This is a genomic window from Nitrospirillum amazonense (assembly GCF_029594735.1).
In the GTDB taxonomy this organism is placed as follows: domain Bacteria; phylum Pseudomonadota; class Alphaproteobacteria; order Azospirillales; family Azospirillaceae; genus Nitrospirillum; species Nitrospirillum amazonense.
This window is the reverse complement of sequence record NZ_JARPAF010000002.1, coordinates 1,828,688-1,884,153: the sequence shown is the minus strand read 5'-3', so window position 1 is coordinate 1,884,153 and position 55,466 is coordinate 1,828,688. Positions and strand designations below refer to the sequence as shown.

Sequence of the window (55,466 nt, the reverse complement as noted above, 5' to 3'; positions counted from 1 at the left end):
CGGCGTTGCGGCCGAAGCCGCCGTCGCCGGGTTTGGCCATGAATTTGTCCGCCGCTTCCGCCACGCTGCGGAACGTGACCATGCCGCTGGCGCCCAAGGCCGCGGCGCCCAGAAAACCGCGCCGGTTCGTAGACATCAATATCCTCCCGTTACCATACGCCCGGTATTCGCCAGGCGATGATTTGTATTCGCGACCTCACTATTGACTTGGGATCGGTAAATCGGAATTCTGATGATTAGATAACGGTGATCGAAAATCCCGATGAGGCGCCATGCTGGACCCCCTTCACCTGCGTACATTTGTCGCAATCACCGAGGTGAAGAGCTTTTCGGAGGCGGGGCGCCAGCTGGGCCTGTCGCAATCCAGCGTCAGTGAGCATGTGAAGCGACTGGAACAGTTCGCCGGCCAGCGCTTGTTCCAGCGCGACACCCATTCCAACGCCCTGACCGAGCATGGCCGCGCCATGCTGGAGTTCGCCCGTTCCATCCTGGAGGTGAACGAGCGGGCGAGGCGCCATTTCACCCAGTCGACCAAGCGCCAGCTGTTCCGTTTCGGCGCCTGCGAGGATCTGGCCATGGGCTGGGTGCGCGACATCATCCGCTGCTTCATGGTCGGCCATCCCGAGGTGGATTTGGACTTCACCATCGCCCTCAGCCGCACGCTGACGGAGATGTTCGACGACGGCGCCCTGGACATGGTGCTGTGCAAGCGCTGGCCGGACGGTGATCGGGGGGAACTGGTGTTCCGCGACCAGGTGGTGTGGGCCTCGGCCACGGCGGCGCCGGTGTTCCGCCATGACGAGGCGCAACTGGTGCTGTACCCGCCGCCCAGCATCACCCGTTTCATGGCCCTGACGGCGCTGGAGCGGTCGGCCGTGCCCTGGCGCATCGCCTGCACCAGCGGCGACTTGAACGGCCTGGCGGCGGCCACGTCCATGGGGGTGGGCATGATGGCCCATTCCAGCCGCTTGCTGCCGGCCGGCGTGCAGGCCTGTGCGCCCGATCCCCGCCTGCCGTCCCTGGGCGCCCTGGAGTTCGTCATCCTGGAAAGGAAGGCGCGCGACCGCCGCTTCCTGACGGAAATGTCCGATGCCATCCGTGCCAAAGCGGCTGCGGAGATGGCGCTGCCACCGGCGGCGTGACGGGCGGTTTTTCTCCGGTCCGCTCGCGCATTGGTTGACATGAACAAAATAGGAACATACGATGCTTTTCCATCAACCGGGAGAGCGGGCATGGATGGTTGGCAACGTCGGTACCGCCTGAGCAACGGCCCGGGTGGCCTGGGCGTCAGTTGCACGGCGGAAGGTCTCGCCCTGGCCGGTGTGCCCCTGCTGGCCAAGGGCGCCGGCGGCTTCCAGGCCCGCCCGGTGGCGGAGGTGTCGGTTCTCCTGAAGCGTGCCTGTGCCGGCATCGGGCCGCACGCCGCCGTGCTGCCCAGTTTGGTTAAGATCGCCGACGCGCTGAACCGGGGCGACCTGGTTCAGGCCATGATCCGTGCGGTGCACTTGCGCCTGCCGGAACTGGACTGGGATGCCGCCGTTCGCCTTGCCCGGGCCAATGACAATCTGGCGAAGTACAGCCCCGACCAACCCCGCGACTGGCATGGGCGCTGGGCGGACGGCGAGGGTGGGGAGCGGGAGGCGGGTGGGCCGGTCGAGGCAAAGCCAGCCGCGTCGAGCGGGCGGGAAGCGGCAACCAAGCCGAAGAAGAGGGACGCGGACATTCCCAAAGCACAGGCGCTTCCGCCTGTTTCGACCGCGTCCGATTTCGCCATTCCAGCGAACCCGTATCACGCCCCGCCGGTGTTCAGATTCGCCGATGACATTGAGCAGGCGAACAATTCGCTTTGGCAGGAAAGCTTGGCGCCTCTGTCACAGCCAAATGCGCCGCGGTGTTTAGAAACAGGCGAAAAGGTCAGGGAGCACGGCGCCACTGTGGTGGCCCGGCAAGATGGAGCACTGGAATTTCAGAACAAGGACGGGAAGGGTGTCACTTGTCGGGATTTCAGGCCAGACCTTCAGGTCAAGGACCCGACACATTACAGCCTTCTCGGAACAACCCATACCCACCCGTATGACGATGGAAGGGTGGGGGTATCATTCAGCGGCGGCGATACGCAGGTTCTTCTCGACAACCCGATCAATTTCTCCCTTGTTCAAAGTGGCGACAAACAGTTCATGTTCCTAAAAACAAAACAGACGCGCCGATCTGATAGTTATGAAAATGTGATAAAATATCAAGATGACAGAGTAAAATATTTGATGAATGAGCTTGGATATCCTAGTGATACAGCCAATAGGATAGCGAATGTTGAGGCTGCCAAAAACTATGGTCTTGCTTATTATGAGGGTGATCATGGCGTCTTGCGCCGCATCTATCCGGAAGTCCGCTAAAGCAGCCTTGTGGTCTGCTATCATGGCCCTGCCCCTTATCTGCCAGCCAACGGGCGGCGCGTCGGCAGGTGGCGGTGGGCCAAGCTGCAGCGCTGACGGGGACGCACATCGGGGAGATGATCCCACCATTCCCACGATAGATCCGGCCCAGTTTAAGCGGATCATGCAGTACTGGAGTTGGGCTAGAATGTCGTTCGGGCACCAAGACTATCGTCGGGCCAATCAGGATCTGTTGAGGGCGTTAGGTGCGCTAGGGACGTGCGATCCAAGGGAAATGAGCATGAACGATATGCTCTCTCATGTCATGGAGATGGATGACGTCGAAATAGCGGGGGATTATGAGACGGCGGCCAGATCGCGCATGGCCATACTTGGATACTATTTTCAGATTTGCATGGATCTGTATCTTGTGCGTGACGTCAATAAATCTGACTAGGAAGCCCTTATTCGGATCACTTTTTCAATCACCCACGGCTCGTTCTTTGGTCATGTGCGTGTGACTTGAGCCAATGGCGTGCCTAGCTGGGACGGCGGCCAGGTTTCTCCAGCCGCCGCCCGTCCAGCCTCAGCCTTTCATCGCCGCGATGTGCTGGTCGACGATGCGTTCCAGCAGGGTCAGGGGCACGTTGCCTGACAGCACCAGGGCGTCGTCGAAACGCTTCAGGTCGAAGCGCTGGCCCAGCGCACCCTCGGCCTTCTTGCGCAGCATGTTGATCTGGTTGTGGCCCATCTTGTAGCCGCAGGCCTGGCCCGGCATGGCGCAGTAGCGGTTCAGCTCGCTACGCAGCTGGGCCACCGGCATGCCGGTGTTGGCGTGGAACCAGTCCAACGCTTGCTGGAAGCCCCAGCGCTTGGCGTGAATGCCGGTGTCCACCACCAGGCGGCAGGCGCGGAAGCCGATGGACTGCAGGAAGCCCAGCTTGCCCAGCGGGTCGCCGTCATAGGCGCCCAGCTCGTTGCCCAGCTGCTCGGCGTACAGCGCCCAGCCCTCGGAATAGGCGTTGAAGGCCAAGTGGGTGCGGATCAGGGGCAGCTGGTTGGCGTACTCGCCCTGCCAGATGTGGCCGGGAATGCCCTCGTGATAGCACAGCGTGGGCAGGGAGTAGCGCGGCCAGATGCCCGTGTCCTTGAGGTTGATGTAATAGTAGCCGGGCACGCTGCCGTCGATGCTGCCGGCCGAGGCGTAGCCGTTGGGCGCGCCGTCCTGGATGGCGGGCGGCACCCGGCGGATGACCAGATTGCCCTTCACCAGGGTGGCGAAGGCGCGGGGCAGGCGGGTGCGGATGTCGGCGATGCGGCCGTTCAGGTATTCCAGCAGCTTGGCGCGGCCGGCATCGTCGTTGGTGAACAGCAGGTCCGGGCGTTTGCTCAGCGCCGTCATGCGCTCCCCCACCGTGCCCTGGCTCAGGCCCTGGGCCTTCAGCAGGGTATCCATCTCCGCCTGGATCTGGGCGATCTGCTCGCGCCCCTGGGCGTGCATCTCCTCCGCCGTGCGGGTGGTGGTGGTGCCGGCCTTCAGCGCCCAGGCGTAATACTCCTCGCCCTGCGGCCGCTGCCACACCCCGGGCTCCGCCACCGCCACGGCGCGCTGGGCCTTCAACGCGGCGATCTGCTTGTCCAGGGCCGGCGCCACCTTGGTGGCGCACAGCGCCTCCACCTCCTTGGCGTAGCGCTCCGGCAGCCTGGCCTTGGCGGCGCGCTGCCGCAGCGATTCCACCAAGCCCCATTGGGCGATGGGTTCGGCCCGCGCCGGCACCATTTGCCCCAGCATGATGTCCAGCACGAAGTCCGGTGCCACCATGCCCACGCCACGGTCATGGTCCAGGCGCTCGGCCTCCGCCGCCAGTTCGCCGGCATAGGCCTCCACCCGCGCCAGATAGGCGTCGGCATCGGCGGCGGTTTCCACCGCGTGCTGGGTGTCGAGGAAGGTGGGGATGTCGACATAGGCGCCGCCCAGCGGCGTCACCGAATAGGGCGTGTTGCGGAAGCTGTTCTGGCCGGACAGCGTGCCCACATCGCCGAAGGGGAAACGCCAGCCTTCGATGGCGGTGCGGAAGGCCTCCTCCGTCACGTCCACGTTCAGGGCCTGGGGGGCGGACAGGGCGCCGCGGTCCACCGCCTGTAGGGTCTTCAGCGTCTCGCTGGCCCAGGCGGCGCGGGCGCGGTCGGCGGCGGCGGAGCGGTCGGTCAGGCGGCCGTGCAGGGCCGCGCGCCCGTCCTTGTCGATGCCCAGCGCCGTGGCGTTTTCCGGATATTCCGCCAGCAGCCGCTCGGCAATGTCGGCCAGCAGCTTTTCCGCGGCCGCGTCGCCCGGTGCCGGGGTGGCCTCCGCGGCCCAGACGGGGAAGGGCAGGGCCAGGCTGGTGGCCACGGCCGAGGCGCCCGCCAGCAACGCGCGGCGGCTGATATCCGACATGTCTCGCTCCCGATATTGTATGCAACTGCCTGATCCGCTTGTACCCGGCCCCGGGGCGGGGCGCGAGGGGGAAATCGCCCGGCGCGGGGGGCGTGCCGGCGGATGACCTGTCTCATGGCGGGCGGACGGCTTAACCGCTAAACAGGAAGGTGGCGGACGGCGTGGGGACGGGGGCAGGCTTGCATCCTTGGCAGGAATTGACGCGCGACAGCGGGCTCACCTTGCACGGCCCGTTGGCCATGGCGATGGACGTGGCCGCGCTTCAGGCGGACTTCGCCACCTTGGACCGGGATTTGCCGGCCGAGGCGCGCGGCAGTTTCGGGGGCACCAACGGTTGGACATCCGTGCCGCTGCTGGACCGGCGCCTGGATGGGGCGCCGGTGGCGATGCCGGCATTGGCCTTGATGCCGTCCGTCGCTGCACTCCTGGCGCGCGCGGACTGGCGGGTGCGGGGCTGCTACCTGCTGCGGCAGGGGCCGGGGGAGATCCTGAAATGGCATTACGATGGCCAAGCCCTGCACTTGGAAGAGGCTCGCATCCTCATTCCCATCGCCGTCCCGCCCGCTGCCGTCACCTGGATTGGACATCAGGCGGCCGCCTATCCCCCCGGGCAGGCCTGGGCGGGTGACTTTTCCATCCCCCATCAGGTCGAGAACCCAGCGCCCGAACAGCGCGTCGTCCTGGCCCTGGACGTCGACGCCACCCCGGCCCTGGCGCACCTGTTCCCGCCGGCGCTGTCGGCCGAACCGCTCCGCCGCATCCAGCTGGCGCAGAAATGCTGCAACCTGGTGCGGGCTTGGCGGACCGGCGGCCAGGAATAATGGCGGCACCCCCCGCAACCGTGTGGACGCGGGCCGCGAGGGAATGCTAGACGATGGGCCTCCCGGTGTCTGAGGGCCCGGGCCGTCGGTGGAACCGGATGGAAAAATCTCTCGCTTCGGCTGAGGGGCGTTCGGTAAGCCATTGGCGAAGAAGACGGATGGGTGGCCGAGTGGTTTAAGGCAGCGGTCTTGAAAACCGCCGTGGGGCAACTCACCGTGGGTTCGAATCCCACCCCATCCGCCATCCCTTCCACACCCGGTCTTGAAATCGCGCTTTGCCATCCTTAGGGTTGTGGCCAGTGCAAACCAGCTGGATGGTGCTTCATGGATTCCCGCCCGAACACGACGAGCCTTCGTTCCGTTTTCGGGGATATCCATCATGCCTGCCACCATCACGCTTGCCGATCTCAGCTGGGCCACGCCTGACGGGCGCCCGCTTTTCTCCCATCTCTCCCTCAGTTTCGGGGCCCAGCGCACCGGCCTTGTCGGGCGCAACGGCGTGGGCAAGTCCACGCTGTTGGCGCTGATTGCCGGGGCGGTGCCGCCGCAGGCTGGTGCCGTGACCGTGTCGGGCACCCTGGGCGTGTTGCGCCAGGGCGCGCACCTGCGGGCCGACGAGACCGTGGCTGATCTGTTCGGCGTGGCCGATGGCTTGGCGCTGCTGCGGCGGGCGGAGCAGGGGGTGGCCGGCGTGGAGGAGTTGGCGGAGGCCGACTGGACCCTGGAGACCCGGCTGGACGCGGCGCTGGCGCGCCTGGGCCTGAACGTAGGGCCACACACACCGTTGGCGATCTTGTCAGGCGGGCAGCGCACCCGGGTGGCGCTGGCGGCCCTGGTGTTCGCCGAGCCGGACTTCCTGCTGCTGGACGAACCCACCAACAACCTAGACGCGGAGGGGCGCGCCGCCGTGGCGGCGTTGCTGGCCGGGTGGAAGGCTGGCGCCATCGTCGTCAGCCATGACCGCGACCTGCTTGAACGCATGGATGCCATTGTCGAGCTGACCTCCCTGGGCGCCACCCGCTATGGCGGGGGCTGGAGCCGTTACCGCGCCCTGAAGGCCCAGGAACTGGCGGCGGCCCGGCATGACCTGGATGAGGCGCAGAAACGCGTGGCCGACGCCGCCCGGCGGGCGCAGGAGGCGTTGGAGCGCCAGGCGCGGCGCGATGGCGCTGGCCGGCGCAAGGCGGACAAGGGCGACATGCCGCGCCTGCTGCTGGGCATGCGTCAGGACAACGCCGAACGCAGCGCCGGGGCGGGTGCCCGCCTGGCCGATGCCCGTGGCGCCGAGGCGGCGGATGCCGCCACAGCCGCCCGCGCCCGTATCGAGGTGCTGCAGCCCCTGTCGATCACGCTGGCCTCCACCCGCCTTCCGGCCCAGAAGGTGGTGCTGGCGTTGGAGGGGGTGACGGCGGGCTATGAGACCGGGCGCCCCATCCTGGATGGCCTGTCCCTGATGCTGACCGGGCCGGAGCGCGTGGCCATCGTGGGGCCCAACGGCTCGGGCAAGAGCACCCTGCTGGCAGTGCTGATCGGCTGCCTGGCCCCCTGGTCCGGAGCCGTGCGCACCCACACCGCCCTGGCCCTGCTGGACCAGCGGGTCAGCCTGCTGGAACCGGCCACGTCCATCCTGGAAAACTTCCGCCGCCTGAACCCTGGGGCCACCGAGAACACCTGCCGTGCCGCCCTGGCCCGGTTCCGTTTCCGGGCTGATGCCGCCTTGCAAGGGGTAGCCAGCCTCAGCGGCGGCGAGTTGATGCGTGCCGGTCTCGCCTGCGTGCTCGGGGGCGAGGTGCCGCCACCCTTGTTGATTCTGGATGAGCCCACCAATCACCTGGACATCGACGCCATCGAGGTGGTGGAAGCCGGCCTGCGCGCTTATGACGGCGCCCTGCTGGTGGTCAGCCATGATCCGGCCTTCCTGGAGGCCATCGGCATCAGTCGACGGGTGGCTTTGGGCGCTTCAGAAACTGGATGAGAGGCATGAAAAATATCGCTATATAACAATGATCTATGAAGATTTTCTAATATTTTTGATGAAGGGGTGTTGTGATGATGCTTGGGTAGGACACCCCTGAGGCAGAAGCTCAGGGGCCCATTCCGAAAAGCTGAATACCGGCTGCGTAACAGGTGTGGCAGGGCATCGGGCAGCCGTGCGGTGGAGGCCTTTTTCTAGAGTGGAAACAAAAGGTTGTTTGGGGAGGCTTAGGGCGCACCGCCAATGCGACTAGGGAATGCGACGAAGTCGTCGTATTTTCCCCAAGGCACGGCGACGTGCCCATTCTGATGCCGCTCGCAAGGCGGCCGTAAGCGTTCAACGTCAACCAACGCACCGACCGCCCCGACCGGGCGGGCGCGTGCGTTGCCTTGCACGCGCCGCCGGCCGGGACAAAAGCCCGGAGCATTCCCATGGCATCCATTTCATCGCGTGATCCGTCGCCTGATCCGGCGCAGCGGCGCCTGCCGCTGCTGATGGCCGTCCTCTTCCTGTCCTACCTCTGTGTCGCCATCCCCCTTCCGGCCGTGCCCGTCTATGTCACCGGGCAGTTGGGGTTGAACAATGCCTGGGCTGGCCTCGGCACCGGCATGACCTTTCTCACCGCCATCCTCAGCCGGGGGCCGGCGGGCGGCCTGTCCGACCGGCGGGGCGCCAAGGCGGCCGTGGTGCGCGGCCTGGTCCTCTACGGGGTGGGCGGCCTGGTGTCCCTGGGCGCGGGCCTGCTGCAGCACAGGCCGGTGGCGGCCTTCCTGACCCTGTTGGCCGGCCGTGTTCTACTGGGCCTGGGGGAAAGTTTCGCCGGGGTCGGTGTCGTCGCCTGGGGGATCGGCATCACCGGTCCACAGCGCACGGGCAAGGTCCTGTCCCTTGTCGGTGCCGCCATCTACGGCGCATTGGCCGTGGGCGGGCCCATCGGCCTGGCGCTGCTGGACCATGCCGGCTTCGCCGGCGCCATGGCGGTGAGCGCCGTGTTGCCCTGCCTGGGGCTGCTGGCGATCTGGCCCCTGGCCGGCATCGCCCCGCATCCCCAGGCCGCCTGCCCGTCCTTCCTGGGTGTCATGGGTCGTATCTGGCTGCACGGGCTGATCGTCTGCCTGCAGGGCATCGGCTTCGCCGCTATCGGCGCCTTTTTCGCCCTCTATTTTCTGAACCGGATGTGGGACCACGCCGGCCTGGGCCTCACGGCGTTCGGCGGCGGCTTCGTCCTGATGCGGGTGGCGTTTGGCCACCTGCCGGACCGCATCGGCGGATTGCTGGTGGCCACCGGCTCGCTGGCCGTCGAGGCCGCGGGCCAGGTCCTGGTGTGGAGCGCGCACGATCCCATCCCCGCGCTGGCCGGCGCTTTCATGACCGGCCTGGGCTGCTCCATGATCTTCCCGTCCATGGGGCGGGAGGTGGTGCACCTGGTGCCCCCGCACCTGCGCGGCACGACCTTGGGCGGCTTCACCGCCTTCCAGGATCTGGCCTATGGCCTGACGGGCCCCCTGGTCGGTTTCCTGGCCGACCGCGCCGGCTATGGCAGCGTCTTCCTGGTGGGCGGGGCCGCGGCGGGGCTGGGTGTCGCCCTGTCGCTTTACCTGCGGCGGGCGCGGGTGGCCGGGACGGCGTGATCAAGACCGCATCAGCGATTGGATGCGCTGGGCGTCCTCTTCCGTGGCGGGGTTGTAGACCGTCATGGTGAGGTCTGTCCGGCCGTCCACCGCGAAGGCCGTGTATTCGAAGGCCAGGGGGCCGATGACGGGATGGCGGATGTGCTTCACCGCCTCATGCGGCGCGCTGACAACCCCGTTCTCACGCCACAGGGTGGCGAACTCTGGGCTGAGGCGGCACAACTCTTCCACCAGCGGCGCCACCTCGGCGGCGGCCCCCGCCCGCGCGGCGTCGATGCGGAAGGCGCCCAGGACGAAACGCGCCACGCTTTCCCAATCGTACTGCACGGCGCGGGCGCGCGGGTCCAGGAAAAGGATGCGCAGGATGTTGCGCCGCTCCGGCGGCAGCGCGCCGTAATCCGTCAGCATGACGGTGGCCGCCCGGTTCCAGGCCACCACGTCCCAGGTGGCCGTGCGGATCAGGGCGGGGCTGGGGTCCAGCGCATCCAGCACGCGTTGCAGGCGGGGCGTCACGCTGTCGTTCCGGCGGTAACGCACCTCGGGCGGGCGGCCCAGGCCCAGCAGGAACAGATGCTCCCGCTCCGCCTCCGTCAGCATCAGGGCGCGGGCGATGCGGTCCAGCACATCGGCGGAAGGGGCGCCGCCCCGGCCCTGTTCCAGCCACGTGTACCAGGTGGGGCTGATGTTGGCGCGCTGCGCCACCTCCTCCCGGCGCAGGCCGGCGGTGCGCCGCCGCTCCGCCGGAAAGCCCAAGGCGGCGGGGTCCAGCTTGGTGCGCCGGTCGCGCAGGTAGTCACCCAGCTTGTTGCCACCCGGACTGTCGGCGGTTAGCGGCTCGCTCATCCTGTTAGCCATCTTACTATGATAAGGTCACTACTTTACCAGGATAGGCCAGGCGTCGAGAGTTGTCTTCAGCGAAACTTGGAGACTACGCAGATGCGTGTATTCGTGACGGGCGCCACGGGCTGGGTCGGCGCCGCCGTGGTGGCCGACCTGATCGCGGCGGGGCACCAGGTGCTGGGCCTGTGCCGCTCGACCGACAAGGCAACCGCCTTGGCCGCGGCCGGTGCCGAGGTTCACTACGGCAGCCTGCAAGACCTGGAAAGTCTGAAGCGCGGCGCCGAACGGGCCGATGGCGTCATCCACCTGGCCTTCAACCACGACTTCACCAACTTCGCGCAGAATGGCGCGGACGAGCGGCGCGCCATCGCTGCCATCGGTGAGGTGCTGGTGGGTAGCGGCCGGCCACTGGTCGTCGCCTCGGGTGTCGCCCTGCTGGCGCCGGGGACCCTGGCCACGGAGCAGACCCCAACCCGGCCGGAGTCCGAGGCCTTCCCCCGCAATCCGGAGGCGGCCGCGGCCGCGCTGAGGGCCAGCGGCGTGCAGGTGACCGCCGTACGGCTGGCCCCCTCGGTTCATGGACACGGCGATCATGGATTTGTTCCGCGCCTGATCCAGCTGGCGCGCGAAAAAGGTGTCTCCCCCTATATCGGCGATGGCCTGAATCGCTGGCCGGCCGTGCACCGCGTCGACGCGGCCCGCGTTTTCCGCCTGGCGCTGGAGCGCGGGGCCGAGGGCGGCCCGTTCCATGCCATCGCGGAAGAGGGCGTGCCGTTCAGGGACATCGCGGCGGTCATCGGCCGGCGGCTGGACGTTCCCGTCGTTTCCCAGACGGCGGAGGAGGCGGCTCAGCACTTCGGCTGGTTCACCCGTTTCGCCGCCATCGACTGCCCGGCCGCCAGCGCCCACACCCGTGCCCTGCTGGGCTGGGCGCCGACTCAGCCCGGCCTGCTGGCCGATCTCGACCATCCCGCCTATTTCACCGTTTAAGATAAGGATATTCGGACCATGCGTGTGTTTGTGACGGGTGCCACCGGCAACATCGGTTCTGCCGTGGTGAAGGATCTGATCGCGGCCGGCCACCAGGCGCTGGGTCTCTGCCGGTCGGAGGAGAAGGCTGCGGGCCTGGCCGCCGCCGGTGCCGAGGTGCTGCGCGGATCGCTGGAGGATGAGGACAGCCTGATGAACGGCGCTGCCCAGTGCGACGGCGTCATCCATCTGGCCTTCAACCATGACTTCTCTCGCTTCGTCGCCAACTGCGAGGATGACCGCCGGGTGATCCGGGCCCTGGGTTCGGCCCTGGCCGGATCCGCCCGCCCCCTGGTCATCACTTCCGGCACCCCCATCGCCAACACGGTGCCGGGTGAGCCGGCGAAGGAGGGCAACGCCATCGTCGGCTCGAACGTCCACCCCCGCGCTGCGTCGGAGGAAGCGGCCGCCGCCCTGGCGGCGGAGGGGATCAACGTGTCGGTGGTGCGCCTGCCGCAGGTGCACGACCCGGTGACGCAGGGTCTGATCACTCCCCTCATCGGCATGTTCCGACAGAAGGGGGAATGCGTGTATGTCGGTGATGGCCTGAACCGCTGGCCGTCCGCCTACGTGCTGGACGTTGCCCGGTTGTACCGGCTGGTGGTGGGGCGGGCCGAGCCCAACGCGAAGTACCACGCGGTGGCGGAGGAGGGCGTGGCGATCCGCGATATCGTGTCGGCCATCGGCCGCCGGTTGGATCTGCCGGTCAAGTCCATTTCCCAGGAGGAGGCGCCGGCCCATTTCGGCTGGCTGTCCATGTTCGCCGGCCTCGACATGCCGGCCTCCAGCGCCTGGACGCGCGAGGTGCTGGGCTGGCACCCCACCGGGCCCGGACTGATCAGCGACCTGGAGCGGCTGGAATTGCCCGGTCACTGACGCGGATAGGGCGGCGCAGGGGGGAGGTCCGTTCCCGCCCCTACGCCGCCTGTTTCAATCTGGGAAGCAGGCCCAGCCGGATCAGGCTTTCGGCGGTTGCGACGATGGCTTCCTCAGCGGGGCGGGGCGCCCAGCCCAGCAGTCGTATCGCCTTTTCACTGGTGGCGTTCAGGTTGACGCCCAGCAGGGTGACCGCGCCCTTCATCACCGGATTTTTCAGGCTGATCAGGCGGACCAGCCAGTTGGGCAGCACCCGCGTCGGCACCTTGGCGGCGGCGGCCCCCAGGCGACGCCGCAGCACCCTGGCGATATCGATCATCCACAGGCTTTCACCGGATATCGCCAGGAAGCGCTCGCCGTTGGCGGCGGGATGGGTCATGGCGCGCAGGTGCAGGTCCGCCACGTCCCGCACGTCGACGATCCCGCAATTGAGCTTCGGGCACCCCGGCTGCCCGTTCATCATGTTCCGGATCAGGCCGATGGAGTGGGAATAGTCGGCGCCCAGCACGGGGCCGAGGACGGCGGTTGGGTTCACCGCCGACAGCTCCAGCCCGCGCCCCTCCCGCGCGATGAAATCCCAGGCAGCCCGTTCGGCCAGGGTCTTCGACTTCTGGTAGGGCCAGACGGTGCCCGTCAGGTCGCTCCAATCCGTCTCGTTGAACGGCCGGCCCATGGCCTTGTGCCCGGCGCAGATGGCGCCGAAGGCTGAGGTCAGCACCACCCGCCTGACCCCGGCGTCCCGTGCGGCGCGCAGGACCCGCAAATTGCCCTCGACGGCCGGCCTGACCCAATCGTCCTCGCTGACCTGCTCACCCGTCGGCGTGGGCGAGGCGCCGTGCAGGACGTAAGCGCAGCCGGCGGCGGCCTCCGCCCAGCCGTCATCGGCGGTGAGATCGGCGGCGACGAAGGTCAGGCGGTCGCCCGCCTCGACCCCGCCGACCTTGAGGTGCGCGCGCACCTCGGCCTCCCGCGACAGGGAGCGGACGGTGGTCCGTACGCGGTATCCGGCCGACAGCGCCGCCAGGATGCAGTGCTGGGCGATAAAACCCGTGCCGCCGGTCACGAGGATCAGTTGGTCATTCATGTCGATTTCCGAGAGGGCCTGATGATGAGGGCGGTGATTTAACGACGCCCAGCCAACGGGCGCCCTCCGTCTTCCCCCACAAGGTAGGGGGCAGCATCCGGACTGTGAATGCTTGAAAGTACGCAATGCTTTCGCAATAGTTCGGAAATGAACGTCGACCCTTTCTCCGACATCCTTAAACTCACGAACGCGGAATCGCTGGTGACCGGCGGCTTCACGGGCGGCGGCGCATGGGCCATCCGGTTCCCGGCCCCGGACAAGATCAAGTTCTTCGCCGTGGTGAAGGGCCGTTGCTGGGTACGTATCGAGGGCGAGGCGGCGCCGGTTCATTTCGAGACCGGCGACGTGGGCCTGCTGTCGGCCAAACGGTCCTTCGTGCTGGCCAGTGACCTGGACGTCGCGCCTGTCGATGCCATGAGCCTGTTTTCCCGCACCGACAGGACGACGCCGGTGACGGTGGGTGAGGGCGATGATTTCGCCCATATCGGCGGCCATGTCCTGCTCGACCCGGCCAGCGGGCGGCTGCTGGCGGATGTCCTGCCGCCGTGGATTCACGTGCCGGCGGCCTCACCGCAGGCGACGGCCTTCCGCTGGCTGCTGGACCACTTGGTGGCGGAGCGGCGCGCCGACCTGCCGGGCACGCAACTGGTGACGGCGCAACTGGCCCAGTTGCTGTTCATCCAGATTTTGCGGGCCCATCTCAAGACGTCCGGGCCCATGCCGGCCGGATGGTTGCGCGCGCTGGGCGACCCCCGCCTGGCGCCCGCCCTCCGGCTGATGCATGGTGAGCCCGCCCGCGCCTGGCATCTCGATGAGCTCGCCAAGGCTTGCGCCATGTCGCGGACGACGTTCGCGCTGCATTTCAGGACGGTGGCGGGCGTGGCGCCGCTGACCTATCTCACCGAATGGCGCATGCGCCTGGCCGAACGCGCGTTGCGCGAGGGGGCCGCCCCCGTGGCGACGATCGGGCAGTCGCTGGGCTACAGCTCCGAAAGCGCCTTCAGCACCGCCTTCAAGCGCGTGACCGGCGCATCGCCCAAGGCCTACCGGGATGCCGTCCGCATTCCGGCTTAAACGGGGTCACGTGGGGTGCTCGTGCTCCTCGGGGGCGCTGAAGCTGAAGCCGCCGCCCCCACCGCTGCCGCCCATCCCCATCCCCATGCCCATCCCCATGCCGCCGCCGTTCTTGTCGCCGGTCTTGTCACCCTGGCGGTCGTCCTTGTTCTTGCCGCCGTTGCCGGAGGGGCGGGCCGGGCCCTGCATGGGGACGTCGAGGCCAGGAGGAATGGGGTCCAGGTCCAGGGCCTGGCGGATGAAGGCGCGCAGGGAGACGACCAGTTCCTGGGTATGGACCAGATGGCCGGCCACCAGTTCCCGTGCCGCGCGCTCCGCCAGACGCACATGCTCTTGCGTGCCCAGCAGCAGGATGTCGGCCAGGGCGGCCTCCACCGCGTCGCGGATGCGCCGCGCCCGGTCCGACCCGCCGGCGTTCTCCGGCGTCAGGTCCAGTACGGCGGCCGCCTTGTCGCCGTCCGCCGGCACCCGTACCGGCGGGGGCGGCCGCAGGTCGCGCAGATGGGCCGGATTCACCGAGAGATCGCCGGTGAAGGACCCGCCCAGGGTGCGATAGGCGGCGATCAGGGTGCGCAGCCGCTCATTGATCTGGCGGTTCATGCGCTCCCGCCGCTGTTGAACGGTGGACATCACCACCAGCCGGATGCCCACGCCGATCAGGGTGACCAGCGCCAGGCCCAGCAGTGTGACGACGACGTTCTGCCAGGAGCTGAAGTCGATATTGCGCAGCGACGCCTCCCCGGTTGCCAGCTCTCTGTTGCCGCCCCCCTGTCAGAAGCGGATTGGTGGCGGGGATGTTCCTGACCCGTCAGCCAGCAATCCCTATTCGGGGCATTTGTTGCTGGCCGGCGTGATGGTCAGGCGGATGCCGCCCGCCATAAGGTCCGGCAAGACATGGGGTGTCGGGGTGATCTGGCCATTTTTCAATGCATCGCGCATGGATCGGCAACCAGGGGCGAGCATGAGATTGCCGGTGAGATGCCAGGTACCGGCCTCGTCCGGTTGATACAGTAGGGCGTCGCTGTACCCGTTCTCCTGCATGATCACAGCCTCAGGCAGATCCGGTTGCAGCCTGACCAGGAAGGCATTGCAGGATTCGGCATCCCCACGGGCGCACCCGTTGCCGTCGCGGACGTGCCCGCTTGCCATATAGGCGCTGATGAAGCCCGCAGGCAAGGTACGGCCCGCCGGATAGACGGTTACATACTGAAGCAGCTCCATTGCCGTCGACGGCCGGTCGCCGTGGGCGGCGTAGCGGTCCGTCCTGATCTGCACGGCTGCTGCGGCGGAGTGCAGGGATTCCCGCTGCTCGTCGCTCCAGCGGCTGTCGGTCGCGGTGCGCAAGGATTCCACCGCCGCCTGGCCCCAACGGGCACCGTCGAAGCGTAAGGCGACCAGATCCAGCTTCTCAGGGGGCAGGGTGCCTGCCCGCAGGCGGGCCATCTGGTCGGCCACCATCAGCCGGGCGGGATCGGCGACAGGCGTCAGCAGGGCCAGCAGCAGGATCAGTACCAAATGGGCGGAGACATGGTTGGTGATCTCCAGCAAACGCAGCCACTGGGCCCCGCGCGGATTGGGCGCGCGCACCACGGCGAGGACGTAGCCGGCGGTATAGACGGCCAGGGCCAGGATAAGGGCCGCCGCCACCACGCGCTGCACGCTCCAGCCGTATTGTCCGACCCGTAAGCCCAGCGCCCAGGCGGCCAGCGCCACCAGGGGCAGAAGCGCGAGCGCTCCCACGGTGCCGGCCCAGCGCTTGGCGGCGATGGCGGTGCGCTCCACCGCACCATCCTGGTAGCAGCAGTTGATCAGGAAGATCAGCAGTATCGCCGCCATGATGAGCAGGCGGGTGGCGAAATGGGTCTGCCACAGCGGCTGCAGGGACAGGAAGGGCAGACTGCCCAGGAAACCCACGACGATAACCGCCAGCAGCGGCAGCAACCAAGAGAATAGGGTGAGCGCCAGGGCGCGGGCATCCCGGATCAGGGCGGGCTGCACGTCGGTGATGTGCACGGCGCCCGCGATGGCCAAGGTGGTGGCGGGGATGGCGAACCAGTCGTGTTGGATCAGCCGTTCGAAGAAGGTGATCTTCAGCAGATTGAACAGGCCGGCGCCGAGATAAAGCACACCCCAGAACACAGCCACGAAGACCACGGTCAGGGCCGCCTGTACCCCTTGCTTCCAGGCCGTGTCAAAATGGCGCGGATAGCTGGGACGCCAACGCCGCTCGATGATGGCGTCCACCACCAGCGTGTGGGCGATAAACAGGCCGCCGGCCACGTATATCAAATCGAATTGGCTTCCGAGCAGCAGGGACATACCTATCGCGGGCAGGGAGCTTTGCAAGCGCGCTGCGGCATGATAGCCGAGGCCGGCGACGATCACGGTCGCGACCAGGATCCAAAGCGCCAGCGGCCGCCGGGTGATCTGGCCCGCCCCCAGCAGGATCAGCAGGGGGACCAGGGAGAACACCATCAGCAGGGGCGTGAACAGGTCGGGCACGGTCGCGGGCCAGGTCGCCGGCTTGGTCGCCGCCTCCGCCAGCAGGTAAAGGCCCGCGGCCTGGACCAGGGCCACCACCAGGCGGATCAGGAAAACGTTTGGGACGCGGTCCGCCGTCTGTGCGGTCGCCGCCATTGTGCCGTCCGTCGCCATGTCCACCCCATCGCCTCGTCGTTGCCGCAGCTTAAGCGGCCTTTTGTGCAGAAGCGATGCAGGGTTTAGGGATTTTCCCCCGGAAAGCGTACCACGGTGTCCTCCGGTGCCAGCGGGGTGCCGTCATGGGCCTGGGGTTCCAGGCGGCGCAGGGGCAGGCCGGCGCGCTTGTCCACCAGGCGCACATGGGGCTCATCGGCCCTGAAGAAATGATCCTCGCCCCATTGGCGCAGGGCCACCAGCACGGGGAACAGGCCGCGCCCCTTGGCCGTCAGCACATAGTCCTGATGCCTGCCGCCGTCGGCAGCCGGCACCGCCTGCAGGATGCCATGGTCCACCAGGGTGCGCAGGCGGGCGGCCAGGATGTTCTTGGCCAGGCCCAGGCTCTTCTGGAACTCCCCGAAGCGGCGCAGGCCGTCGAAGGCGTCGCGGATGATCAGCAGCGACCAGCCGTCGCCGATGGCGTCCAGCGGCCGGGCGACGCCGCATAGCGAGTCCTGGTGGCTGGTACGCTTGACCATGGCGGTTTTCCCTCCTGCCGATGATGGTTCGGATATAGAGGTTGCAAGTTAAAACCTCAAGCGTTATGCCTCGTATGGTTTTAACTTGAAACCATATCGGAGCGACCACCATGATTCCCGCCGATGCCACCTTCGACGGCACCTTTCCCTTCGCCCCCCATGTCACCGACGCCCCGGGCTTCGCCATGCACTACGTGGACGAAGGGCAGGGTGATGTGGTGCTGTGCCTGCATGGGGAGCCCACCTGGGGCTACCTGTTCCGCCATCTGATTGGCGCGTTGAGCGCCACGCACCGCGTGGTGGTGCCCGACCACATGGGCTTCGGCAAAAGCGCCACGCCGCCGGACCGCAGCTATTGGCTGCAGGATCATATCGACAATCTGGAGCGCTTCGTCCTGGCGCTGGACCTGCGCGACATCACCCTGGTGCTGCACGATTTCGGCGGGCCGATGGGCATGGGGCTGGCCGCCCGCCATCCGGATCGCATCAAGCGGGTGATCTCGACCAACGGCCCCGTGTCCTTCGGCCAAGCCGACCAGGTTGACCGGCTGTTGGCCAATGCCGCGACGGCGCCCTGGTTCCAGTGGATACTCAAGGCGCAGGCGGACGGCAGCCTGGAAACGGTGCTGGGCCAGTTGGGCTACACCATCCTCAGCACGCTGAAACTCAACGGCTTCGAGGACCACAGCCTCATCACCGATGCCTGGCTGGCAGCCTATGGCGCGCCCTTCGCCACGCCGGCGGATTGCCTGGGTGCCATCGGCTGGGCCAAGGGCTTCGCCACCGGCGCGCACCGGTTCGAAGCGCCGGACGCGGCCGCCATCCGCGCCATTCGCGCCAGGCCGGCGCTGGCCATCTGGGGGATGGCGGACCGCACCCTGCAGGGGGCGCACTTCCTGCCGCTGTTCCGCGACCTGTTCCCGGCCGCCGCCGTGCATGAATTACCCGGCGTGGGCCACTACTGCCTGGAGGACGCGCCGGACCTGATCGCCCGGCTGATCGCCGATTTCCTGCGTCAGTCGTAATAGCCCGGCGCCAACCGGAAGCGGGGCCACACCTCCGGGTCGTGGCCCGGCACCAGCGTGGCGCCGGTCCGCTCCGCCAGTGCGCGCAGCTTGGCCACGGACCGGACGGTGTCCACGGCCGACGCCAGGAAGCCCGGCAGCGCTTTCTCGTTCCAATGGTCCAGCGTGTACACAGCGTCGGCCGCCAGCAGCCAGGCACCGCTGTGGGTTAGGGTGACCAGGAAGGATTGGTGGCCCACCGAATGGCCGGGGGTCGACACCAGGCGCAAGGTCCCATCGCCGAACAGGTCAAGGCCATCGGTGGCGTCGCCCTCCAGGAAGCGCCAGTCCAGGCCGGGGCGGTCGAAATCCCGGCGGGCATAGGCGCCGGCGGCGAACCAGTCGGGGGTGAAGGCGTATTCATATTCCCGCCGCTGCACGATGTGGGTGGCGTGGGGGAAACGGCCGATGGCGCCGGTGTGGTCGGAATGCAGGTGCGACAGCGCGACATAACGGATGCCGCCCGGGGCCAGGCCCAGCGCCGCCAGCTGGGCGACGCATCCCTGTTCTGGCGTCATCACCGGCCGGAAGAGGTCGACCGTGTCGCCCCAGTAGCCGCGTGGATCCGGCAGCCCTTCGGCCGCCAGGCCGCCGTCCAGCAGGACGTTGCCCTTGGGGTGGGTCAGCAGGAACCAGGGCACCGGGATCTCATAGTCAGCGCCGCCGCCCTGATTCATGCGGATGTCGTGCGTCTTGCAGTGCTGTGTGCCGGACTGGAAGAAGTAGAGGCGGATATCGCTCATGGGGAAGTCCTTGGAATGTAGGGCTCCCTTGTGTCGGCCATCGGCATATTGGTCGGTAGGCGCGGTCTTCTGATTATTTTCATCGGAAAATCCGATAGAATGGTCTCCATGGATTTGCTGATGGCCATGCGCGTCTATGTTCGGGTGGTGGAGCGGGGCAGCCTGTCGGCCGCCGCCCGCGACCTCGGCATGGGCCAGCCGGCGGTGAGCGAACGCATTGAGCGGCTGGAGGCCCATCTGGGCAGCCGCCTGCTGCTGCGCAGCACCCGCTCGTTGTCCATGACCGATGCCGGCGCCGTCTTCTATGAACGCGCGCGGCAGACCCTGGAGGCGGCGGCCGACGCGGTCGCCGCGGTGGGCCGGGACCAGCCTTTGCGCGGCACCCTGCGCCTGGCGGCACCCCATGGCGTGGGCGAGGTGCTGCTGCCGCCTATCCTGCTGCGCCTGCGCCAGTCGCATCCCGAACTCGACATCGATCTTGTGCTGAATGATCGCGTCGTGGACCCGGTGACGGAGGGGGTGGACCTCTCCCTGCGCTTGGGGGACAGCGGGGAGGGCGGGTTCGTCGCCCGGCCCTTGGGCCATGTCCGCCGCCTGCTGGTGGCCGCGCCCGAATATATAACGCGCCACAGCGCCCCGGCGGGGCCGCAGGACCTGGGCGGTCATGACTTCGTGCGGGTCGGCGGCCTGTTCGCCAACGGCCGGCTGCCCCTGGTGGTCGATGACGGGACCGCCATCGCCGCGCCGATACGGATACGCATGAGCCTCGGCCACTGGCGGCCGGCGCACGCCCTGCTGCTGGGCGGGGCCGGTATCGGTGTGTTGCAGGCGCCGGTGTGCGCGGCGGATGTGGCGGCGGGCCGGTTGGTGCCGCTGCTGCCCGGGTATACGGTGCCGGGCTTCGACCTGCAGGCGCTCTATCCCGTCAGCCGGCAGGTGTCGCCCAAGGTGCGGATGGTGCTGGACCTGCTGCGGCAGGAACTGCCGGCGCTGCTGTGACTCTGTTCAGGGCCTGAGGATTTTCAGGGCCTGAGGATTTCCACCACCCGGGCCACGGGGCGCTCGGCGCCGGGCAGGGTGAGGGCCAGGTGGGCTAGGCGGCCATAGAGCGCCTCGCCTTCCGCCCCGCCCAGCAGGCGGACCAGTGCCGCGTCGGCCGCCAGGGTGAAGAACAGCCGCGGCCGGCTGAGGAAGGGCAGGCCGGCATCGGACAGCAGGGTGCCGAAGGGCGTCTTTTCCGCCAGCGCCTCCGCCGCCACCGGTGGGGGCAGGGCCAGCAGGTCGACGCTCAGCAGGCCCAATGCCAGCGGGCGGCCATCGGCGCGCGCTGCCAGGATGACGAGCCTGCGCAGGCGATCGAGGCCGGGGGCCTGGTCGCGGGTGCGGGCCTGGACATTGACGCCGACTGGGCCGCCGGCGTGACGGGCCAGGGCCGCGGTCATGCCGTCGACATGGTCCAGGCGCGGGCGCACCACGTCCGGCAGGGCGTCGGCGGCGACGGCAGTGATCGCCGGCGGTGCCAGGCCCAGGTCGGCATAGCTGAGGGCCAGCGCGGCGCGGGCCTCCGCCAGGGGGGGCTCAGCAGGAAGGTCGGTGGGGGCGAACATGGGCCGCACCATAGGCGTGGGGGCCCGGCACTGCCAAGCGCCCGGCGCGGGGGACCCCTTTCGTTCCCGCAGGGCGGGCGCCCGCGCTTCGGGGTTGAAATCGCCGGGGCGGCGGAGTATCACACCGGCCATCGTCAATCCCACACGTGGGCTTGCGGGGCGTCCTTATTATCTGGGCGGTCCGCTTCCGGTGTCTCAAGGCCAGGTGGCCGAGGGGCATTGCCCACGGAGGCCAAACCGGAGAAAGGTTCCGTTTCATGGCTATGCCTACCTTTACCATGCGCCAGCTGCTGGAAGCCGGCGTGCATTTCGGTCACCACACCCGTCGCTGGAACCCGAAGATGGCCCCGTACATCTTCGGTGTGCGCAACGGCGTGCACATCATCGACCTGGAGCAGTCGGTTCCCATGCTGCACCGCGCCATGCAGGCTGTGCGTGACGTGGTCGCCGGCGGTGGCCGCGTCCTGTTCGTCGGCACCAAGCGCCAGGCCCAGGAGAAGGTGGCCGAGGCTGCTGGCCGTTGCGGCCAGTACTACGTCAACCACCGTTGGCTCGGCGGCATGCTGACCAACTGGAAGACCATCTCCCAGTCCATTAAGCGCCTGCGCGAGATGGATGAGCTGCTGGGCGGCCAGATCGCCGGCCTGACCAAGAAGGAACTGCTGAACCGCACCCGTGACCGCGACAAGCTGGAGCGGGCGCTGGGCGGCATCAAGGAGATGGGCGGCCTGCCGGACATCCTGGTCATCATCGACACCAACAAGGAGTCGCTGGCCGTTCAGGAAGCCAACAAGCTGGGCATCCCCGTGGTGGCCGTGCTGGACAGCAACAGCAACCCCGACGGCGTGACCTTCCCCATCCCCGGCAACGACGACGCCCTGCGCGCCATCGAGCTGTACTGCGAGCTGATCTCCGGCGCTGTGCTGGATGGCCTGCACGCTGAGATGGCCGCGTCGGGCATCGACGTCGGCGCTTCGGAAGAGGCCCCGGTGGAAGAGATCCCCGCCGAGGAAGCCGAAGTCGCGGCCGAGGCCTAAGGCTTAAGCGAACGGCCGGGCCGGGGCTCCGTTCACGGGGGTCCGGTCCGGCCGGCTTGCTGTCCGGGGGCGGTGCCCTTGGACTGTCCGGGTCCCCGGGGTGCGTCAAACCATCCCGCCCCCGGCCGACCACCGCCCCGCTTCGGGGCGGCTGTCATATGGGTGGCCCCCCGCCGGGGTGGCGACCCCACGAATTTCCGGATGCGGACGGCGACGTCCCTCCGATCCCTGATCAAAATCCCTGCGGACGCCCGTCCGCCCTGACGCGATGAGAGAGGCGAAGATGGCTGAGATTACGGCTGCGCTCGTTAAGGAGCTGCGCGAAAAGACCGGCGCCGGCATGATGGACTGCAAGAAGGCCCTGAACGAGGTCGCCGGCGACATCGAGGGCGCCGTCGACTGGCTGCGCAAGAAGGGTCTGGCCGCCGCCGCCAAGAAGGCCGGCCGCGTCGCCGCCGAGGGCCTGGTCGGTGTCGCCTCCCAGGGCACCGTCGGCGCCGCCGTCGAGATCAACGCCGAGACCGACTTCGTCGCCCGCAACGACCTGTTCCAGGCCCTGGTGTCCGGCGTGACCAAGCTGGCGCTGGCCGATGCCGACGTCGAGTCCCTGAAGGGCCAGGCTTTCGGTAACGGCCGCACCGTCGCGGAAGAGCTGACCCACCTGGTCGCCACCATCGGCGAGAACATGAACCTGCGCCGCGCCGCCCGCCTGTCGGTCACCGACGGCGTCGTCGCCACCTATGTCCACAACGCCCTGACCGGCGGCCTGGGCAAGATCGGCGTGCTGGTGGCCCTGGAGTCGACCGGCGACAAGGCCAAGCTGCAGGAGCTGGGCCGCCAGATCGCCATGCACATCGCCGCCGCCCGTCCGGAAGCCCTGGACATCGCCGACGTCGATACCGCCGCCCTGGACCGTGAGCGCAACGTGCTGGCCGACCAGGCCCGCGCCTCCGGCAAGGCCGAGGACATCATCGCGAAGATGGTGGAAGGCCGCCTGCGCAAGTACTACGAGGAAGTGGTGCTGCTGGAGCAGACCTACGTCATCGACCAGGAGACCAAGATCCGCAAGGTCGTCGAGAATGCCGCCAAGGACGTGGGCGCCCCGGTGAAGCTGACCGGCTTCGTGCGCTTCGTGCTGGGCGACGGCATCGAAAAGGAAGAGAGCGATTTCGCGGCCGAAGTGGCCTCGATGGCGCGCTGATCCCACAGCCGACTTGAGTTGAGTATGACCGGCGCGTCCAGTGATGGGCGCGCCGGTTTCTTGGGTGCCCCCACCATGGCGGCGCCCCCCGGCCATCCCCGGCACCATTTCTGTGTCAGCCCCGGATGGCGATTTTCCTGACAATTCCAGGTGAGTAGAGTGGCCGCCGGCGTGATCGTCCGCGCCGCTCTTTCGTGTGCCTCGGACCCGGCGTCATTTTGACGGCACAATTCGGGGCTCTGTTGTGCTGCCCTCCCGCAACGCCAGACTTGGCGGCGGGGGCAAGTTTGCAGTAGAGCTAACCCGGATCTGACCCCGGACACTCGTGGCTTCCCAACCCGGCTTGCCGCCGGGCCCACCAACTGGCGAGAGGACCTGACCCCGTGGCTGCCCGATACAAACGCGTGCTATTGAAAATCTCGGGCGAGGCGCTGATGGGGGACCGTGAATTCGGTCTCGACCAGAAGGTCGTCAACCGCGTCGCCAACGAGGTGAAGACCGTCGTCCAGATGGGTGTCGAGGTTTGCCTGGTCATCGGCGGCGGCAACATTTTCCGTGGCGTCTCGGGCGCCGCGTCTGGCATGGAACGCGCCACGGCCGACAACATGGGCATGCTGGCCACCGTCATGAACGCCTTGGCCATGCAGAGCGCGCTGGAGCGCATCGACGTGCCCACCCGCGTGCAGTCCGCCATCCCCATGGCCAGCGTGTGTGAGCCCTTCATCCGCCGCCGCGCCGTGCGCCACATGGAAAAGGGCAGGGTGGTGATTTTCGCCGCCGGCACCGGCAACCCCTTCTTCACCACCGACACGGCCGCGGCATTGCGCGCCTCGGAAATGGGCTGCGAGGCCCTGCTGAAGGGCACCAAGGTGGATGGCGTCTACACCGCCGATCCCAAGAAGGATCCCACGGCCGAGCGCCTGAGTTCCCTGAGCTACCTACACGTGCTGTCCAACGACCTGCAGGTCATGGACGCGACGGCGATTTCGCTGGCGCGTGAGAACAACATTCCTATTCTCGTCTTTTCCATCCATCAGGAAGGCGGTTTCGCCGAAGTCATGGATGGAAGGGGTCATTTCACGATCATTACGGAAGAAGAGGCTTGAACGTGGCCGCCCCCGATATCGATGGCATCAGCCGGCGCATGGATGGCGCCGTTGACAACCTGCGCAAGGAATTTGCCGGCCTGCGCACCGGCCGCGCGTCGGCCAACCTGCTGGATCCGGTGCAGGTGGAGGCCTACGGCTCCAGCATGCCCCTGAACCAGGTCGCCACCGTCAGCGTGCCTGAGCCCCGGCTGATCACCGTGCAGGTGTGGGACCGCAGCATGGTGAAGGCCACCGAGAAGGCCATCCGCGAGGCCGGCCTGGGCCTGAACCCGCAGACCGACGGCAACACCATCCGCGTGCCGATCCCGGACCTGAACCAGGAACGCCGCCAGGAACTGGTGAAGGTGGCCAACAAGTATGCCGAGCAGGCCCGCGTCGCCGTGCGCAATGTGCGCCGCGACGGCATGGACCACCTGAAGAAGCTGCAGAAGGACGGTGACCTGTCCGAGGACGAGCACAAGACGTGGTCGGACAAGGTGCAGGCCCTGACCGACGCGCACATCAAGAAGATCGATGAGGCGTTCGCAGCCAAGGAAAAGGACATCACCCAGATCTGAGGTGGCGTCCCAGGTTCGCTTTCATTTCTACCCGTCCCGGTTCCTGTTTCTTCGAGAGTCCCATGTCCGGTGCCGCAGTGCCCCTGAACGTCCGCCCGCCCGCCCATATCGCCATCATCATGGATGGCAATGGGCGCTGGGCGACGCGCCGGGGCCTGCCCCGCACCGCCGGCCACAAAAAGGGTGTGGAGGCGGTGCGGCGTGTGCTGGAGGCGGCGCGGGAACTGGGCGTGTCCTACCTCACCCTGTTCAGCTTCTCGTCCGAGAACTGGAGCCGGCCCGAGGGCGAGGTCAGCGAACTGATGCACCTGCTGCGGTTCTACCTGCGGGGGGAGATCGCCACCCTGCACAAGAACGGCGTGCGGCTGCGCATCATCGGCGACCGGTCGCGCCTGGCGCCCGACATCGTCACGCTGATCCAGAACGCCGAGGCCCTGACGGCCAACAACACCGGCCTGACGTTGGTGATGGCGCTCAGCTACGGCTCGCGCCAGGAAATCGCCAACGCCGCCCGCCATTTGGCGGAAGAGGTGAAGGCCGGGCGCATGACGGCCGACCAGGTGACGGTGGAAAGCCTGGGCGCCTCGCTCTATACCCAGGACATCCCCGATCCGGACCTGGTGATCCGCACCAGCGGGGAAAAGCGCATCAGCAATTTCCTGCTGTGGCAGATGGCCTATGCGGAGCTGGTGTTCGTGGAAACGCTGTGGCCGGATTTCGGTCGCCAGGAATTGGATGACGCCATCCAGGAATTCCATCGGCGCGACCGCCGGTATGGGGCAACGGTTGGAACGCGCTGAAGGGCTGTTGGCCAAGCTGCCGGGTGATCTGAAGACCCGTATCTTCTCCGCTTTGGTCCTGGGGCCCCCGGTCCTGGTGGCCGTGTGGCTGGGCGGCATCGTCTTCCAGCTGGTGCTGGTGGCGGTCGCCGTCATCGCCGGTCTGGAATGGCTGCGCCTGGTGGTGCCGGGGCGCCAGCCCTGGGCCACGACCATGGGGCTGATGACCATCCTGGTCACCCTCAGTGGCGAGTTCGTGGCCGGGCCGCTGTACGGCCTGGTTCTGCTGGCGGCGCAGACAGCGCTGCTGTGGTGGGCCGCCGCTGGCGGTCATCCGCGCGTGCCGGAGGCGGAGGGCGCGGGGGCCAACGAGGGGGGGGAGGCCGGCCGGCTGCCGGCGCCCATCCTGTTCGCGCTGATCGTGCCTTACGTCGGCGGCGGCTGTCTGGCTCTGGACTGGATCCGCAACCGGGCGGGCCCTGACGCCCCCTGGCTGTTTCTGTTCCTGCTGCTGGCCATCTGGGCCACCGACATCGGCGCCTATGCCGCCGGCCGCACCATCGGGGGCCCCAAGCTGGCGCCACGCATCAGCCCGAAGAAGACCTGGGCGGGCCTTTTGGGCGGCATGGCGGCCGCGGCTTTGGTAGGTTTGGCCCTGTCGCCGCTGGCCACCGTGTCCTCGCCCGGCGCCGGCGCCCTGGTGGCGGCCGTCATCGCGGTGGTGGGCCAGGCAGGCGACCTGTTCGAATCGTATATGAAGCGCCGGTGCGACGTGAAGGACAGCGGCTCGCTGATCCCCGGGCATGGCGGATTGTTGGATCGCATTGATGGGCTGGTCATGGCGGCGCCGGTGTTCGCGCTGTTCCACGCCCTGATTGGGGAGAATGGGTCATGGTGGTGAGTTCCCTGCAGGCCATTGCGGCGCCCAAGAGGGGGGCAGCGGAGGCGGCGGCCGCCGCCGTTCCCGCCGCGCGCACGGTGACCATCCTGGGCTCCACCGGCTCGGTGGGCTGCAACACGGTCGAGCTGGTCGCGGCCGATCCGGAGAAGTACCAGGTCGAGGCGCTGGTCGCCCGCAAGAACGTGGACCTGCTGGCCCGCCAGGCCAAGGAGCTGCGCGCCAAGGCCGCCGTGGTGGCGGATGAGGCCCACTACGCGGCCTTGAAGGACGCGCTCTCCGGCACCGGCATCGAGGTCGCCGCCGGCGCCCAGGCGGTGGTGGAAGCCGCCGCGCGGCCTGCGGACTGGGTCATGGCCGCCATCGTCGGCGCCGCCGGCATGGAGCCGACGCTGGCCGCCGCCCGCCGCGGCGCCACCGTGGCCTTCGCCAATAAGGAGGTGCTGGTCTGCGCCGGCTCGCTGATGATGGCCGAGGTGAAGCGCCATGGCGCCACCCTGCTGCCGGTGGACAGCGAGCACAGCGCCATCTTCCAGGTCTTCGACTCCGAGCGGGTGGAGGGCGTGAGCCGCCTGATCCTGACCGCCTCGGGCGGCCCCTTCCGCAACAAGACGCGCGAGGACATGGCCCGTGCCACGGTGAAGGAGGCGGTGGCCCACCCCACCTGGGACATGGGCGCCAAGATCTCGGTCGACAGCGCCACCATGATGAACAAGGGGCTGGAGGTCATCGAGGCCCACCATCTGTTCGGCATGCCCGAGGATAAGATCGACGTGCTGGTCCACCCGCAGTCGGTGGTGCACAGCCTGGTGGAATATGTCGATGGTTCCGTCCTGGCGCAGCTGGGCACGCCGGACATGCGCACGCCCATCGCCGTGGCCCTGGGCTGGCCGCGCCGCATCGCCACCCCGGGTGATCGCCTGGATCTGGTGACCGCCGGCCATCTGGAGTTCTACGCGCCCGATCCGGAGAAGTTCCCGGCGCTGCGCCTGGCGCGCGAGGCCATGCGGGCCGGCGGCTGCGCCGCCTGTGTCATGAACGCCGCCAATGAGGTGGCCGTGGCCGCTTTCCTGGATGGCCGCATCGGCTTCCTGGATATCGAGCGTATTGTCGAGCACGCGATGACGACGGTGCCGCATTCCCGCCTTAATTCACTGGACGATGTGCGCGAAGTCGATACCGTTGCGCGGCGGGTTGCGGCTGAAGCGATTCAGGCGCGATAGGAAACGGGGGTCCCGGCCGTTCAAGGATGACCGGGGCCTGCCGGCCAGGTTGCGAAGCCGCTGCCGGTGACGTTTTGTTCACCAACGCGGCGCACCATCGCGACCAGGCAAACAGGCCCTCTTCTCATGCGTGTCCCAGTTTTTCGCGCCGGAAGGCGGGGTGAGGCGGGGAAGCCCTGAAGGAGGGGGTGTTATTGGAGTTTGGGACGATGCATCAGATCGTGAACTACGCCAGCACCTATGGGGGCACCTTCCTGGTGGTCTTGACCGTCCTCGTGTTCGTGCACGAGTTCGGCCATTACTACATCGCGCGCCGCAACGGCGTGCGGGTGGATGTGTTCTCCATCGGCTTCGGTCCGGAAATCTGGGGTTTCAACGACCGCGCCGGCACGCGCTGGAAGTTCAGCCTGATCCCGCTGGGCGGCTACGTGAAGATGTTCGGTGACGCCGATGCCGCCAGCCGGCCCGGCGCCGAGACCCGCTCCATGACGCCGGAAGAACGCGCGGTATCCTTCCACTACAAGCGGGTGGGCCAGCGCGCCGCCATCGTGGTGGCGGGCCCCATGGCCAATTTCTTGTTCGCCATCGTGGCCCTGTCGCTGCTGTTCATGTTCTACGGCCAGCCCTACACGCCCGCCGTGCTGCAACAGGTGGAGCCCGACAGCGCCGCCGCGGTGGCCGGCCTGCAGGCGGGCGACCGCGTGCTGGAACTGGGCGGCCACAAGATCGAGCGGTTCGAGGATCTGCAGCAGATCATCGCCCTTAATCCGGATGTGACGCTGGATGTGAAGGTGCAGCGCGGCGACGCGCAGATGGATCTGCGCGTCACGCCGCGCGCCGTGGAATCGGAAGACCGCTTCGGCAACAAGAGCCGCATCGGCCGCCTGGGCGTCATCCGCGGGCAGGACGAATACCACCGCCGCGACCCGCTGAACGCCGTGTGGGCGGCGTGCAAGGCGACCTGGGCCCTGATCACCGGCACGCTGGACGCCGTGGGTCAAATGATCGCGGGCAGCCATGGCACCGAGGATCTGGGCGGGCCGCTGCGCATCGTGCAGATGTCCGGGCAGATGGCGCAGTTGGGCTTGGTCCAGGTCATCTGGTTCATGACCGTGCTGTCGGTGAACCTGGGCCTGATCAATCTCTTCCCCGTCCCCATGCTGGACGGCGGGCATCTTATGTACTATGGCCTGGAAGCTTTGCGGGGCCGTCCCCTGGGCGAGCGCGCTCAGGAATATGGTTTCCGGATCGGCCTGGCTTTGGTACTTAGTCTCATGATTTTCGCCACTTGGAACGATCTGATCCACTTTGGCGTGGGCAGTTTCGTTAAGTCTCTGATTTCCAAAGTTTGACCGGGGGAAATAATTGGGTTCGGTTTCGAGAGTAGCGGCGCTGTGCCTGGCTATCGCCGGCACCACCGCAACGTCAGCTGTCGCTCTTTCGTCCGGTGCCTGGGCTCAGGAGATCCTGTCCGGTGGCGTCATCAAGGACATCCGCGTCGAAGGCACCCAGCGTATCGAGCAGGCCACGGTCCGCTCCTACCTGGTCGTGTCGCAGGGTGATGCCTTCAATCCGGACAAGATCGATGAATCGCTGAAGGCCCTGTTCGCCACCGGCCTGTTCGCCGACGTGACCCTGCGCCGCGACGGCGACACCCTGGTGGTGGCCGTGGTCGAGAACCCGATCATCAACCGCGTGGTCTTCGAAGGGAACAAGCGCGTCAAGACCGAGGACCTGCAGTCCGAAGTCCAGCTGCGCTCGCGCCTGGTGTTCACCCGGTCCCGCGTGCAGCAGGACGTGCAGCGCATGCTGGACGTCTACCGCCGTAACGGCCGTTTCGCCGCGCGCATCGAACCCAAGATTGTCCAGCTGGAACAGAACCGCGTCGACCTCGTGTTCGAGATCGACGAAGGCCCGCTGACCGGCGTGCAGCTGATCAGCTTCATCAACAACAACATCTATGACGACAGCGAACTGCGTGACGTCATGGTGACCAAGGAATCGCGTTGGTGGCGCTTCCTGTCCAGCGACGACACCTACGACCCCGATCGTCTGGCCTATGACAAGGAACAGATCCGCCGCTTCTACTTCCGCAACGGCTACCCCGATTTCCGGGTGATGTCGTCGGTCGCGGAACTGACGCCGTCGCGCGACAAGTTCTTCATCACCATGGCCCTGGACGAGGGTAAGCGCTACAAGTTCGGCAAGATCGAACTGACCAGCGCCATCAAGGACATCGATCTGGCGCCCCTGCGGGAGGTGATCGAGACCAAGGAAGGCGACTGGTTCAACGCCGACAAGATCGAAAGCACGATCAACAAGCTGCAGGACAAGCTGGGCGACCAGCAGTACGCGTTCGTGCAGGTGGATCCCAATGAGGAACGCCACGCCGACACGCAGACCGTCGACCTGCACTTCGAGATCAACCCCAGCCCGCGCGTGTTCGTCGAGCGCATCGACATCAACGGCAACCTCATCACCCTGGACAAGGTGGTGCGGCGCGAGCTGCTGCTGGCCGAAGGCGACCCCTTCAACGCGTCCAAGGTCAAGCGCTCCGAGCAGCGCGTGAAGGATCTGGGCTTCTTCGACGACGTCAAGATCAAGCCGAGCGAAGGCAGCACGCCCGACCAGGCGGTGCTGACCGTCGACCTCAGCGAGCAGTCCACCGGCGAAATCCAGGTGGGCCTGGGTTACTCCACCACCGAAGGCGCGCTGATCGATTTCTCGATCCGCCAGCGCAACTTCCTGGGTACGGGCCAAGACATCCGTTTCTCGACGATGTGGTCCTACTACTCCAAGGAATTCACCATCTCCTATACCGATCCCTATTTCATGAACCGGGATCTGGCGATGGGCGTGGACCTGTTCCGCACGGACCGCAACGCCAACACGACGGAAGAGTCCTACAGCTACGACATGTCCAGTACGGGCTTCGACATCCGTGCCGGCTTCCCCATCTCCGACCGCTTGCGCGAACTGGTGACCTACACGCTGTCCCACACCCGGATCAGCGACATCACCTATGAAACCACGCGCTTTGTGCAGGAGCAGGTGGGCGCGACGACCACCTCGTCCGTCCAGTCGGCCCTGACGTTCGATGCCCGTGACAGCCGCCTGAAGCCGACCTCCGGCTACTATTTCACCGTCACCAACCAGGTGGCGGGCCTGGGTGGCAGCGTGCACTTCCTGCGCAACCGTCTGACCTCGGGCATCTACTTCCCGCTGTTCAGCAATGTCGTGCTGAAGGTCGAAGGTGAAATCGGCTACATCCTGGGCTTGGGCGGCGAATTCGTGCGCATTCAGGACCGCTTCTTCTTGGGTGGCGATACCCTGCGCGGCTTCCAGGTGGCCGGCGTCGGCCCCCGCGCCTTCAGCAGCAACGGCGGCAACGACGCCCTGGGCGGCAAGCGGCTGGTGCGCGGCACATCGGAAGTCACCTTCCCGCTGGGCCTGCCGGAGGAACTGGGCGTGGACTTCCACGTCTTCACCGATATCGGTGCCCTGGACCAGAGCGGTGAGTCGCCGTTGCCGGGTGACGATTTCCATGATGAGTTCGCGTTCCGCGCCTCCTCGGGCGTGGGCGTGTCGTGGAAGTCGCCGTTCGGCCCCATCCGCATCGACCTGGCCTATCCGTGGATGAAGAAGAGCTACGACCGCATTCAGCAGTTCCGCTTCAGCTTCGGTTCGCAGTTCTAAGAACGAAGGGACGGGACAAGATGGCGTTCGCACGCCGCACCACACCCCCGGCCGTTTGCCTTTCCCATGCGAGGGCCGCCTTGGCGGCCCTCGTTCTTGGTTTTGGGGGCTTGGCGCCCTTGGAGGCCGCCTTGGCGGCAGCCCCGGCCAAGGCGGCGGCCAAGCCCGTGGCTAGCGACAGCCAGCAGAAGCCGGTGACGAACATCGCCGTGGTCGACGTGCAGTTCCTGCTGGAAAAGTGCTCCGCCATGCAGAGCATGAAGCGACAGGACAGCGAGCAGACGCAGAAGTTCCAGGCGGAGCAGTCGCAGCAGGAACAGTTCCTGCGGCAGGCGGAAAAGGAACTGGCCAGCCAGCGGACCAAGCTGGGGCAGGAGGACTTCGACGCCAAGCGCAAGGATTTCGAACAGCAGGTGGCGGAGGTGCAGCGGCGCCTGCAGGAACGCAAGCGCCAGTTGGACAACGCCTTCGCCGCCGCCAGCGCCCAACTGCGCGACAACATGGTGCGCGTGGTGGGCGAGGTGGCGCGCGAGAACGGCTTCACGCTGGTCATTCCGCGCTCCAACATCATCTACATGGCGGACGACGCGCTGGACATCACCAACACCGTGTTGTCACGCTTGAACGCCACGTTGCCGCAGATCACGGTCAACGTTCCGAACTGACCGGCACCCGGGCGCCCTCTCGAAGGGATGGCGCGTCCGGGCGCGGTCGCTGCCGTTGAAAGGTGCCGTTCCCATGGCCGATCCCCGTTTCTTCAACCGGGCCGGGCCCTATACCCTTGCCGAGCTGGCGCGGCGCTCCGGCGCCGAGGTGGCGCCGGGCAGCGACCCGGACCTGATGCTGAATGACGTCGCCGCGTTGGATACCGCGGAGCCGGGCCAGCTGAGCTTCCTGGACAACAAGAAATACGTGGCCGCCTTCAGCGCCACGCGGGCGGGCGCGGTGGTGGTGCATCCGGCGCTCGCGCCCAAGGCGCCGGCGGGCGTGGCGCTGCTGTTGTCGCGCAACCCTTACAAGGCCTACGCCTTGTGCGCCCAGGCCTTCTATCCGGCGACCGCCCCGTCAGGGACGATCAGCGTCGGCGCCCATGTCGACCCCAGCGCCGAGGTGGGTGAGGGGACGGACATCGCGGCGGGCGCGGTGGTGGAGGCGGGGGCCGTCATCGGCGCCCGCTGCCGCATTGGCCCCAACGCCACCATCGGCGTGAACGTGCGGCTGGGGGACGACACCGTCATCGGCGCCAATGCCTCGCTGACCCACTGCATCCTGGGGTCTCGGGTCACGATATATCCCGGCGCCCGCATCGGCCAGGACGGCTTCGGCTTCGCCATGGATCTGGCCGGCCACGTGCGCGTGCCGCAGATGGGCCGGGTGCTGATCGAGGATGACGTGGAAATCGGTGCCAACGCCACGGTGGACCGGGGGGCCGGGCCCGACACGGTCATTGGACGGGGCTGTATGATTGATAATTTGGTGCAAATCGGGCACAACGTGCACCTCGGTGCCGGCTGCGTCATCGTGGCCCAGGCGGGGATATCGGGCAGCACCAAGCTGGATCATCATGTCGTGCTGGCGGCACAGGCCGGCGTGACGGGGCATTTGAAGATCGGCGCCGGCGCGCAGATCGCGGCACAAAGCGGTGTCATGCGGGACGTGGGGCCGGGGGAAAAGGTCGGCGGTTCGCCGGCCGTGCCCATGCGGCAATGGTTGCGCCAGGTAGCGGCGCTGGGCCGCCTGGTGCGGGGTAGGAATGAAGGTGATGGACGTGACGACTGAAGAGCAGAAGGTTCCTGGCAAGGTACCCGATTTGGACATCCTGCGGATCATGCAGATGATCCCGCACCGCTATCCTATGCTGTTGATCGACAAGATCGTCGACATCATCACGGGTGAGAGCTGCACGGGCATCAAGAACGTCACGATCAACGAGCCGTTCTTCACCGGCCACTTCCCGCAGAAGCCCGTCATGCCGGGCGTCATGATCGTGGAGGCCATGGCCCAGACCTCGGCCGTGCTGGTCATGCACACGCTGGGTGAGTCGGCGGAAGGCAAGCTGGTCTACTTCATGTCCATTGAGGAGGCAAAGTTCCGCCGCCCGGTGGTGCCGGGCGACCGTGTCGAGATCAAGGTCCAGAAGATCCAGAACCGCCGCAACGTGTGGAAGTTCAAGGGTGAGGCCTGGGTGGACGGCCAGCTGTGCGCCGAGGCCACCTACGCCGCCATGATCGTGATGGACAGCTAGGCCTTATCCGTGATGAGCGAGACCGTGATCCACCCGACCGCCGTGGTCGATGCCGGCGCCCAGATCGGCGCCGGGGTCAAGATCGGCCCCTACTGCGTGGTCGGTGCCCACGTCACGCTGGGGGACGGCGTCGATCTGAAAAGCCATGTGGTGGTGGAAGGCCGCACCCAAGTGGGCGCCGGCACCGTCATCTATCCCTTCGCCTCCATCGGTCACGCCCCCCAGGACCTGAAGTTCAAGGGGGAGCCGGCGGAGCTGATCATCGGCCGCAACAACCGGATCCGTGAGCATGTGACCATGCACATCGGCACCGAAGGCGGCGGCATGGTCACCCGCGTGGGCGATGGCTGCCTGTTCATGGCCTCGTCCCACGTGGCGCACGACTGCATCGTGGGCGACAACGTCATCCTGGCCAACAACGCCACCCTGGGCGGCCATGTCGAGGTGGGGGACAACGCCATCCTGGGGGGGCTCTCGGCCGTGCACCAGTGGGTGCGCATCGGCGCCCACGCTATGATCGGCGGCATGTCGGGCGTGGAAAGCGACGTCATTCCCTATGGCCTGGTGAAGGGCGACCGCGCCTTCCTGGCTGGGCTGAACCTGGTGGGGCTGACCCGCCGCGGCTTCACCCGCGAGGATGTGAACGCCCTGCGCACCGCCTTTGATGGCATCTTCGGCCATGAAGGCACGCTGGCCGACCGCATGGCGGCGGTGGAAAGCGCGCACCCCACGCCCGTGGTCGGGGAAGTGCTGGCCTTTATCCGCGGCCGTGGCGGCCGCGCCCTGTGCCAGCCGCGCTGATGCCGGACACCCCCGTAAAACTGGGGATCCTGGCGGGGGGCGGCGACCTGCCCAGCCGGCTGGTCGACACCTGCCGCGCCCTGGGGCGCCCGGTTTTCGTCGTGGCCCTCGACGGCCAAGGCGCCACCGTGCCCCCTGACGTGCCCCAGGCGACCTTCCGCATCGGCGCCGCCGGCGCCATCCTGGACCGGCTGCGCGCCGAAGGCGTGGGGGAGATCGTGCTGGCCGGCCGCGTGCGCCGGCCCAGCCTGGCCGAAATGCGCCCCGACTGGTTCGCCGCCAAGTTCTTCGCCCGCATCGGCGCCAAGGCGTTGGGCGATGACGGCATCCTGCGCGCCCTGGTGGCGACGCTGGAGGAGGAGGGGTTCGCCGTCGTGGCCGTGCAAACCCTGGTGCAGGGGCTGCTGAGCCCCGCCGGCCCCATGGGCGCCCTGGCGCCTGACGCCGCTGCCGAGGCCGACATCCACCACGGCGTGGCCGTGGCCCGCACCCTGGGCCTGCTGGACGTGGGCCAGGCGGTGGTGGTGCAGCAGGGCTTGGTGCTGGGGGTTGAGGCCATCGAGGGCACCGACGCCCTGATCGAACGCTGCGGCGGGCTGCGCCGCGAGGGGCCTGGCCCCATCCTGATCAAAATGCGCAAACCCCAGCAGGACATCCGCCTGGATCTGCCCACCATCGGCGTTACAACGGTGCAGAAGGCGGCGGCCCATGGCTTCCGCGGCATCGCGGTGGAGGCTGGCGGCACCCTGACCTTGGGCACTGAACAGGTGGCCCAGGCGGCGGATGCCGCCGGCCTGTTTGTCACCGGTATCGTTACGGAGGCGGTATGAACGAGGATGTGCCTTTGGTCTTCCTCGTCGCGGGGGAACCGTCGGGCGACGTGCTGGGCGGCCGGCTCATGCTGGCCCTGAAGCAGGAAACATTTGGCGCCATCCGCTTCGCCGGCATCGGCGGGGAGCGCATGAAGGCGCAAGGCCTGAAAAGCCTGTTCCCTATGGAGGAATTGGCCCTGTTCGGCCTGGCGGAACTGCTGCCCAAGCTGCCCAGCCTGCTGCGGCGTATGAAGCAGACGGAACAGGCCATCCTGGACATGAAGCCGGCGGCGGTGGTGACCATCGACGCGCCGGACTTCTGCTTCCGCGTGGCGCGCCGGGTCAAGAAGGCCAACCCGGACATTCCCCTGATCCATTACGTGGCGCCCACCGTCTGGGCTTGGCGTCCGGGGCGTGCCGCCAAGATCGCCAAGTTTCTGGACCATCTGCTGGCGCTGCTGCCGTTCGAACCCCCCTATTTCGAGAAGGCTGGCCTGGACTGCAGCTTCGTGGGCCACCCCATCGTGGAGAGCGGCGCCGACGCCGGCGACGCCGACCGCTTTCGCGCCAAGCACGACCTGGAATCCGACACCCGGATCGTCACCATCCTCCCGGGCAGTCGCCGCAGCGAGGTGACCAAGCTGCTGCCTGATTTCAAGGGCGCGCTGGATATCCTGGCGCCGCGCCTGCCGCGCGTGGTGGCGGCCGTGCCCACGGTGCCGGCCACCAGGGCCCTGGTGGAGGAGGCGGTGAAAAGCTGGCCGCTGCCCGCCGTGGTGGTGGAGGGCGACCAGGACAAGTACGACGCCTTCGCCGCCAGCGAGGCCGCCCTGGCCGCGTCCGGCACGGTGGCGCTGGAACTGGCGCTGGCCCGGCTGCCCGCCGTCATCGCCTATCGCATCCACCCGCTGACCTACCGGCTTTATCGCGGCCTGATCAAGGTGCGCTTCGTCAACCTGGTCAACATCATGCTGAACCGCATGCTGGTGCCGGAGTTGCTGCAGGAGGAATGCCGGCCGTCACGCCTGGCGGAGGCCTTGGGCCGCCTGCTGGACGATCCCGCCGCCCGCCAGGAACAGATCGAGGGCGTGGCCGAAGTGGCTGCCTGGCTGGGCCAGGGTGATACGCCGCCCAGCCGCCGCGCGGCTGAGGTTGTCATGCGGGTGATCCACACCCGCGCGCGCGAGGCGGAGCAGACAGGGCTCTGACGCACCATCACCAGCATGAGCCAAGCTCATGCCAGTATGCTTAACCCCTCCGGGCGGCGCGCCGGGCGCCGGCCACGCACAGCACCACGACCAAGGCCGTGCCCAGAATGGCCGGACCCACGGGTTCGCCCAGCAGCAGGGCCGCCAGGCCGAAGCTGCAAAAGGGCTGCAGCAGCTGAATCTGTCCCACCGCCGCCGTGCCGCCCAGGCCCAGGCCGTGATACCAGAAGAAAAAGCCGATCAGCATGCTGAACAGGGTGACATAGCCCAGCGCCACCCAAGCGCTCGCCGGTACGGACTGCCAGTCAGCGGGGAAGGTGGCCCAGGCCAACGGCGCCATGAGGGGCAGGGACAGCACCAGCGCCCAGCAGATGACGGGCCAGCCGCCCAGGTAGCGCGACAGCCGGGCCCCTTCCGCATAGGCCAGGCCGCAGACGATCACGGCCAGGATCATGAGCCCGTCGCCGGGCGCCAGGTGAAAGCCGCCGGCCAGGATGGCGGGCGCCAAGGCATAGGCCGCGATGGCCGCCGCACCCGCACAAGAGAACAGCCAGAAGGCCGCCCGGGGCCGGTCGCCGCCGCGCAGCGCGCCGAAGACGGCGGTGGAGATGGGCAACAGGCCGCTGAAGACGACGGCGTGCGTGCTGGGCATCCAGTGCAGGGCCAGGGCCGACAGCAGGGGGAAGCCGATGACGGCGCCCCCGGCCACCACCGCCAAGCCAGGCAGGTCGCGCGCCGAAGGCCGCCGGGGACGCAGCGCGGCCAACAGGCCCACGGCGACGACGCCGGCCAGGGCCGCCCGCGCCAGGCTGAGGAAATTGGCGTCCAGCCCGGCCAGGCCGATCTTCGTGACCGGCAGGCTGCCGCTGAAGATGATGACGCCGATCAGGCCGTAGACGAAGCCCGCGGCCGGCTGGCGCGTTGGTGCCGTGGTAAGGGGCGTGGGGACGGTGGTGTCCGTCATGGCAGGGCATCCTGGTTGGTGACGATGCCGATGCTGCCTTCCGCCGGGGTTGGTCACAAGGTATGGTGCAGTACGGTTCTAGCAAACTGTACTGGTTCAAATGGCGATACAGTCGATGGAAGCCCCTGCCGGCATGACCTTGGTGGAAACCGTCATGGCCGAGATTCACGCTAGGGTGGATGGCCGGCTGCTGGCGGCCGGCGCCCGCGCGCCCTCCATCCGCGCCTTGGCGGAGCGGTTGGGCGTGTCCAAGTCCACGGTGGTGGAGGCGTATGATCGCCTGGTGGCGGAGGGCGTGCTGCTGGCGCGCCCAGGCTCCGGCTTTTACGTCGCCAAGCGGGCGGCGCCGCTGGCGCTCATGGGCACGGCGCTCGCCGGGGCGGAGCCGCCACCGGACCGGGCGGTGGACCCGCTGTGGCTGATGCGCCAAGCCCTCGAGCCGGGCGAGGGCGTGCTGAAGCCTGGGTGCGGCTGGCTGCCGGCCGATTGGATGCCGGAACCGGCCATCCGCCGCGCCTTCCGTGCCCTGGCGCGGGCGCCGTCGGCGGCCCTGCTGGATTATGACAACCCCCTGGGCTATCCGGCCCTGCGCCGCCACTTGGCCGACCGTTTCACCGCCCGCGGCATCGCGGCCGCGGCCGACCAGATCCTGCTGACCGACAGCGGCAGCCAGGCCATCGACCTGGTCTGCCGCTACCTGCTGGAACCGGGCGACGTCGTGCTGCTGGATGACCCCTGCTACTACAACTTCAAGACCGTGGTGGGGGCCCACCGTGCCCGTGCCGTGCCGGTGCCCTACACCCCCACCGGGCCGGATCTGGCGGTCTTCGCCCAGGCGGCGGCGACCCATCGGCCGCGCCTCTACATCACCAACGCCGCCCTGCACAATCCCACCGGGGCCAGCCTGACTGCACCGGTGGCGCACAAGCTGCTGACCCTGGCGGCGGCCCACGACATCCTGATCGTCGAGGATGACATCTTCAGCGATTTCGAGGCGGAGCCGTCGCCCCGGCTGGCCGCCTTCGATGGGCTGGAGCGAGTGATCCACATCGGCAGCTTTTCCAAGACGCTGTCGGCAGCGGTACGCTGCGGCTATGTCGTGGCGCGGGATGACTGGATCCAAGGCATCGCCGACGTGAAGCTGGCCACGGCGTTCGGCAACGCCACCACCAATCCACGCATCATCCACCAGCTGCTGACCGACGGCAGCTATCGCCGGCATATGGAGGGTGTACGCGCGCGTCTGGCCGGCGCCATGGGACGTACGGTTCGCCAGCTGGAGGCCTTGGGGCTCAAGCTCTGGGTTGAGCCACGGGGTGGCATGTTCCTGTGGGCGGCCCTGCCGCCGGGCGTGTCGTCGGTGGCGTTGGCCCGCGCGGCGCTGGAGCGCGGGGTGGTGCTGGCGCCCGGTGACGTCTTCAGCCTGACCAATACCGCCGACGGCTTCCTGCGTTTCAACGTCGCCCAGTGCGACAGCCCCCGCATCTTCGAGGTGTTGGCCCAGGCGATGGAGGGGGCCTATGCCGCCCGATAGGCGCCGTCGCACAAGACCGGCGCCGTGGCGCTGACGTCCACCTCAACGGCAAGGTCCACATCATCGGCGTAGCCCCAGCCGGCCAGTTCCCGGCCCGATCGGCTGTCCCGGATGATGTCGGCTAGGTCCGGCCCAGCCGCCCTGTAGGCGTCGCGCGCCACCCGAGCCTCCGCGGAGGTCGACAGGTTCAGCGCCGCAATGATGGCGCCGGCGCCCAGCAGGTCCTCCACCGCCGGCCGCAGGCTGCCGTCCGGCCAGCGTTCACCCGCCGGGATGATGGCGATGTCGCCGCCCTCGGCCAGCATGTGGGCGTGTCGTGCGACGGCTGCGGCATTGCGCAGACAGCCCGCCAGCACCTTCGCTGTGCCGCCTGCCAGGGAAAGCCGGGAGCCATTGGGCGACGGCAGCATGAGTCGGGTACCGGACGTGATGGTGGTGAGGGAGTGGGGCGACAGGCTGAGTTGGCCGCCGGCGTTGCGCGGGGCCGCCAGCACGGCGCCCGCCTCATCAGCGGCGGTTTCGGCCGCCACCGTGTCGCCATAGGGAAAGGGCAGGATGGCCGCGCCGCGGCTGGTTGCGATATCGACGGCCGTGGAAAAGGACAGGATATCGACGATGACCAGCACCGCCACCCGATCCCGCAAGGCCTCCACGCCGGCCAAGCCCCATTCGCTGTGTACGGTTTGGCTCATGATTGTACCTTCGACGTACGCTCCGGCCATCGGCGCGACAGACTTTGTTGCGGGGGTCTTCGGTTGCATGCGCTGATGGCAATGCCAGCAGTGCATGACGATAAACGTGGGTCGGCACGATATGAAGAAAAAGGCCGCCCAGTTACCCGGACGGCCTTTCCAGAAGCAGGGAAGATGTTTGCATCGTCCCTCAGTGCAGCAGGGACACCACAGTGGCTGCGATGCCCAGGCCCACGCCCAGGGTGGCGAAGGTCATCCATGCCAGCCGCTTCAACCGCCGGCCTGGGGGTACGGGGTTGTCATTGGCCGGCAAGTGGCCCTCCAGCGAACGGGCGGGCAGGATGCGGGCGCGGGGGTGGGACCGGCTGCCGCCTGCCCCGTTATCGCCATTGCTGGGATGAACCCGCTCCGCCATCGTCCCGTCCGCCTATGCCTTAGCGCTGCTCGACCGGGACATAATCCCGCGTCGTGGCACCGGTGTACAGCTGGCGCGGACGACCGATCTTCTGCGAGGTGTCGGCGATCATTTCCTGCCACTGGGCGATCCAGCCCACGGTGCGGGCCAGGGCGAACAGCACGGTGAACATGCTGGTGGGGAAGCCGATGGCCTTCAGAATGATGCCCGAGTAGAAGTCGACGTTCGGGTACAGCTTCTTCTCGATGAAGTACGGGTCCTCCAGGGCGATGCGCTCCAGCTCCACCGCAATGTCCAGCAGGGGGTCGTCCTTGATGCCCAGTTCGGCCAGGACTTCCTTGCAGGTCTGCTGCATGACCTTGGCGCGCGGGTCGTAGTTCTTGTAGACCCGGTGGCCGAAGCCCATCAGGCGGAAGCTGTCGTTCTTGTCCTTGGCGCGGGCGATGAACTCGGGGATCCGGTCCTTGTGGCCGATTTCGCCCAGCATCTTCAGCACGGCCTCGTTGGCGCCGCCGTGGGCGGGACCCCACAGGCAGGCGATGCCGGCGGCGATGCAGGCGAAGGGATTGGCGCCGGAGGAACCGGACAGACGCACCGTGGAGGTGGAGGCGTTCTGCTCGTGGTCGGCGTGCAGGATGAAGATCTTGTCCATCGCCTTGGCGATGACCGGGTTGATCTTGTACGGCTCGCACGGGACGCCGAAGGTCATGTTGAGGAAGTTCTCAGCATAGCCCAGGTCGTTGCGCGGATACACGAAGGGCTGGCCGATCGAGTACTTGTAGGCCATGGCGGCCAGGGTCGGCATCTTCGCGATCAGGCGGTGCGAGGCCACCATGCGCTGGCGCGGATCCTCGATGTCGGTGCTGTCGTGGTAGAAGGCGGACAGGGCGCCGACCACGCCGCACATGACGGCCATCGGGTGGGCGTCGCGACGGAAGCCGCGGAAGAACTGCGACAGCTGCTCATGCACCATGGTGTGATAGGTGATGGAGCGCTCGAACTCGCTCTTCTCCTTGGCGTTCGGCAGCTCACCGTGCAGCATCAGGTAGCAGACTTCCATGAAGTCGCTCTTCTCGGCCAGCTGCTCGATGGGGTAGCCGCGGTGCAGCAGGACGCCCTTGTCGCCGTCGATGAAGGTGATCTTGGACTCGCAGCTGCCGGTCGAGGTGAAGCCCGGGTCGTACGTGAAGTACCCGGTGTCGCCGTAGAGCTTGCGGATATCGATCACGTCAGGGCCGGTCGTGCCGTGCATGACGGGGAATTCGTAAGACTTACCGGTTTGGTTGTCGGTGAGGGTGACCGTTTTCTTTCCGGCCGCCGGTGTCGTCGTATCGCTCATTTCGGCACGTCCTTGTTTATACGGAGCGGGGCCCTCTGCCCCTTATTGGTCTTTATGACGCGGTGCGGAGTGTAGTGTTCCGCACCGCCGAAGGCAATGACGCCAGGAGGGCTCACGCACCCCCTGCGACATCACTGATACGGGCCAGGGTTTCAGCCTGGCCCAGCACTTCCGCCACCTCGAAGATCGGTGGCGAGACCGTGGAACCGGAGAGTGCAGCGCGCAATGGCTGGGCCAGTTTGCCCAGCTTCAGGCCCGTCTCCTCGGCGTACGCGCGTACGACCCCCTCAAGGGTCGCCGCGGTCCAGTCGGGGGCCTCCGCGAAGCGGGTGGCGATCACCGCCAGCTGGGCGCGCGCGTCTTCTGTCAGAAGTTGGGAAGCCTTGTCGTCCAGCGGAAGGGGGCGCGCCGTGATATAAAACTGTGCGGCCGCCGCAAGTTCCACCAGGGTCTTGGCCCGGGCCTTCAGGCCCGGCATGGCGCGGCGCAGCAGGTCGCGATCGGTGTCGCTCAATTCACGCCCCAGGGCTGTGACCAATCGCGGGCTGATCAAGTCCACCAGCCGGCCGTCGTCCGCCTGCCGGATGTAATGGCCGTTCAGATTGTCCAGCTTGGCGTAGTCCATGCGCGACGGTGACCGTCCGATGCCTTCCAGGTTGAACCAGGAAATGGCGTCCTCGGTGCTGATGATCTCATCATCGCCGTGACTCCAGCCCAGGCGCAGCAAGTAGTTGCGCAGCGCTTCCGGCAGGTAGCCTAGGTCACGGTAGGCCTCGGCCCCCAGGGCGCCGTGGCGCTTGCTGAGCTTGGCGCCGTCGGGGCCGTGGATCAGGGGGATGTGGGCGAAGTCCGGCGGCGTCCAGCCCATGGCCTGGTAGATCTGCAGCTGGCGGAAGGTGTTGGTCAGGTGGTCGTCGCCGCGGATCACCTGGGTCACACCCATGTCCTGGTCGTCCACCACCACCGACAGCATGTAGGTCGGCGTGCCGTCGGCGCGCAGCAGCACCATGTCGTCCAGCTGGCTGTTCTGCACCCGCACCTCGCCCTGCACCTTGTCCTGCAGAACGGTTTCGCCCTCGCGCGGGGCCTTCAGGCGGATGACGGGGGCCACACCGGCCGGCGCCTCCGACGGGTCGCGGTCGCGCCAGCGGCCGTCATAGCGCATGGGTAGGCCGGCGGCCTTCTGCTGCTCCCGCATCTCTTCCAGCTCTTCCGGCGAGCAGTAGCAATGATAGGCATGTCCCTGGGCCAGCATGGTGCGCGCCACCTCGGCATGGCGCTCGCGCCGCTCGAACTGGCTGACGGCATCCCCGTCCCAGGTCAGTCCCAGCCAGCTCAGGCCGTCGATGATGGCGTCAACCGCCGCCTGGGTCGACCGCGCCCGGTCCGTATCTTCGATGCGTAGCAGGAAGGTGCCGCCGTGGTGACGGGCGTACAGCCAGTTGAACAGGGCGGTACGAGCACCGCCGATGTGCAGGTAGCCAGTGGGGGACGGGGCGAAGCGGGTGACGACACTCATGGGAAACGCACTCTCCGGCATGCGGGCGGGTGGCGCACCGTCGGGGCGTCTGGAGAGGTCGCTTTGGGAGGGACGCATCCAGAGGTTGACGGCGCCACGCGAATATCGAGATAGCTGGTGATCAGGTCCGGCGGCAGAATAACCGCCAGGGGCGCATCACCAGGATGCGGAAGCCGCTGAGATAGCACACCCGGAACGAAGATGCACCCTGAGGCAGACCCCGCTGGAGAGGACTGGGACCGTGAGGCCCCCTACTTGTCGACTGGGTCCTATTTAGCTACTGGGCGGAGCGAATTTGGCGCCGACCCACCTCCTTCAGATGTGATGCGGATCACACATCGTGTGTTCGTCGCGTTAGCCAGCATTGTCGCATCTGCGTATGTCAATTTGGTGGAAGAGCGCGAACGTTGGGTCCTTTGGGTGCCTGTCTTCTTGGGGGCTGGCATTGCCCTGTACTTCGCCATGCCGGGGGAGCCGCCGCCCTGGTCGGGCCTGCTCTTCACCCTAGGGGTCTTCGGCCTCTACCTGCTGGCGGGAGAGCGGTTGCCCCTGCGGCTGGCCTTGGGCGCCCTGCTGGCCCTGGGCGTGGGCTTCACGGCGGTGGAGGCCCGCACCACTTGGCTCAGAACCCCTATCTTGCAGCGGCCCCTGGGACCCGTGCCGGTGGAGGGCCGCGTGGCCAATGTGGAGCGGCTGGACAAGGGCGTACGCGTCACCCTGGCCGATCCGCACATCCCCCGCCTGACCCCCGACCTGACGCCGCCCGCCGTACGTATACGTCTGCGGCCGACCGACACGGCTCCGCCGGCCGGCACGCGGGTGCGGATCCTCGCGGCGCTGCGTCCACCGCCCGACAGTCCAGAACCAGGCGCCTATGATTTCCGCCGGTCCGCCTTCTACCAGGGCATCGGCGCCGTCGGTTTCGCCTTCAAGACGCCCGAGGTGGTGGCGCCGGCACCGGTGGGCATTGTCGGCTGGATCAACGACCGCGTGGTGGCCCTGCGTGAGCTGATCGCAGACCGCGTGGCCGCCCGCCTCAGCGGCGCGCCCGCCATGATCGCCATCGCGCTGCTGAATGGGGAACAGACGGGCATTCCACCCGATGACCTGCAGGCCATGCGCGTTTCCGGCCTGCAGCACATCCTGTCCATCTCCGGCCTGCACATCAGCCTGGTGGCGGCGCTGTTCTACTTTTTCGCCCGGGCGGCCCTGGCCCTGTGGGAGGGGGTGGCGCTGCGCTATCCCATCAAGAAGTGGGCCGCAGCCTTCGCCATTCTGGCGACCCTGGCCTACATGATGCTGGTGGGCGCGCAGGTGCCCACCTTGCGCTCCGTCCTCATGACAGCGCTGGCCATGGTGGCCATCCTGGCCGACCGCTCGGTCTTGAGCCCCCGGGCCATCGCTGTCGCCGGCATCCTCTGCCTGCTGTACCAGCCAGAGCAACTGCCGGGCCCCAGTTTCCAGATGAGCTTCGGCGCCGTGCTGGCGCTGATCAGCGCGTATGAGGTGCTGCGCGGCCCCCTGAACCGCTGGCGCAAGGATGGGGGCTGGCTGCGCCGCGCCGCCCTGTTCGTGGGGGGGCTGTGCCTGACGTCCATCATCTCCACCATCGCCACCATGCCGTTCTGCCTCTACCACTTCCAGCAGGTGGCCAATTACGGCGTGCTGGCCAACCTGATCGGCATTCCCATCACCGAACTGTGGATCATGCCGCTGTGCCTGCTGGCCTATGTCGCCATGCCCTTCCATCTGGAGGGCTGGATCATCGACATGATCGGCTGGGGGTGCGACGGCATCCTGTGGACGGCGCGCATCACGGCCGCCTTGCCTGGCGCCGCCCTGCATGGGGCGGCCTTGTCCGACCTGGCTTTCGGCCTGCTGGTGGTGGGTGGCCTGTGGCTGATGCTGTGGCGCCGCCGCTGGCGTCTGGCCGGCCTGGCGCCCATCGCGCTGGGCTGCGTGCTGGCCCCGTTGACGCCCCGGCCGGACATGGTGGTGTCGGGTGGTGGCACCATGGTTGCGGTGCGCGATGGCGGCGGCAAGCTGTGGCTGTCATCCTCGCGCGGCGGCGGCTTTGAGGTGGAGACCTGGGGCAAGCGCGATGGCGGGGAAGGGCGCCCGCCCGCCTGGCCCACCGTGGGCACGGATGACGGCAGCTTGCGTTGCGACAGCTTGGGCTGCCTCTACCATCCCGACCTTTACCGTCCGGAGCGGCGCGATCCCGCAGCCCCGGATGGGCGCCTGGTCGCCATCGCCTGGACCCGCGACGCCCTGGCGGAGGATTGCGACAATGCCGACCTGGTGATCTCCCGCGTGCCGGCGGCGGGCTGTGATGCTCCCCGCGTCATCGGCCCCGACGTGCTGGCCGCCCGTGGCGCACACGCCCTATACTTCGAGCGTGGCGGTGTACGCATCGAGACGGTACACGATCCGCAAAGCAAACGGCCCTGGGACTAAGGCGCCGCTCTTGGCGATAAGGCGGTTGATCGGGTGGTCGCTATCAGCGACAATAGCGCCATGAAGCTGCTGATCGAAGCGCAGGCCTTGAAAGCCCTCATGAAGATGCCCCGCGCGGATGCCACGGCGCTTCGTGACAAGCTCAAGGCCTTCGCAGCCGACCCCACCGGCACGCATTCATGGGCCAAGGCGTTTGGCGGCGGCATGGGGCGCGTCCGCCACGGTGATTGGCGGGCCGTCTACCGGCTGGATGGCGAGACGGTGACGGTGGTGGTGGTAAAAATCGGCAACCGACGGGAAGTTTACCGATGAACGCTTTCATAAAGCCGCTCGCCCAGACGGACGACAGCGTCACCATCAGCCGGGCGGACTATGACGCCATGGTCGCGCTGCTGGCTGACGCCGAAGATATCCGCGATGCGACCGCTGTCGCCGCCAAGCTGGTGGCGGGGGAGACAGAAGCCTATCCCGTGGAAGTCTTGGACCGGCTTCTGGATGGTGACCATCCCGTGCGGGTTTTCCGTGACTACCGGGGGCTGACCGCCCAGGAATTGGCGGGCCGCGCCGCCATCAGCCGTGCCTATCTGTCGGAGGTGGAGAACCGGAGCAAGCCGGGCAGCCTCAAGGCCATGACCAAGCTGGCGGCGGCTCTTAATATACCGCTGGATCTGCTGGCGGCCCGGTAGTCCCGATGGAGCGACGCGGAGCCTGGAGAGCCTCCGCGTTGAAAAGGAACTCAGTACCGGCGGAACAGGCCCACCAGGCGACCCTGCACACGCACGCGGTCGGCGCCGAACACCCGGGTCTCGTAGGAGGGGTTGGCCGGTTCCAAGGCGATGGAGTTGTTCTTGCGGCGCAGGCGCTTCAGCGTCACCTCGGCGGCGTCGACCAAGGCGACGACGATGGCGCCGTTCTCCGCCGTCTCGCAGCGCTGGATGATGACGGTGTCGCCGTCATGAATGCCGGCGTCCACCATGCTGTCGCCGGCCACTTCCAGGGCATAGTGCTCCCCGATGCCCAGCATGGAGACAGGAATGTCGATGGTGCTGCCGCTGTCGCGCAGCGCCTCGATGGGCAAACCGGCGGCGATGCGGCCGTACAGCGGCAGGCTGACGGCACCGATGGCATCGCCGGCATCCCGGCCGGGCAGGCCCGCCTGGAAATCGGCCTTGATGACATTGGGCTTGAAGCGGGGTTCCACCTCCGCCGGGGCGGCCGCCGCGGCCTTCTTGGGCGCGGGCGTCGTTTCCGGCAGGCGCAACACCTCCAGCGCGCGGGCGCGGTGGGGCAGGCGGCGGATGAAGCCCCGCTCCTCCAGCCCGGTGATCAGGCGATGGATGCCGGACTTGGACTTCAGGCCCAAGGCATCCTTCATCTCATCGAATGAGGGAGAGACGCCGCCTTCACCCAGATGCTGGTGGATGTACAGCAGCAGCTCCTGTTGCTTCCGCGTCAGCATATCGCCCCCTTCGCTGTGTCGAGCCGCTAGATATGGAACAAACCCGAAACGTACTTGCCATGTTCTATTTTGGTTCACGGCTCGCGTCAAGGGTTAGCAATGAAAAACCACCGGACGATGACAGATTTAGGGCGGCCGACGGGGGATGGGCCTTAAATTCCGTCCAGCGGGACGATGTCCACCACGGTGCCGGCCTCGGCGGCGGGGGCGTGAGGTGGGCGGATGATCAGGCAATCCGCCGCCGCCAGGCGACTCAGCATGGAACTGTCCTGCTGGGTGAAGATCGCGACGGCGGGCAGGGTGCCATCGCTGGCCGTCAGGGTGGCGCGCAGATAGTCCTGCCGCCGGTCGTTGGCGGGCAGGGCGTTGGCCAGCACGGCTTGCGCCCGGGGCAACTCCGCCCGGGCCAGCCCCTGCATCCGGCGCAGCGCCGGCACCAGGAACAGGGCGGCGCACACCAGGCTGGAGACGGGATTGCCCGGCAGGCCCAGCAGGGGCGTGCCACCCAGGCGGCCGAACATCAGCGGCTTGCCCGGTCGCATGGCGATCTTCCAGAAATCCAGGTCCAAACCCTGACCGCCCAGCGCGTCGCGCACCAGGTCGTATTCACCGACGGAGGCGCCGCCGGTGGTGACCAGCAGGTCGCACCCGGCCGCCCCCCGCGCCAGGGTGGCCAGGGTATCGGCGTCATCGGGGGCGATGCCCAGGTTGACCGGGGTGCCGCCGTGGCGCCGCACCAGCGCCGCCAGCGCCAGGCCGTTGCTGCTGACGATCTGGCCGGGGCCGAGCGGCTCCCCCGGCATCACCACCTCATCGCCCGTGGCCAGGATGGCGACGCGGGGCCGGCGGTGCACGGTCAGGAAGGGGTGGTTCATGGCGGCGGCGAGGGCCACGTCGCGTACGGTCAGGAGACGGCCGGCTTTCAGGCCCACGGTCCCGGCGGTGAAGTCCAGGCCGGCGGCGCGCACCCAGCGGCCAGGCGTCCCCTCGCGCACCCGCACGCCGTCGCCCAGGTCGTCGCAGTCTTCCTGCAGCACCACCGTGTCGGCGCCGTCGGGGATAACGCTGCCGGTGAACAGGCGCACCGCCTGGCCTGGGGCCACCGTGCCGGCGAAGGGCCGGCCGGCCGGCGCCTCACCGATGCGGGCCAGCGTGACGGGCAGGGAGCCCAGGTCCGATCCCCGCACCGCCCAGCCATCCATGGCGGAGACGGCGGCGGGCGGCTGCGTCACCCGCGCCACGACATCGGCGGCCAGCACGCGGCTCGCCGCCTCGCCCACCCCCACCAGTTCGCCGGCCAGGGGCTGGAACTGGGCCAGGATGCGGGCCAGCGCTTCGTCAACGGGGATCATGGCAGGACCTGCGGTTCAGGGGGTTTCCGCGCGATAGGGGCCGCTTTTGCCGCCATCCTTGGCGATCAGGCGGATGTCGGCGATGACCATGCCCTTATCCACCGCCTTGCACATGTCGTACAGCGTCAGGGCGGCGACGCTGACGGCCGTCAGCGCCTCCATCTCTACGCCGGTGCGGCCCTTCAGTTTGGCCGTGGCCTCGATCTCCACGGCGTTGTCCTCAGGCAGGCAGGTCAGGTCCACCGTCACCTTGGTCAGAGCCAGCGGGTGGCAGAGGGGGATGAGGTCGGGCGTGCGCTTGGCCGCCATGATGCCGGCCAGCCGCGCCACGCCCAGCACATCACCCTTGCCCATCTGGCCCGCCTGGATCAGGGCCAGGGTCTCCGCCTTCATGACCACGCGGCCGCGGGCGGTCGCCAGGCGCTCCGTCTCCGCCTTGTCGGAGACATCGACCATCACCGCCTGGCCGGCGGCGTCGAAATGGGTGAAGCCGCTGTTCTCGGCCATCTCAGGCCACCGCCTGGTCCAGGCCCAGCAGGGCGCGGGTGGCGGCCGCGACATCGGCCTGGCGCATCAGCGACTCACCCACCAGGAAACGGCGGGCGCCCACGATCTCCATGCGCAGCAGATCCTGCGGATGATAAAGGCCGCTCTCCGCCACCAGGTGGCGGCCCGGCGGCACCATCCCGGCCAGCATCTCGGTGGTGGCGAGGTCGATGGACAGGGTCTTGAGGTTGCGGTTGTTCACGCCCAGCAGTCCGCCGGGCAGCGCCAGGGCACGGCGCATCTCCTCCAAGTCGTGCACCTCGACCAGCACATCCATGCCCCAGCCGGTGGCGGCGTCATACAGCTCCAGCGCCTGGGCGTCGTCCAGCGCCGCCATGATCAGCAGGATGCAGTCGGCGCCCAGGGCGCGGGCTTCGGCCACCTGGTAGGTGTCCAGCATGAAGTCCTTGCGCAGCACCGGCAGGTCGCAGGCGGCGCGGGCCGCCACCAAGTACTCGTCCGCCCCCTGGAAATAAGGCACGTCGGTCAGCACCGACAGGCAGGCGGCACCACCCTCCTGATAGGCACGGGCCAGGGCGGGGGGATCGAAATCCTCCCGGATCAGGCCCCTGCTGGGGCTGGCCTTCTTGATTTCGGCGATGAGGGCGTACAGGCCGGCATCCACCTTGGCCTGCAGGGCGCGGGCGAAGCCCCGGGTGGGGCCGGCCTCGCGCGCGGCCTGTTCCACCTCGGCGAGGGGGCGGGCGGCCTTGCAGGCGGCGATATGCTCACGCTTGTCGGCGCAAATCCGGGCCAGGACGTCTGCTGCGTCGCTCATGCGCGGGTTCCTTCGCTGTGTTCCTCGGCCACCGGGGGTGGCAGGGGGCAATGATGGGCCAGGGCCGCCAGCTTGGCGGCGGCGCGGCCATCGTCCAATGCCTGGGCCGCCTGGGCCACGCCGTCAGGCAAGGTGGTGGCCTTGTCGGCGACGATCAAGGCGGCGGCGGCGTTGATCAGCACAATGTCACGATAGGCGCCCTTTTCCCCCGCCAGCACGGCGCGCAGGGCCCGGGCATTCTCCGCCGCGTCGCCGCCCCGGATGTCCTGGGGCCGGGCGCGGGGCAGGCCGGCGTCCTCCGGCGTCACCTGGAAGCGGCGGATGGCGCCGTGGCGCAGCTCCGCCACGTGGGTGGCGCCGGTGGTGGTGATCTCGTCCAGCCCGTCCTCGCCGCTGACTACCCAGGCGACCTCCGTGCCCAGGCGGTTCAGCACCTGGGCCAGCGGCTCCACCCAGCGCTCGGCGAACACGCCCATCAGCTGGCGCTTGGCGCCCGCCGGGTTGGACAGGGGGCCGGTCAGGTTGAAGATGGTGCGGGTGCCCAGTTCCACCCGCGTCGGGCCCACGTTGCGCATGGCGCCGTGGTGGCGGGTGGCCATGAGGAAGGTGATGCCGTCCTGCCACAGGGCGGTGCGCACGGCCTCCAGCTCCGCCTCCACGTTCACGCCCAGCTGGCCCAGCACGTCGGCGGCGCCGGATTTGGACGACAGGGCGCGGTTGCCGTGCTTGGCCACCGGCACGCCGCAGGCGGCCAGCACGAAGGCCACGGTGGTGGAGATGTTGTAGGTGCCGCTGGCGTCGCCGCCGGTGCCGCAGGTGTCGATGGTACCCGGCGGGCAGTCGATACGGGCGGCGCGGCCGCGCAAGGCCCGCACCGCGCCTGTGATCTCGTCCACCGTTTCGCCGCGCACGCGCAGCGCCATGAGAAAGCCCCCCATCTGGGATGGGGTTGCGTTGCCGGACATGAGGATGTCGAAGGCGGCCAGGGCCTGATCCTCCGACAGGCGCTTGCCCTCGGCCACCCGGCCGAGCAGCGCCTTCATGTCACCGATGTCACCGCTCATGCCGCCAGGCCGGTCTTCTTGACGGCCTTGCGTGCCACGCCGGCGAAATCCAGGAAGTTCGCCAGGATCTGGTGGCCGTGGTCGGAGGCAATGCTCTCGGGATGGAACTGCACGCCATGGATGGGCAGGGTACGGTGGCGCAGGGCCATGATCATCTGGTCCTCCCTGCCTCCCTCAATCCAGGCGACCGATTCCAGCTCCGCCGGCAGGGTCTCCCGCTCCACGATCAGGGAATGGTAACGGGTGGCGGCGAAGGGCGTGGGCAGGGTCTTCATGACGCCTTCGCCCTGGTGGGTGACCTGGCTGACCTTGCCGTGCATGGGCACCGGCGCGCGGATGACGCGGCCGCCGAAGGCCTGGCCAATGGCCTGGTGGCCCAGACACACGCCGAACAGGGGGATGCGCCGTTCCGCGGCGGCCGTGATCAGCGGCAGGCAGATGCCGGCCTTGTCGGGATCGCAGGGACCGGGGGAAAGGACGATGGCCTCCGGCTTCAGGGCCAGGGCGTCATCCACACTCAGGGCGTTGTTACGCCAAACGGCCACGTCGGCGCCCAGCTCGCCGATGTAATGGACGAGATTGTACGTGAAGCTATCGTAATTATCGATGAGCAGCAGCATGATCTGGGAACCCGTTTAGGGGGAATTGGACGTGGCCAAAGGTGGCCTACACTAGTCCCGAGGCCGCGCGCAGGGCAACCGGATTGGGCGCGGGTCCGATAAGCGGCATATGCCGACATGTGGGTGTGATAGGCGGCATACCCCACCTAGGAGATTGCCAGCATCAGCGGGGCTGTAGCAGTACTGATGGCCGGCCCACAACCACAACCGGCCGCGCGCGAAGGGGACAGTCATGACCGTTTCCACCACATCCGTTTCCCACAGCAGACGGTCCCGCTGATGCCCCGCCGCGTCACCCCGCCGCCGCCCTTGGGGCGGCCGGGACAAAAGGCCCCCAAGCGCGCGTCTGCCCGGCGGCGCAAGGGCGCCAGGATCAGCCTGACCCGGGCGCAGCTGGCAGGTATCGTCGGCCTGACGGCCATCGTGGCCCTGTTGGGCGCCTATGTGATGGGCAACCGCCATCCGCACAAGCCCACGGTGGCGACGGCACCGTCGCCATCGGGGACGGGCAAGACGAACCCCCGTTTGCCCAGCGCGCCGCCGGTTCCCCCCGTGCCGCCGTCGGAACAGCATGCCGAAGCACCGGTGACGCTGCCGCCGGTCCCTCCTTCCAAGACCGAACCGCCGAAGGTGGAGCCGAGCAAGGGGGGCGCCGCCTGGCGGCGCAACGCCGTGCCGCCGCCCCAGATGGCTGCTCCGGCGCCGGGGGCGGCGCATGCCCGCATCGTGCTGGTGATCGACGACCTGGGCGTGGACCGGCCGCGATCCACCCGCGCCGTGGCGCTGCCGGGGCCGGTCACCACCGCCTGGCTGCCCTACGCCCACGACCTGGCCGACCAGACCCGGGCCGCCAAGGCGGCGGGGCATGAGCTGATCGTGCATGTGCCCATGGAGCCGGTGGGCAAGGCCGATCCCGGCCCGGGCGCCCTGACGGTGAACCTGAGTGACGAGGAGGTCCAGCGCCGGCTGGAGGCCGACCTGGCGTCGTTCGACGGCTATGTCGGCATCAACAACCATATGGGCAGCCGCTTCACGGCCAATGAAGGCAAGCTGGCCATCGTCCTGGCGGAATTGTCGCGCCGGGGCCTGATGTTCCTGGACAGCCGCACCACCCCGGACACCAAGGGGCCCGAACTGGCCGCGCGCTACCGCTTGCCGCTGGTCAGCCGCGACGTCTTCCTGGACGACGACCAGTCGCCCAAGGCGGTGCAGGCCATGCTGGCCAAGGTGGAGGAGGTGGCCCGCCGCCACGGCACCGCCGTCGCCATCGGCCATCCGCATGACGTGACCCTGACCGCCTTGGAGCATTGGTTGCCCACCTTGGCCGCCAAGGGTTTCACCCTGGTGCCATTGACGGCCGTCATAGCGGCCACGCCCGGCGGCACATAAAGATCATTAACTGACCGGTGGCAGTTGGAGAGTGAGATGAGTGCTTCTTATCGAATCGACGGCATGACCTGCCAGGGCTGCGCACGCTCGGTGACCAAGGCCATCCAGGCCGTGGCGCCGTCGGCCGAGGTCGCCGTGGATGTGGAGGCGGGCGTGGTGACCGTCACCGGTCCCGCCGACGGCGCCCAGGTGAGGGGGGCCGTCGAGGATGCCGGCTTCGACTTCGTCGGCCCTGCCTGAGTGTGTTCATAAAGCTCGGTTGAGCGGCATCATGCATATCCAAACCATCCAACCCGCACCATGACGAGGGTGCACGCGGGGGAATGCTGACATGACAAAGCCGCCAGCGGTGTCTCCCGCCGGCGGCTTTGTCAGATTCCAAGCTCAGATGTTCCGCGTCGAGCGCTTTTCCTGGGCGTAGCGCACGGCTTCCTCGGCGGCCTTGAACAGGGCCTTGGCCTTGTTCACGGTCTCCTGGTACTCGGCTTCCGGATCACTGTCCGCCACCACGCCGCCGCCGGCCTGGACGTGCATGACGCCGTCCTTGATGACGGCGGTGCGCAGCGCAATGCAGGTGTCCATGGTGCCGTTGGCGGCGAAGTAGCCGATGCAGCCGCCATAGATGCCGCGGCGGGTGCCTTCCAGCTCCTCGATGATCTCCATGGCGCGCACCTTGGGCGCGCCGGAGACCGTGCCGGCGGGGAAGCCGCCCACCAGGGCGTTGATGGCGTTGAAGCGGGACTTGTCCAGCTTGCCCTCAACGTTGGAGACGATGTGCATCACGTGGGAATAATGCTCGATGGTGAAGCGCTCGGTCACCGTGACCGTGCCCACCTCGGCCACCCGGCCCACGTCGTTGCGGCCTAAATCCAGCAGCATCAGGTGCTCTGACAGCTCCTTGGGGTCGGCCAGCAGGTCGGCCTCCAGCTCCTTGTCCTCCGCCGGGGTCTTGCCGCGGCGGCGGGTGCCGGCGATGGGGCGGATGGTGACGGTGTCGTCGCGCAGCCGCACCAGGATCTCCGGGCTGGAGCCCACGACCGACAGGTCCCCGAAATCCAGGAAGAACAGGAAGGGCGAGGGGTTGATGCGGCGCAGGGCGCGGTACAGCGCGAAGGGCGGCAGGGCGAAGGGAACCGAGAAGCGCTGGCTGGGCACCACCTGGAAGATGTCGCCGGCGCGGATGTACTCCTTCGCCTTCTCCACCATGGCGTGGTAGTCGGCGCGGCTGATGTTGGAGGAGGGGTCGGGCAGGGCCTCGATCTCACCCACCGCGTCATGCCCCACCGGCAAGGGCCGGTCCAGGTCGGCCACTGCGTCGGCCAGGCGTTCCTTGGCGGCGAGGTAGGCGGCCTCCGCCGACACCCCGGCCTGGGGGCGCACCGGGGTTACCAGGGTGACCACGTTCTCGATGCTGTCGAAGATGGCCATGATGGTGGGGCGGATGAGGACGGCGTCCTCCACCCCCAGCGCGTCCCGGTTCTTCTCCGGCAGCTTTTCCATCAGCCGGACCATGTCGTAGCCGAGATAGCCGAACAGGCCGGCCGACATGGGCGGCAGGTGGGCCGGCAGGTCGATGCGGCTCTCCTCCAGCACGTCGGCCAGGGCGTCCAGCGGGGCGGCGGACAAGGGCTCGAACGACGCCAGGTCGGTGGCGGCGCGCCGGTTGATCCAGGCCTGGGTCCCCTTGCTCTTCCAGATCAGGTCGGGCTTCAGCCCGATCAGGGAATAGCGGCCGCGGACGGAGCCGCCGGTGACCGATTCCAGCAGGAAGGAGAACGGGCGTCCCTGCGCCAGCTTCAGCATGGCGGCGACGGGCGTCTCCAGGTCGCTGACCAGCCGCGTCCAGACGACCTGCGCCTGGCCCGCGGCGTATGCCGTGCCGAAGGCCGTCTCATCGGGGAAGGGGGTCACGACGCCTTACTCCTGGTGTTCAAGGCGCTGCAGCAGCGTCCGGTTCTCGGTGATGCGATAGCGCTGGCGCAGGGCGTCCAGGAACTGGACGTAGAGGTCGCCGGCCACGCCGTCGCGCAGTTGCTTGGCGGCCACGCCGGCGCGGTCGGCCAGCAGCGGTTCCGGCATGGGCACCAACGCCGCCAGGCGCACCACCATCTGGCCGTCGGCAGCGGCGCCGGTGGTGACCTCACCCGGCTTCAGGGTGAACAGGGCATCCACCAGTTCCGGCGTCAGGGGGCTATCCTTGGGTGGGGTGCGGCCCACGGGCGGCTGGCGGGTGTAGACGGCACCCGTCTCCTTTGCCACCTGCTCCGGCGTCGCGCCGGCCTTCAGCTTGTCGGCGATGTCCTTGGCCTTGGCCTTGGCGGCCTCGTCGCGCTTGGAGGATTTCCAGTCGGCGACGAGCTGGTCCTTCACCTGGTCCAGCGGCTTCAGGGCCGGGGCCTGCACGCTGTCCACGCGAACGGCGAAATAGCTCTTGTTGCGCTCGCCCTCGGTGGTGCTGCTGTTGTCGCCCGAGGCCAGGCCGAAGGCGGTCTGCACCACCTTGGCGATGGGGACGGCCAGGCCGGTCACCGGCTTGCCGGCGGGATCCTTGCCCTCGCGGTCCACGGCGGCGATCTTGGTCACCGCCGCGTCCACCTTCTTGGCGGCCTCTTCCAGGGAGGCGCCGCCGGAAATGGCATCGTCCAGCTTGTTCGACAGGTCATACAGCTGGTCGGTGGCGCGCTCGGCCTTCACCTGCTCCACCAGCTGGGCCTTCACCTGGTCCAGGGTCTGGGTGCTGCCGGGGACGATCTTGGTGACGGCGACGACGTGCCAGCCGAAGCCGCTCTTCACCGGTTCCGACACCTTGCCCTGGGGCAGGGAGAAGGCGATGTCCTGCAACTCGGCCGGCAGGTCCGCCTTGGTGATGTTGGCCAGCGGCAGCATGGACACACCGGCGGCCTTGGCGGCGTCGGCCAGCGACTTTCCGCCGGCGGAGGCCTGCGCCACCTTGTCCGCCTGTTCCTTGGTGTCGACCAGCACCTGGTCCAGGTCGCGGCGTTCCGGCTTCACGAATTCCTTGGACCGGGCGTCATAGGCCTTC

Annotated in this window: 53 protein-coding genes and 1 tRNA gene (2 of these 54 running past the window's edge); 32 read left to right on the top strand and 22 right to left on the bottom strand. The window is 67.9% G+C overall.

Annotation, left to right across the window (positions count from 1 at the left end; translation table 11 throughout):
- Positions 1-136, bottom strand: the start of a protein-coding gene (locus P5F91_RS14660) for a cupin domain-containing protein (protein ID WP_186454586.1). The gene continues 1,055 nt to the left of window position 1, outside the view; only the first 136 of its 1,191 coding nucleotides appear in the window; it begins with the start codon at positions 134-136; its stop codon lies off the left edge, out of view.
- Between the two features lie 136 nt (positions 137-272).
- On the opposite strand from P5F91_RS14660, the gene P5F91_RS14655 reads away from it, so the two are divergent.
- Together P5F91_RS14655 and P5F91_RS14650 are read left to right on the top strand one after the other, a co-directional pair.
- Positions 273-1,142, top strand: a complete 870-nt coding sequence (locus P5F91_RS14655) for a LysR family transcriptional regulator (RefSeq protein ID WP_145609260.1) — start codon at positions 273-275, stop codon at positions 1,140-1,142.
- Positions 1,143-1,232: 90 nt separating this feature from the next.
- Positions 1,233-2,393 (top strand): hypothetical protein, encoded by a 1,161-nt coding sequence (locus tag P5F91_RS14650; protein WP_277907504.1) that lies wholly within the window; start codon positions 1,233-1,235, stop codon positions 2,391-2,393.
- Positions 2,394-2,958: 565 nt separating this feature from the next.
- Here P5F91_RS14650 and P5F91_RS14645 read toward each other — a convergent pair.
- Positions 2,959-4,809 (bottom strand): DUF885 domain-containing protein, encoded by a 1,851-nt coding sequence (locus P5F91_RS14645; RefSeq protein WP_277907503.1) that lies wholly within the window; start codon positions 4,807-4,809, stop codon positions 2,959-2,961.
- Positions 4,810-4,988: 179 nt separating this feature from the next.
- Between P5F91_RS14645 and P5F91_RS14640 the strand changes: the two genes are divergently transcribed.
- The 4 genes from P5F91_RS14640 to P5F91_RS14625 all read left to right on the top strand — a co-directional run bounded on the left by P5F91_RS14640 (position 4,989) and on the right by P5F91_RS14625 (position 9,236).
- Positions 4,989-5,630 carry an aspartyl/asparaginyl beta-hydroxylase domain-containing protein gene (locus P5F91_RS14640; RefSeq protein ID WP_145609263.1) on the top strand — a complete coding sequence of 214 codons (642 nt, stop codon included), beginning with the start codon at positions 4,989-4,991 and terminating at the stop codon, positions 5,628-5,630.
- A gap of 156 nt (positions 5,631-5,786) precedes the next feature.
- A tRNA-Ser gene (locus P5F91_RS14635) sits at positions 5,787-5,874 on the top strand.
- Positions 5,875-6,009: 135 nt separating this feature from the next.
- Positions 6,010-7,605, top strand: a complete 1,596-nt coding sequence (locus P5F91_RS14630) for an ABC-F family ATP-binding cassette domain-containing protein (RefSeq protein ID WP_145609264.1) — start codon at positions 6,010-6,012, stop codon at positions 7,603-7,605.
- Positions 7,606-8,036: 431 nt separating this feature from the next.
- Positions 8,037-9,236, top strand: coding sequence for an MFS transporter (locus P5F91_RS14625; RefSeq protein WP_145609265.1), 1,200 nt, complete (start codon positions 8,037-8,039; stop codon positions 9,234-9,236).
- Here P5F91_RS14625 and P5F91_RS14620 read toward each other — a convergent pair whose 3' ends face one another.
- Entirely contained in the window at positions 9,237-10,079 is an 843-nt protein-coding gene (locus P5F91_RS14620) for a helix-turn-helix transcriptional regulator (RefSeq protein ID WP_277907502.1), read from the bottom strand.
- A gap of 93 nt (positions 10,080-10,172) precedes the next feature.
- Here P5F91_RS14620 and P5F91_RS14615 point away from each other — a divergent pair, with 93 nt between their 5' ends.
- Positions 10,173-11,066 (top strand): SDR family oxidoreductase, encoded by an 894-nt coding sequence (locus P5F91_RS14615; RefSeq protein WP_145609267.1) that lies wholly within the window; start codon positions 10,173-10,175, stop codon positions 11,064-11,066.
- Between the two features lie 18 nt (positions 11,067-11,084).
- Positions 11,085-11,981 carry an SDR family oxidoreductase gene (locus P5F91_RS14610; RefSeq protein ID WP_277907501.1) on the top strand — a complete coding sequence of 299 codons (897 nt, stop codon included), beginning with the start codon at positions 11,085-11,087 and terminating at the stop codon, positions 11,979-11,981.
- Positions 11,982-12,021: 40 nt separating this feature from the next.
- On the opposite strand, the gene P5F91_RS14605 is transcribed toward P5F91_RS14610, so the two are convergent.
- Positions 12,022-13,065: an SDR family oxidoreductase gene (locus tag P5F91_RS14605; protein WP_277907500.1), complete on the bottom strand. Its 1,044-nt coding sequence runs from the start codon at positions 13,063-13,065 to the stop codon at positions 12,022-12,024.
- Positions 13,066-13,212: 147 nt separating this feature from the next.
- Here P5F91_RS14605 and P5F91_RS14600 point away from each other — a divergent pair, with 147 nt between their 5' ends.
- Positions 13,213-14,139 (top strand): AraC family transcriptional regulator, encoded by a 927-nt coding sequence (locus P5F91_RS14600; RefSeq protein ID WP_277907499.1) that lies wholly within the window; start codon positions 13,213-13,215, stop codon positions 14,137-14,139.
- Positions 14,140-14,145: 6 nt separating this feature from the next.
- Here the strand turns inward: P5F91_RS14600 and P5F91_RS14595 are convergent, their stop codons facing one another.
- The 3 genes from P5F91_RS14595 to P5F91_RS14585 form a co-directional block, all read right to left on the bottom strand.
- Positions 14,146-14,769, bottom strand: a complete 624-nt coding sequence (locus P5F91_RS14595) for a hypothetical protein (RefSeq protein ID WP_422394466.1) — start codon at positions 14,767-14,769, stop codon at positions 14,146-14,148.
- Between the two features lie 192 nt (positions 14,770-14,961).
- Positions 14,962-16,776, bottom strand: coding sequence for a DUF4153 domain-containing protein (locus P5F91_RS14590; protein WP_277907498.1), 1,815 nt, complete (start codon positions 16,774-16,776; stop codon positions 14,962-14,964).
- Between the two features lie 83 nt (positions 16,777-16,859).
- Positions 16,860-17,315, bottom strand: coding sequence for a winged helix-turn-helix transcriptional regulator (locus P5F91_RS14585; RefSeq protein WP_145609273.1), 456 nt, complete (start codon positions 17,313-17,315; stop codon positions 16,860-16,862).
- Between the two features lie 110 nt (positions 17,316-17,425).
- Between P5F91_RS14585 and P5F91_RS14580 the strand changes: the two genes are divergently transcribed.
- Entirely contained in the window at positions 17,426-18,340 is a 915-nt protein-coding gene (locus P5F91_RS14580) for an alpha/beta fold hydrolase (protein ID WP_145609274.1), read from the top strand.
- Here P5F91_RS14580 and attM read toward each other — a convergent pair.
- A complete protein-coding gene (attM, locus tag P5F91_RS14575; protein WP_145609275.1) occupies positions 18,331-19,122 on the bottom strand; it encodes an AttM family quorum-quenching N-acyl homoserine lactonase in 792 nt (263 codons plus the stop codon). The genes P5F91_RS14580 and attM overlap by 10 nt on opposite strands.
- 108 nt (positions 19,123-19,230) lie before the next feature.
- Between attM and P5F91_RS14570 the strand changes: the two genes are divergently transcribed.
- Positions 19,231-20,121, top strand: coding sequence for a LysR family transcriptional regulator (locus P5F91_RS14570; RefSeq protein WP_277907497.1), 891 nt, complete (start codon positions 19,231-19,233; stop codon positions 20,119-20,121).
- A gap of 23 nt (positions 20,122-20,144) precedes the next feature.
- Here P5F91_RS14570 and P5F91_RS14565 read toward each other — a convergent pair whose 3' ends face one another.
- On the bottom strand, positions 20,145-20,729 hold the full coding sequence (locus tag P5F91_RS14565; protein ID WP_277907495.1) for a hypothetical protein: 585 nt from the start codon (positions 20,727-20,729) through the stop codon (positions 20,145-20,147).
- 257 nt (positions 20,730-20,986) lie between these two features.
- Here P5F91_RS14565 and rpsB point away from each other — a divergent pair, with 257 nt between their 5' ends.
- From rpsB to lpxB, 15 genes are all read left to right on the top strand, one after another.
- Positions 20,987-21,766 carry a 30S ribosomal protein S2 gene (rpsB, locus tag P5F91_RS14560; protein ID WP_040843524.1) on the top strand — a complete coding sequence of 260 codons (780 nt, stop codon included), beginning with the start codon at positions 20,987-20,989 and terminating at the stop codon, positions 21,764-21,766.
- Positions 21,767-22,049: 283 nt separating this feature from the next.
- Positions 22,050-22,967, top strand: coding sequence for a translation elongation factor Ts (tsf, locus tag P5F91_RS14555; RefSeq protein ID WP_145609278.1), 918 nt, complete (start codon positions 22,050-22,052; stop codon positions 22,965-22,967).
- Between the two features lie 383 nt (positions 22,968-23,350).
- Positions 23,351-24,073, top strand: a complete 723-nt coding sequence (gene pyrH, locus P5F91_RS14550) for a UMP kinase (RefSeq protein WP_277907494.1) — start codon at positions 23,351-23,353, stop codon at positions 24,071-24,073.
- Positions 24,074-24,075: 2 nt separating this feature from the next.
- Entirely contained in the window at positions 24,076-24,633 is a 558-nt protein-coding gene (gene frr, locus P5F91_RS14545) for a ribosome recycling factor (RefSeq protein ID WP_246134293.1), read from the top strand.
- A 62-nt stretch (positions 24,634-24,695) separates the two neighbouring features.
- Entirely contained in the window at positions 24,696-25,433 is a 738-nt protein-coding gene (locus P5F91_RS14540) for an isoprenyl transferase (RefSeq protein WP_277907493.1), read from the top strand.
- A complete protein-coding gene (locus tag P5F91_RS14535; RefSeq protein ID WP_246134242.1) occupies positions 25,420-26,313 on the top strand; it encodes a phosphatidate cytidylyltransferase in 894 nt (297 codons plus the stop codon). Before P5F91_RS14540 ends, P5F91_RS14535 begins: the two co-directional genes overlap by 14 nt.
- The gene (locus P5F91_RS14530; protein WP_277907492.1) at positions 26,304-27,533 is read left to right on the top strand and encodes a 1-deoxy-D-xylulose-5-phosphate reductoisomerase; all 1,230 of its coding nucleotides are present in this window, start codon (positions 26,304-26,306) and stop codon (positions 27,531-27,533) included. Before P5F91_RS14535 ends, P5F91_RS14530 begins: the two co-directional genes overlap by 10 nt.
- A 209-nt stretch (positions 27,534-27,742) precedes the next feature.
- Positions 27,743-28,885 carry an RIP metalloprotease RseP gene (rseP, locus tag P5F91_RS14525; protein ID WP_145609282.1) on the top strand — a complete coding sequence of 381 codons (1,143 nt, stop codon included), beginning with the start codon at positions 27,743-27,745 and terminating at the stop codon, positions 28,883-28,885.
- A 13-nt stretch (positions 28,886-28,898) separates the two neighbouring features.
- Positions 28,899-31,229, top strand: coding sequence for an outer membrane protein assembly factor BamA (gene bamA / locus P5F91_RS14520; RefSeq protein ID WP_145616243.1), 2,331 nt, complete (start codon positions 28,899-28,901; stop codon positions 31,227-31,229).
- Between the two features lie 131 nt (positions 31,230-31,360).
- Entirely contained in the window at positions 31,361-31,894 is a 534-nt protein-coding gene (locus P5F91_RS14515) for an OmpH/Skp family outer membrane protein (RefSeq protein WP_186454587.1), read from the top strand.
- A 73-nt stretch (positions 31,895-31,967) separates the two neighbouring features.
- Positions 31,968-33,008: a UDP-3-O-(3-hydroxymyristoyl)glucosamine N-acyltransferase gene (lpxD, locus tag P5F91_RS14510; RefSeq protein ID WP_145609285.1), complete on the top strand. Its 1,041-nt coding sequence runs from the start codon at positions 31,968-31,970 to the stop codon at positions 33,006-33,008.
- The gene (fabZ, locus tag P5F91_RS14505) at positions 32,992-33,474 is read left to right on the top strand and encodes a 3-hydroxyacyl-ACP dehydratase FabZ (RefSeq protein WP_004273206.1); all 483 of its coding nucleotides are present in this window, start codon (positions 32,992-32,994) and stop codon (positions 33,472-33,474) included. Before lpxD ends, fabZ begins: the two co-directional genes overlap by 17 nt.
- Before the next feature lie 12 nt (positions 33,475-33,486).
- Complete coding sequence (gene lpxA / locus P5F91_RS14500) at positions 33,487-34,275, top strand: acyl-ACP--UDP-N-acetylglucosamine O-acyltransferase (protein WP_145616248.1); 789 nt, start codon at positions 33,487-33,489, stop codon at positions 34,273-34,275.
- Positions 34,275-35,105: an LpxI family protein gene (locus P5F91_RS14495; protein ID WP_145609287.1), complete on the top strand. Its 831-nt coding sequence runs from the start codon at positions 34,275-34,277 to the stop codon at positions 35,103-35,105. Before lpxA ends, P5F91_RS14495 begins: the two co-directional genes overlap by 1 nt.
- The gene (gene lpxB, locus P5F91_RS14490; RefSeq protein WP_277907491.1) at positions 35,102-36,295 is read left to right on the top strand and encodes a lipid-A-disaccharide synthase; all 1,194 of its coding nucleotides are present in this window, start codon (positions 35,102-35,104) and stop codon (positions 36,293-36,295) included. Before P5F91_RS14495 ends, lpxB begins: the two co-directional genes overlap by 4 nt.
- A gap of 40 nt (positions 36,296-36,335) precedes the next feature.
- On the opposite strand, the gene P5F91_RS14485 is transcribed toward lpxB, so the two are convergent.
- Complete coding sequence (locus tag P5F91_RS14485) at positions 36,336-37,259, bottom strand: DMT family transporter (protein ID WP_277907490.1); 924 nt, start codon at positions 37,257-37,259, stop codon at positions 36,336-36,338.
- Between the two features lie 115 nt (positions 37,260-37,374).
- Here P5F91_RS14485 and P5F91_RS14480 point away from each other — a divergent pair, with 115 nt between their 5' ends.
- Positions 37,375-38,793, top strand: a complete 1,419-nt coding sequence (locus P5F91_RS14480) for an aminotransferase-like domain-containing protein (RefSeq protein ID WP_277907489.1) — start codon at positions 37,375-37,377, stop codon at positions 38,791-38,793.
- On the opposite strand, the gene P5F91_RS14475 is transcribed toward P5F91_RS14480, so the two are convergent.
- The 4 genes from P5F91_RS14475 to gltX all read right to left on the bottom strand — a co-directional run bounded on the left by P5F91_RS14475 (position 38,778) and on the right by gltX (position 42,758).
- Positions 38,778-39,485, bottom strand: coding sequence for a 2-phosphosulfolactate phosphatase (locus P5F91_RS14475; RefSeq protein ID WP_277907488.1), 708 nt, complete (start codon positions 39,483-39,485; stop codon positions 38,778-38,780). The two genes, P5F91_RS14480 and P5F91_RS14475, sit on opposite strands and share 16 nt — an antisense overlap.
- 190 nt (positions 39,486-39,675) lie before the next feature.
- Complete coding sequence (locus tag P5F91_RS14470) at positions 39,676-39,900, bottom strand: hypothetical protein (protein WP_277907487.1); 225 nt, start codon at positions 39,898-39,900, stop codon at positions 39,676-39,678.
- A gap of 19 nt (positions 39,901-39,919) precedes the next feature.
- Positions 39,920-41,239 (bottom strand): citrate synthase, encoded by a 1,320-nt coding sequence (gene gltA / locus P5F91_RS14465; RefSeq protein ID WP_145609293.1) that lies wholly within the window; start codon positions 41,237-41,239, stop codon positions 39,920-39,922.
- Positions 41,240-41,351: 112 nt separating this feature from the next.
- Complete coding sequence (gene gltX / locus P5F91_RS14460) at positions 41,352-42,758, bottom strand: glutamate--tRNA ligase (protein ID WP_277907486.1); 1,407 nt, start codon at positions 42,756-42,758, stop codon at positions 41,352-41,354.
- 420 nt (positions 42,759-43,178) lie between these two features.
- Between gltX and P5F91_RS14455 the strand changes: the two genes are divergently transcribed.
- The 3 genes from P5F91_RS14455 to P5F91_RS14445 are packed head-to-tail and all read left to right on the top strand — an operon-like array spanning position 43,179 to position 45,901.
- A complete protein-coding gene (locus tag P5F91_RS14455; RefSeq protein ID WP_277907485.1) occupies positions 43,179-45,215 on the top strand; it encodes a ComEC/Rec2 family competence protein in 2,037 nt (678 codons plus the stop codon).
- A 60-nt stretch (positions 45,216-45,275) separates the two neighbouring features.
- Complete coding sequence (locus tag P5F91_RS14450; RefSeq protein ID WP_277907484.1) at positions 45,276-45,527, top strand: type II toxin-antitoxin system RelE family toxin; 252 nt, start codon at positions 45,276-45,278, stop codon at positions 45,525-45,527.
- Positions 45,524-45,901 carry a helix-turn-helix domain-containing protein gene (locus P5F91_RS14445; RefSeq protein ID WP_277907483.1) on the top strand — a complete coding sequence of 126 codons (378 nt, stop codon included), beginning with the start codon at positions 45,524-45,526 and terminating at the stop codon, positions 45,899-45,901. The genes P5F91_RS14450 and P5F91_RS14445 overlap by 4 nt, the downstream gene beginning before the upstream one ends.
- Positions 45,902-45,951: 50 nt before the next feature.
- On the opposite strand, the gene lexA is transcribed toward P5F91_RS14445, so the two are convergent.
- The 6 genes from lexA to P5F91_RS14415 all read right to left on the bottom strand — a co-directional run bounded on the left by lexA (position 45,952) and on the right by P5F91_RS14415 (position 51,034).
- On the bottom strand, positions 45,952-46,674 hold the full coding sequence (gene lexA, locus P5F91_RS14440) for a transcriptional repressor LexA (protein WP_145609296.1): 723 nt from the start codon (positions 46,672-46,674) through the stop codon (positions 45,952-45,954).
- Positions 46,675-46,826: 152 nt separating this feature from the next.
- The gene (locus P5F91_RS14435; protein WP_277907482.1) at positions 46,827-48,026 is read right to left on the bottom strand and encodes a molybdopterin molybdotransferase MoeA; all 1,200 of its coding nucleotides are present in this window, start codon (positions 48,024-48,026) and stop codon (positions 46,827-46,829) included.
- A 15-nt stretch (positions 48,027-48,041) separates the two neighbouring features.
- Positions 48,042-48,533 (bottom strand): cyclic pyranopterin monophosphate synthase MoaC, encoded by a 492-nt coding sequence (gene moaC / locus P5F91_RS14430; RefSeq protein WP_145609298.1) that lies wholly within the window; start codon positions 48,531-48,533, stop codon positions 48,042-48,044.
- Position 48,534: 1 nt separating this feature from the next.
- The gene (gene trpC, locus P5F91_RS14425; protein ID WP_145609299.1) at positions 48,535-49,350 is read right to left on the bottom strand and encodes an indole-3-glycerol phosphate synthase TrpC; all 816 of its coding nucleotides are present in this window, start codon (positions 49,348-49,350) and stop codon (positions 48,535-48,537) included.
- Positions 49,347-50,414, bottom strand: coding sequence for an anthranilate phosphoribosyltransferase (trpD, locus tag P5F91_RS14420; protein ID WP_145609300.1), 1,068 nt, complete (start codon positions 50,412-50,414; stop codon positions 49,347-49,349). Before trpD ends, trpC begins: the two co-directional genes overlap by 4 nt.
- Positions 50,411-51,034, bottom strand: a complete 624-nt coding sequence (locus P5F91_RS14415; protein WP_145616278.1) for an anthranilate synthase component II — start codon at positions 51,032-51,034, stop codon at positions 50,411-50,413. Before P5F91_RS14415 ends, trpD begins: the two co-directional genes overlap by 4 nt.
- A gap of 279 nt (positions 51,035-51,313) precedes the next feature.
- Between P5F91_RS14415 and P5F91_RS14410 the strand changes: the two genes are divergently transcribed.
- The gene (locus tag P5F91_RS14410; RefSeq protein WP_277907481.1) at positions 51,314-52,423 is read left to right on the top strand and encodes a divergent polysaccharide deacetylase family protein; all 1,110 of its coding nucleotides are present in this window, start codon (positions 51,314-51,316) and stop codon (positions 52,421-52,423) included.
- Positions 52,424-52,459: 36 nt separating this feature from the next.
- Positions 52,460-52,663: a heavy-metal-associated domain-containing protein gene (locus P5F91_RS14405; protein WP_145609303.1), complete on the top strand. Its 204-nt coding sequence runs from the start codon at positions 52,460-52,462 to the stop codon at positions 52,661-52,663.
- A gap of 144 nt (positions 52,664-52,807) precedes the next feature.
- On the opposite strand, the gene trpE is transcribed toward P5F91_RS14405, so the two are convergent.
- Both trpE and P5F91_RS14395 read right to left on the bottom strand, forming a co-directional pair.
- A complete protein-coding gene (gene trpE, locus P5F91_RS14400; RefSeq protein ID WP_145609304.1) occupies positions 52,808-54,334 on the bottom strand; it encodes an anthranilate synthase component I in 1,527 nt (508 codons plus the stop codon).
- 6 nt (positions 54,335-54,340) lie between these two features.
- A protein-coding gene (locus P5F91_RS14395) for a peptidylprolyl isomerase (protein WP_277907480.1) crosses the window boundary here: on the bottom strand, positions 54,341-55,466 show its 3' portion. The gene runs 758 nt beyond the window's last position; only the last 1,126 of its 1,884 coding nucleotides appear in the window; the start codon falls outside the window, past its right edge — the gene reads right to left on this strand; it ends in the stop codon at positions 54,341-54,343.

Excerpts from the sequence above, each read along its gene's own strand:
- P5F91_RS14655 (WP_145609260.1), top strand. The coding sequence starts at position 273 with ATGCTGGACCCCCTTCACCTGCGTACATTTGTCGCAATCACCGAGGTG.
- P5F91_RS14650 (WP_277907504.1), top strand. The coding sequence starts at position 1,233 with ATGGATGGTTGGCAACGTCGGTACCGCCTGAGCAACGGCCCGGGTGGC.
- P5F91_RS14645 (WP_277907503.1), bottom strand. The coding sequence starts at position 4,809 with ATGTCGGATATCAGCCGCCGCGCGTTGCTGGCGGGCGCCTCGGCCGTG.
- P5F91_RS14630 (WP_145609264.1), top strand. The coding sequence starts at position 6,010 with ATGCCTGCCACCATCACGCTTGCCGATCTCAGCTGGGCCACGCCTGAC.
- P5F91_RS14625 (WP_145609265.1), top strand. The coding sequence starts at position 8,037 with ATGGCATCCATTTCATCGCGTGATCCGTCGCCTGATCCGGCGCAGCGG.
- P5F91_RS14620 (WP_277907502.1), bottom strand. The coding sequence starts at position 10,079 with ATGAGCGAGCCGCTAACCGCCGACAGTCCGGGTGGCAACAAGCTGGGT.
- P5F91_RS14615 (WP_145609267.1), top strand. The coding sequence starts at position 10,173 with ATGCGTGTATTCGTGACGGGCGCCACGGGCTGGGTCGGCGCCGCCGTG.
- P5F91_RS14610 (WP_277907501.1), top strand. The coding sequence starts at position 11,085 with ATGCGTGTGTTTGTGACGGGTGCCACCGGCAACATCGGTTCTGCCGTG.
- P5F91_RS14605 (WP_277907500.1), bottom strand. The coding sequence starts at position 13,065 with ATGAATGACCAACTGATCCTCGTGACCGGCGGCACGGGTTTTATCGCC.
- P5F91_RS14600 (WP_277907499.1), top strand. The coding sequence starts at position 13,213 with ATGAACGTCGACCCTTTCTCCGACATCCTTAAACTCACGAACGCGGAA.
- P5F91_RS14595 (WP_422394466.1), bottom strand. The coding sequence starts at position 14,769 with ATGTCCACCGTTCAACAGCGGCGGGAGCGCATGAACCGCCAGATCAAT.
- P5F91_RS14590 (WP_277907498.1), bottom strand. The coding sequence starts at position 16,776 with ATGGCGGCGACCGCACAGACGGCGGACCGCGTCCCAAACGTTTTCCTG.
- P5F91_RS14585 (WP_145609273.1), bottom strand. The coding sequence starts at position 17,315 with ATGGTCAAGCGTACCAGCCACCAGGACTCGCTATGCGGCGTCGCCCGG.
- P5F91_RS14580 (WP_145609274.1), top strand. The coding sequence starts at position 17,426 with ATGATTCCCGCCGATGCCACCTTCGACGGCACCTTTCCCTTCGCCCCC.
- attM (WP_145609275.1), bottom strand. The coding sequence starts at position 19,122 with ATGAGCGATATCCGCCTCTACTTCTTCCAGTCCGGCACACAGCACTGC.
- P5F91_RS14570 (WP_277907497.1), top strand. The coding sequence starts at position 19,231 with ATGGATTTGCTGATGGCCATGCGCGTCTATGTTCGGGTGGTGGAGCGG.
- P5F91_RS14565 (WP_277907495.1), bottom strand. The coding sequence starts at position 20,729 with ATGTTCGCCCCCACCGACCTTCCTGCTGAGCCCCCCCTGGCGGAGGCC.
- rpsB (WP_040843524.1), top strand. The coding sequence starts at position 20,987 with ATGGCTATGCCTACCTTTACCATGCGCCAGCTGCTGGAAGCCGGCGTG.
- tsf (WP_145609278.1), top strand. The coding sequence starts at position 22,050 with ATGGCTGAGATTACGGCTGCGCTCGTTAAGGAGCTGCGCGAAAAGACC.
- P5F91_RS14540 (WP_277907493.1), top strand. The coding sequence starts at position 24,696 with ATGTCCGGTGCCGCAGTGCCCCTGAACGTCCGCCCGCCCGCCCATATC.
- P5F91_RS14530 (WP_277907492.1), top strand. The coding sequence starts at position 26,304 with ATGGTGGTGAGTTCCCTGCAGGCCATTGCGGCGCCCAAGAGGGGGGCA.
- rseP (WP_145609282.1), top strand. The coding sequence starts at position 27,743 with ATGCATCAGATCGTGAACTACGCCAGCACCTATGGGGGCACCTTCCTG.
- lpxD (WP_145609285.1), top strand. The coding sequence starts at position 31,968 with ATGGCCGATCCCCGTTTCTTCAACCGGGCCGGGCCCTATACCCTTGCC.
- fabZ (WP_004273206.1), top strand. The coding sequence starts at position 32,992 with ATGGACGTGACGACTGAAGAGCAGAAGGTTCCTGGCAAGGTACCCGAT.
- lpxA (WP_145616248.1), top strand. The coding sequence starts at position 33,487 with ATGAGCGAGACCGTGATCCACCCGACCGCCGTGGTCGATGCCGGCGCC.
- P5F91_RS14495 (WP_145609287.1), top strand. The coding sequence starts at position 34,275 with ATGCCGGACACCCCCGTAAAACTGGGGATCCTGGCGGGGGGCGGCGAC.
- lpxB (WP_277907491.1), top strand. The coding sequence starts at position 35,102 with ATGAACGAGGATGTGCCTTTGGTCTTCCTCGTCGCGGGGGAACCGTCG.
- P5F91_RS14485 (WP_277907490.1), bottom strand. The coding sequence starts at position 37,259 with ATGACGGACACCACCGTCCCCACGCCCCTTACCACGGCACCAACGCGC.
- P5F91_RS14480 (WP_277907489.1), top strand. The coding sequence starts at position 37,375 with ATGGAAGCCCCTGCCGGCATGACCTTGGTGGAAACCGTCATGGCCGAG.
- P5F91_RS14475 (WP_277907488.1), bottom strand. The coding sequence starts at position 39,485 with ATGAGCCAAACCGTACACAGCGAATGGGGCTTGGCCGGCGTGGAGGCC.
- P5F91_RS14470 (WP_277907487.1), bottom strand. The coding sequence starts at position 39,900 with ATGGCGGAGCGGGTTCATCCCAGCAATGGCGATAACGGGGCAGGCGGC.
- gltA (WP_145609293.1), bottom strand. The coding sequence starts at position 41,239 with ATGAGCGATACGACGACACCGGCGGCCGGAAAGAAAACGGTCACCCTC.
- gltX (WP_277907486.1), bottom strand. The coding sequence starts at position 42,758 with ATGAGTGTCGTCACCCGCTTCGCCCCGTCCCCCACTGGCTACCTGCAC.
- P5F91_RS14450 (WP_277907484.1), top strand. The coding sequence starts at position 45,276 with ATGAAGCTGCTGATCGAAGCGCAGGCCTTGAAAGCCCTCATGAAGATG.
- P5F91_RS14445 (WP_277907483.1), top strand. The coding sequence starts at position 45,524 with ATGAACGCTTTCATAAAGCCGCTCGCCCAGACGGACGACAGCGTCACC.
- lexA (WP_145609296.1), bottom strand. The coding sequence starts at position 46,674 with ATGCTGACGCGGAAGCAACAGGAGCTGCTGCTGTACATCCACCAGCAT.
- P5F91_RS14435 (WP_277907482.1), bottom strand. The coding sequence starts at position 48,026 with ATGATCCCCGTTGACGAAGCGCTGGCCCGCATCCTGGCCCAGTTCCAG.
- moaC (WP_145609298.1), bottom strand. The coding sequence starts at position 48,533 with ATGGCCGAGAACAGCGGCTTCACCCATTTCGACGCCGCCGGCCAGGCG.
- trpC (WP_145609299.1), bottom strand. The coding sequence starts at position 49,350 with ATGAGCGACGCAGCAGACGTCCTGGCCCGGATTTGCGCCGACAAGCGT.
- trpD (WP_145609300.1), bottom strand. The coding sequence starts at position 50,414 with ATGAGCGGTGACATCGGTGACATGAAGGCGCTGCTCGGCCGGGTGGCC.
- P5F91_RS14415 (WP_145616278.1), bottom strand. The coding sequence starts at position 51,034 with ATGCTGCTGCTCATCGATAATTACGATAGCTTCACGTACAATCTCGTC.
- P5F91_RS14410 (WP_277907481.1), top strand. The coding sequence starts at position 51,314 with ATGCCCCGCCGCGTCACCCCGCCGCCGCCCTTGGGGCGGCCGGGACAA.
- P5F91_RS14405 (WP_145609303.1), top strand. The coding sequence starts at position 52,460 with ATGAGTGCTTCTTATCGAATCGACGGCATGACCTGCCAGGGCTGCGCA.